General features: G+C 61.2%; 66 protein-coding genes and 1 tRNA gene (1 of these 67 only partly in view). 18 read left to right on the top strand and 49 right to left on the bottom strand.

Annotated elements, in window-relative coordinates:
• The 3 genes in view from CHU94_RS02305 to CHU94_RS02295 are tightly spaced (at most 57 nt apart) and all read right to left on the bottom strand, a layout consistent with a single transcriptional unit that may run on beyond the window.
• Nucleotides 1–545: the 5' portion of a BON domain-containing protein gene (locus CHU94_RS02305; protein ID WP_094476352.1), read on the bottom strand. 91 nt of this gene lie to the left of the window's left edge; 545 of the gene's 636 nt are visible here — the first part of the coding sequence; its start codon is at nt 543–545; its stop codon lies off the left edge, out of view.
• Entirely contained in the window at nt 542–1,141 is a 600-nt protein-coding gene (locus tag CHU94_RS02300) for a phosphoheptose isomerase (protein ID WP_094476350.1), read from the bottom strand. Before CHU94_RS02300 ends, CHU94_RS02305 begins: the two co-directional genes overlap by 4 nt.
• A gap of 57 nt (nt 1,142–1,198) precedes the next feature.
• Complete coding sequence (locus CHU94_RS02295; protein WP_094476348.1) at nt 1,199–1,588, bottom strand: YraN family protein; 390 nt, start codon at nt 1,586–1,588, stop codon at nt 1,199–1,201.
• On the opposite strand from CHU94_RS02295, the gene rsmI reads away from it, so the two are divergent.
• Nucleotides 1,589–2,500, top strand: coding sequence for a 16S rRNA (cytidine(1402)-2'-O)-methyltransferase (gene rsmI / locus CHU94_RS02290; protein ID WP_094476346.1), 912 nt, complete (start codon nt 1,589–1,591; stop codon nt 2,498–2,500).
• A 4-nt stretch (nt 2,501–2,504) separates the two neighbouring features.
• On the opposite strand, the gene CHU94_RS02285 is transcribed toward rsmI, so the two are convergent.
• On the bottom strand, nt 2,505–3,137 hold the full coding sequence (locus CHU94_RS02285) for a 2-dehydro-3-deoxy-6-phosphogalactonate aldolase (protein ID WP_094476344.1): 633 nt from the start codon (nt 3,135–3,137) through the stop codon (nt 2,505–2,507).
• On the bottom strand, nt 3,134–4,054 hold the full coding sequence (locus tag CHU94_RS02280; protein WP_094476342.1) for a 2-dehydro-3-deoxygalactonokinase: 921 nt from the start codon (nt 4,052–4,054) through the stop codon (nt 3,134–3,136). Before CHU94_RS02280 ends, CHU94_RS02285 begins: the two co-directional genes overlap by 4 nt.
• An 80-nt stretch (nt 4,055–4,134) precedes the next feature.
• Between CHU94_RS02280 and CHU94_RS02275 the strand changes: the two genes are divergently transcribed.
• The 3 genes from CHU94_RS02275 (at nt 4,135) to CHU94_RS02265 (ending at nt 6,606) form a co-directional block, all read left to right on the top strand.
• The gene (locus CHU94_RS02275) at nt 4,135–4,863 is read left to right on the top strand and encodes a FadR/GntR family transcriptional regulator (RefSeq protein WP_094476340.1); all 729 of its coding nucleotides are present in this window, start codon (nt 4,135–4,137) and stop codon (nt 4,861–4,863) included.
• Between the two features lie 85 nt (nt 4,864–4,948).
• Complete coding sequence (locus CHU94_RS02270; RefSeq protein WP_094476338.1) at nt 4,949–5,728, top strand: SDR family NAD(P)-dependent oxidoreductase; 780 nt, start codon at nt 4,949–4,951, stop codon at nt 5,726–5,728.
• Nucleotides 5,719–6,606 (top strand): SMP-30/gluconolactonase/LRE family protein, encoded by an 888-nt coding sequence (locus tag CHU94_RS02265; protein ID WP_094476336.1) that lies wholly within the window; start codon nt 5,719–5,721, stop codon nt 6,604–6,606. The genes CHU94_RS02270 and CHU94_RS02265 overlap by 10 nt, the downstream gene beginning before the upstream one ends.
• Nucleotides 6,607–6,609: 3 nt before the next feature.
• Here CHU94_RS02265 and CHU94_RS02260 read toward each other — a convergent pair whose 3' ends face one another.
• The 11 genes from CHU94_RS02260 to CHU94_RS02210 all read right to left on the bottom strand — a co-directional run bounded on the left by CHU94_RS02260 (nt 6,610) and on the right by CHU94_RS02210 (nt 19,426).
• Nucleotides 6,610–7,962 carry an MATE family efflux transporter gene (locus CHU94_RS02260; protein ID WP_094476334.1) on the bottom strand — a complete coding sequence of 451 codons (1,353 nt, stop codon included), beginning with the start codon at nt 7,960–7,962 and terminating at the stop codon, nt 6,610–6,612.
• 11 nt (nt 7,963–7,973) lie between these two features.
• Nucleotides 7,974–9,668, bottom strand: coding sequence for an alpha-glucosidase (locus tag CHU94_RS02255; RefSeq protein WP_094476429.1), 1,695 nt, complete (start codon nt 9,666–9,668; stop codon nt 7,974–7,976).
• A gap of 30 nt (nt 9,669–9,698) precedes the next feature.
• The gene (locus CHU94_RS02250; protein ID WP_094476332.1) at nt 9,699–11,351 is read right to left on the bottom strand and encodes an alpha-glucosidase family protein; all 1,653 of its coding nucleotides are present in this window, start codon (nt 11,349–11,351) and stop codon (nt 9,699–9,701) included.
• A 21-nt stretch (nt 11,352–11,372) separates the two neighbouring features.
• Nucleotides 11,373–12,545, bottom strand: a complete 1,173-nt coding sequence (locus CHU94_RS02245; protein ID WP_094476330.1) for a carbohydrate ABC transporter permease — start codon at nt 12,543–12,545, stop codon at nt 11,373–11,375.
• On the bottom strand, nt 12,542–13,546 hold the full coding sequence (locus tag CHU94_RS02240) for a carbohydrate ABC transporter permease (RefSeq protein ID WP_094476328.1): 1,005 nt from the start codon (nt 13,544–13,546) through the stop codon (nt 12,542–12,544). Before CHU94_RS02240 ends, CHU94_RS02245 begins: the two co-directional genes overlap by 4 nt.
• A gap of 103 nt (nt 13,547–13,649) precedes the next feature.
• The gene (locus CHU94_RS02235) at nt 13,650–14,951 is read right to left on the bottom strand and encodes an ABC transporter substrate-binding protein (protein WP_094476326.1); all 1,302 of its coding nucleotides are present in this window, start codon (nt 14,949–14,951) and stop codon (nt 13,650–13,652) included.
• Between the two features lie 64 nt (nt 14,952–15,015).
• Nucleotides 15,016–16,020 carry an ABC transporter ATP-binding protein gene (locus CHU94_RS02230; protein ID WP_094476324.1) on the bottom strand — a complete coding sequence of 335 codons (1,005 nt, stop codon included), beginning with the start codon at nt 16,018–16,020 and terminating at the stop codon, nt 15,016–15,018.
• Nucleotides 16,021–16,205: 185 nt separating this feature from the next.
• Nucleotides 16,206–16,523 (bottom strand): hypothetical protein, encoded by a 318-nt coding sequence (locus CHU94_RS02225; RefSeq protein WP_094476322.1) that lies wholly within the window; start codon nt 16,521–16,523, stop codon nt 16,206–16,208.
• A 121-nt stretch (nt 16,524–16,644) separates the two neighbouring features.
• On the bottom strand, nt 16,645–17,883 hold the full coding sequence (locus CHU94_RS02220) for a DEAD/DEAH box helicase (RefSeq protein WP_094476320.1): 1,239 nt from the start codon (nt 17,881–17,883) through the stop codon (nt 16,645–16,647).
• Between the two features lie 77 nt (nt 17,884–17,960).
• Complete coding sequence (locus CHU94_RS02215; protein ID WP_094476318.1) at nt 17,961–18,596, bottom strand: hemolysin III family protein; 636 nt, start codon at nt 18,594–18,596, stop codon at nt 17,961–17,963.
• A gap of 23 nt (nt 18,597–18,619) precedes the next feature.
• Nucleotides 18,620–19,426, bottom strand: coding sequence for an IclR family transcriptional regulator C-terminal domain-containing protein (locus CHU94_RS02210; protein WP_094476316.1), 807 nt, complete (start codon nt 19,424–19,426; stop codon nt 18,620–18,622).
• Nucleotides 19,427–19,558: 132 nt separating this feature from the next.
• Here CHU94_RS02210 and pobA point away from each other — a divergent pair, with 132 nt between their 5' ends.
• Entirely contained in the window at nt 19,559–20,731 is a 1,173-nt protein-coding gene (gene pobA, locus CHU94_RS02205) for a 4-hydroxybenzoate 3-monooxygenase (protein ID WP_094476314.1), read from the top strand.
• Nucleotides 20,732–20,737: 6 nt separating this feature from the next.
• On the opposite strand, the gene CHU94_RS02200 is transcribed toward pobA, so the two are convergent.
• A tRNA-Arg gene (locus tag CHU94_RS02200) sits at nt 20,738–20,813 on the bottom strand.
• Nucleotides 20,814–20,906: 93 nt separating this feature from the next.
• Between CHU94_RS02200 and CHU94_RS02195 the strand changes: the two genes are divergently transcribed.
• The gene (locus CHU94_RS02195; RefSeq protein ID WP_094476312.1) at nt 20,907–21,437 is read left to right on the top strand and encodes a cytochrome c5 family protein; all 531 of its coding nucleotides are present in this window, start codon (nt 20,907–20,909) and stop codon (nt 21,435–21,437) included.
• Nucleotides 21,438–21,547: 110 nt separating this feature from the next.
• Here CHU94_RS02195 and CHU94_RS02190 read toward each other — a convergent pair whose 3' ends face one another.
• From CHU94_RS02190 to CHU94_RS02175, 4 genes are read right to left on the bottom strand one after another with little or no spacing between them, the layout of a single operon-like run.
• On the bottom strand, nt 21,548–22,093 hold the full coding sequence (locus CHU94_RS02190) for a DUF2946 family protein (protein ID WP_094476310.1): 546 nt from the start codon (nt 22,091–22,093) through the stop codon (nt 21,548–21,550).
• Nucleotides 22,094–22,104: 11 nt separating this feature from the next.
• Entirely contained in the window at nt 22,105–23,103 is a 999-nt protein-coding gene (locus CHU94_RS02185; protein ID WP_094476427.1) for a YheT family hydrolase, read from the bottom strand.
• A gap of 38 nt (nt 23,104–23,141) precedes the next feature.
• A complete protein-coding gene (locus tag CHU94_RS02180; protein WP_094476308.1) occupies nt 23,142–23,597 on the bottom strand; it encodes a nuclear transport factor 2 family protein in 456 nt (151 codons plus the stop codon).
• 19 nt (nt 23,598–23,616) lie between these two features.
• On the bottom strand, nt 23,617–24,357 hold the full coding sequence (locus CHU94_RS02175; protein WP_094476306.1) for a hypothetical protein: 741 nt from the start codon (nt 24,355–24,357) through the stop codon (nt 23,617–23,619).
• A gap of 58 nt (nt 24,358–24,415) precedes the next feature.
• Between CHU94_RS02175 and CHU94_RS02170 the strand changes: the two genes are divergently transcribed.
• The 3 genes from CHU94_RS02170 to CHU94_RS02160 are packed head-to-tail and all read left to right on the top strand — an operon-like array spanning nt 24,416 to nt 26,451.
• Nucleotides 24,416–25,024, top strand: coding sequence for a LemA family protein (locus CHU94_RS02170; protein ID WP_094476304.1), 609 nt, complete (start codon nt 24,416–24,418; stop codon nt 25,022–25,024).
• Between the two features lie 6 nt (nt 25,025–25,030).
• Nucleotides 25,031–25,936, top strand: coding sequence for a YgcG family protein (locus CHU94_RS02165; protein ID WP_094476302.1), 906 nt, complete (start codon nt 25,031–25,033; stop codon nt 25,934–25,936).
• On the top strand, nt 25,936–26,451 hold the full coding sequence (locus CHU94_RS02160) for a TPM domain-containing protein (protein ID WP_094476300.1): 516 nt from the start codon (nt 25,936–25,938) through the stop codon (nt 26,449–26,451). The genes CHU94_RS02165 and CHU94_RS02160 overlap by 1 nt, the downstream gene beginning before the upstream one ends.
• A gap of 58 nt (nt 26,452–26,509) precedes the next feature.
• On the opposite strand, the gene CHU94_RS02155 is transcribed toward CHU94_RS02160, so the two are convergent.
• From CHU94_RS02155 to CHU94_RS02115, 9 genes are all read right to left on the bottom strand, one after another.
• Nucleotides 26,510–26,926: a F0F1 ATP synthase subunit epsilon gene (locus CHU94_RS02155; protein WP_094476298.1), complete on the bottom strand. Its 417-nt coding sequence runs from the start codon at nt 26,924–26,926 to the stop codon at nt 26,510–26,512.
• Between the two features lie 3 nt (nt 26,927–26,929).
• On the bottom strand, nt 26,930–28,330 hold the full coding sequence (atpD, locus tag CHU94_RS02150) for a F0F1 ATP synthase subunit beta (protein WP_094476296.1): 1,401 nt from the start codon (nt 28,328–28,330) through the stop codon (nt 26,930–26,932).
• A 29-nt stretch (nt 28,331–28,359) separates the two neighbouring features.
• Nucleotides 28,360–29,244 (bottom strand): F0F1 ATP synthase subunit gamma, encoded by an 885-nt coding sequence (atpG, locus tag CHU94_RS02145; protein ID WP_094476294.1) that lies wholly within the window; start codon nt 29,242–29,244, stop codon nt 28,360–28,362.
• Between the two features lie 27 nt (nt 29,245–29,271).
• Entirely contained in the window at nt 29,272–30,825 is a 1,554-nt protein-coding gene (atpA, locus tag CHU94_RS02140) for a F0F1 ATP synthase subunit alpha (protein ID WP_094476292.1), read from the bottom strand.
• Nucleotides 30,826–30,875: 50 nt separating this feature from the next.
• Nucleotides 30,876–31,406 carry a F0F1 ATP synthase subunit delta gene (locus CHU94_RS02135; protein WP_094476290.1) on the bottom strand — a complete coding sequence of 177 codons (531 nt, stop codon included), beginning with the start codon at nt 31,404–31,406 and terminating at the stop codon, nt 30,876–30,878.
• 9 nt (nt 31,407–31,415) lie between these two features.
• On the bottom strand, nt 31,416–31,886 hold the full coding sequence (locus CHU94_RS02130; protein ID WP_094476288.1) for a F0F1 ATP synthase subunit B: 471 nt from the start codon (nt 31,884–31,886) through the stop codon (nt 31,416–31,418).
• Nucleotides 31,887–31,921: 35 nt separating this feature from the next.
• Nucleotides 31,922–32,170: a F0F1 ATP synthase subunit C gene (gene atpE, locus CHU94_RS02125; RefSeq protein WP_094476286.1), complete on the bottom strand. Its 249-nt coding sequence runs from the start codon at nt 32,168–32,170 to the stop codon at nt 31,922–31,924.
• Nucleotides 32,171–32,232: 62 nt separating this feature from the next.
• Nucleotides 32,233–33,111, bottom strand: coding sequence for a F0F1 ATP synthase subunit A (gene atpB, locus CHU94_RS02120; protein ID WP_094476284.1), 879 nt, complete (start codon nt 33,109–33,111; stop codon nt 32,233–32,235).
• A 14-nt stretch (nt 33,112–33,125) separates the two neighbouring features.
• Nucleotides 33,126–33,626: an ATP synthase subunit I gene (locus tag CHU94_RS02115; protein WP_094476282.1), complete on the bottom strand. Its 501-nt coding sequence runs from the start codon at nt 33,624–33,626 to the stop codon at nt 33,126–33,128.
• 159 nt (nt 33,627–33,785) lie between these two features.
• Here CHU94_RS02115 and CHU94_RS02110 point away from each other — a divergent pair, with 159 nt between their 5' ends.
• The 6 genes from CHU94_RS02110 to CHU94_RS02085 all read left to right on the top strand — a co-directional run bounded on the left by CHU94_RS02110 (nt 33,786) and on the right by CHU94_RS02085 (nt 38,691).
• A complete protein-coding gene (locus tag CHU94_RS02110; RefSeq protein WP_094476280.1) occupies nt 33,786–34,067 on the top strand; it encodes a YbeD family protein in 282 nt (93 codons plus the stop codon).
• Nucleotides 34,068–34,069: 2 nt separating this feature from the next.
• Nucleotides 34,070–34,768, top strand: coding sequence for a lipoyl(octanoyl) transferase LipB (gene lipB / locus CHU94_RS02105; RefSeq protein WP_094476278.1), 699 nt, complete (start codon nt 34,070–34,072; stop codon nt 34,766–34,768).
• Between the two features lie 37 nt (nt 34,769–34,805).
• Nucleotides 34,806–35,807, top strand: a complete 1,002-nt coding sequence (gene lipA / locus CHU94_RS02100) for a lipoyl synthase (RefSeq protein WP_094476276.1) — start codon at nt 34,806–34,808, stop codon at nt 35,805–35,807.
• 199 nt (nt 35,808–36,006) lie between these two features.
• Nucleotides 36,007–37,059 carry an L-glyceraldehyde 3-phosphate reductase gene (mgrA, locus tag CHU94_RS02095; RefSeq protein ID WP_094476425.1) on the top strand — a complete coding sequence of 351 codons (1,053 nt, stop codon included), beginning with the start codon at nt 36,007–36,009 and terminating at the stop codon, nt 37,057–37,059.
• Nucleotides 37,060–37,072: 13 nt separating this feature from the next.
• Complete coding sequence (locus tag CHU94_RS02090; protein ID WP_094476274.1) at nt 37,073–37,762, top strand: AraC family transcriptional regulator; 690 nt, start codon at nt 37,073–37,075, stop codon at nt 37,760–37,762.
• Between the two features lie 92 nt (nt 37,763–37,854).
• Nucleotides 37,855–38,691: a DMT family transporter gene (locus CHU94_RS02085; RefSeq protein ID WP_094476272.1), complete on the top strand. Its 837-nt coding sequence runs from the start codon at nt 37,855–37,857 to the stop codon at nt 38,689–38,691.
• Nucleotides 38,692–38,761: 70 nt separating this feature from the next.
• Here the strand turns inward: CHU94_RS02085 and ptsP are convergent, their stop codons facing one another.
• From ptsP to CHU94_RS02055, 6 genes are read right to left on the bottom strand one after another with little or no spacing between them, the layout of a single operon-like run.
• Nucleotides 38,762–40,549, bottom strand: coding sequence for a phosphoenolpyruvate--protein phosphotransferase (gene ptsP, locus CHU94_RS02080; RefSeq protein WP_094476270.1), 1,788 nt, complete (start codon nt 40,547–40,549; stop codon nt 38,762–38,764).
• Nucleotides 40,546–40,815, bottom strand: coding sequence for an HPr family phosphocarrier protein (locus tag CHU94_RS02075; protein ID WP_094476268.1), 270 nt, complete (start codon nt 40,813–40,815; stop codon nt 40,546–40,548). Before CHU94_RS02075 ends, ptsP begins: the two co-directional genes overlap by 4 nt.
• The gene (locus tag CHU94_RS02070; RefSeq protein ID WP_094476266.1) at nt 40,784–41,230 is read right to left on the bottom strand and encodes a PTS sugar transporter subunit IIA; all 447 of its coding nucleotides are present in this window, start codon (nt 41,228–41,230) and stop codon (nt 40,784–40,786) included. Before CHU94_RS02070 ends, CHU94_RS02075 begins: the two co-directional genes overlap by 32 nt.
• A 28-nt stretch (nt 41,231–41,258) precedes the next feature.
• A complete protein-coding gene (locus tag CHU94_RS02065; protein WP_094476264.1) occupies nt 41,259–42,482 on the bottom strand; it encodes a nitrate/nitrite transporter in 1,224 nt (407 codons plus the stop codon).
• A complete protein-coding gene (locus CHU94_RS02060; RefSeq protein ID WP_094476262.1) occupies nt 42,479–43,009 on the bottom strand; it encodes a hypothetical protein in 531 nt (176 codons plus the stop codon). Before CHU94_RS02060 ends, CHU94_RS02065 begins: the two co-directional genes overlap by 4 nt.
• Nucleotides 43,006–43,710 carry a DUF4197 domain-containing protein gene (locus CHU94_RS02055; RefSeq protein WP_094476260.1) on the bottom strand — a complete coding sequence of 235 codons (705 nt, stop codon included), beginning with the start codon at nt 43,708–43,710 and terminating at the stop codon, nt 43,006–43,008. Before CHU94_RS02055 ends, CHU94_RS02060 begins: the two co-directional genes overlap by 4 nt.
• 15 nt (nt 43,711–43,725) lie before the next feature.
• On the opposite strand from CHU94_RS02055, the gene CHU94_RS02050 reads away from it, so the two are divergent.
• Nucleotides 43,726–44,223: a TlpA disulfide reductase family protein gene (locus CHU94_RS02050; protein WP_094476258.1), complete on the top strand. Its 498-nt coding sequence runs from the start codon at nt 43,726–43,728 to the stop codon at nt 44,221–44,223.
• Between the two features lie 17 nt (nt 44,224–44,240).
• Here the strand turns inward: CHU94_RS02050 and CHU94_RS02045 are convergent, their stop codons facing one another.
• Nucleotides 44,241–44,693 (bottom strand): cytochrome c, encoded by a 453-nt coding sequence (locus CHU94_RS02045; protein ID WP_094476256.1) that lies wholly within the window; start codon nt 44,691–44,693, stop codon nt 44,241–44,243.
• 182 nt (nt 44,694–44,875) lie between these two features.
• Here CHU94_RS02045 and CHU94_RS02040 point away from each other — a divergent pair, with 182 nt between their 5' ends.
• On the top strand, nt 44,876–45,523 hold the full coding sequence (locus CHU94_RS02040) for a cytochrome b/b6 domain-containing protein (protein WP_369597389.1): 648 nt from the start codon (nt 44,876–44,878) through the stop codon (nt 45,521–45,523).
• Entirely contained in the window at nt 45,524–46,027 is a 504-nt protein-coding gene (locus tag CHU94_RS02035) for a GNAT family N-acetyltransferase (protein WP_094476252.1), read from the top strand.
• Nucleotides 46,028–46,048: 21 nt separating this feature from the next.
• On the opposite strand, the gene CHU94_RS02030 is transcribed toward CHU94_RS02035, so the two are convergent.
• The 12 genes from CHU94_RS02030 to rpsJ form a co-directional block, all read right to left on the bottom strand.
• Nucleotides 46,049–46,555 carry a peroxiredoxin gene (locus tag CHU94_RS02030; RefSeq protein WP_094476250.1) on the bottom strand — a complete coding sequence of 169 codons (507 nt, stop codon included), beginning with the start codon at nt 46,553–46,555 and terminating at the stop codon, nt 46,049–46,051.
• Between the two features lie 113 nt (nt 46,556–46,668).
• A complete protein-coding gene (gene rpsQ, locus CHU94_RS02025) occupies nt 46,669–46,938 on the bottom strand; it encodes a 30S ribosomal protein S17 (RefSeq protein ID WP_094476248.1) in 270 nt (89 codons plus the stop codon).
• Nucleotides 46,939–46,948: 10 nt separating this feature from the next.
• Entirely contained in the window at nt 46,949–47,158 is a 210-nt protein-coding gene (gene rpmC / locus CHU94_RS02020) for a 50S ribosomal protein L29 (protein ID WP_094476246.1), read from the bottom strand.
• Nucleotides 47,159–47,174: 16 nt separating this feature from the next.
• Complete coding sequence (gene rplP / locus CHU94_RS02015; protein WP_029708121.1) at nt 47,175–47,591, bottom strand: 50S ribosomal protein L16; 417 nt, start codon at nt 47,589–47,591, stop codon at nt 47,175–47,177.
• A 2-nt stretch (nt 47,592–47,593) separates the two neighbouring features.
• A complete protein-coding gene (gene rpsC, locus CHU94_RS02010; RefSeq protein WP_094476244.1) occupies nt 47,594–48,487 on the bottom strand; it encodes a 30S ribosomal protein S3 in 894 nt (297 codons plus the stop codon).
• Between the two features lie 16 nt (nt 48,488–48,503).
• Nucleotides 48,504–48,833 (bottom strand): 50S ribosomal protein L22, encoded by a 330-nt coding sequence (gene rplV, locus CHU94_RS02005; protein WP_075585605.1) that lies wholly within the window; start codon nt 48,831–48,833, stop codon nt 48,504–48,506.
• Nucleotides 48,834–48,842: 9 nt separating this feature from the next.
• Entirely contained in the window at nt 48,843–49,121 is a 279-nt protein-coding gene (gene rpsS / locus CHU94_RS02000; RefSeq protein WP_094476242.1) for a 30S ribosomal protein S19, read from the bottom strand.
• 11 nt (nt 49,122–49,132) lie between these two features.
• A complete protein-coding gene (gene rplB, locus CHU94_RS01995; RefSeq protein ID WP_087495490.1) occupies nt 49,133–49,957 on the bottom strand; it encodes a 50S ribosomal protein L2 in 825 nt (274 codons plus the stop codon).
• 2 nt (nt 49,958–49,959) lie between these two features.
• Nucleotides 49,960–50,283: a 50S ribosomal protein L23 gene (gene rplW / locus CHU94_RS01990; RefSeq protein ID WP_094476423.1), complete on the bottom strand. Its 324-nt coding sequence runs from the start codon at nt 50,281–50,283 to the stop codon at nt 49,960–49,962.
• A gap of 8 nt (nt 50,284–50,291) precedes the next feature.
• Nucleotides 50,292–50,912 carry a 50S ribosomal protein L4 gene (gene rplD, locus CHU94_RS01985; RefSeq protein WP_094476239.1) on the bottom strand — a complete coding sequence of 207 codons (621 nt, stop codon included), beginning with the start codon at nt 50,910–50,912 and terminating at the stop codon, nt 50,292–50,294.
• The gene (rplC, locus tag CHU94_RS01980) at nt 50,912–51,586 is read right to left on the bottom strand and encodes a 50S ribosomal protein L3 (protein WP_094476237.1); all 675 of its coding nucleotides are present in this window, start codon (nt 51,584–51,586) and stop codon (nt 50,912–50,914) included. Before rplC ends, rplD begins: the two co-directional genes overlap by 1 nt.
• 199 nt (nt 51,587–51,785) lie before the next feature.
• On the bottom strand, nt 51,786–52,100 hold the full coding sequence (rpsJ, locus tag CHU94_RS01975) for a 30S ribosomal protein S10 (RefSeq protein ID WP_068674876.1): 315 nt from the start codon (nt 52,098–52,100) through the stop codon (nt 51,786–51,788).
• Between the last annotated feature and the right edge of the window lie 64 nt (nt 52,101–52,164).

The following is a 52,164-nucleotide window of genomic DNA, read 5'->3' as shown; positions in this document are numbered from 1 at the left end:
ACCCCCGAGGTGGAGCTGATCACGTCTGTGGCACGTTTGGCTTCACGCTCAGTGACCCGACCCATGACATAGGTGGTCCCACGCTCGGTCACGATCTTGAAGGCGTTGGCAAACAGGTCTTTGGCATCCACCAAAGCTGCTTTGACGCGCCCGGTGACCAATGAATCCGACGTGCGCTGTGTCAGGCTGGCATTGCCCATGACGCCCAACTCATTGACGATGTTACGCACATTGTCCACACGCGACACGATCTGCTCGACCAACTGCTTGTCCTGCACTGTGGGCACTTCACCGGTCAACAGTACTTGGCGGTTGTAGCTGGTCACATTGACATGCACGCGGTCACCCAAGTTCTCCCGCAGACGGCTGGCAGCGCGCTGTTCAATACCTTCGTCCTCAACGACAGAGCCCGATGTACGACGGTCCGTCGCAACCAAGGCACCACCTACCGCTCCACCAACGAGCAAAGGGAAGCAGGCCGTCAGGCTCACCAAAGTGCCCGCCAGCGCGGCTACCAAGGTTAAACGTTTCAATTTCGATTTCATGGGTTGGTTTCCTGTTCGCCCAACAGTTGGGCATCAACGGCATCGCATATGCAATGCAAGGCCAAAATATGTACTTCCTGGATGCGGGCCGTCCGTTCGTGTGGCACACATATATGCACATCGGTGTCCCGCAGGACCTGTGCCATTTTGCCGCCGCCGCGCCCCGTCAGGCCCACCACCACCATTTCACGTGCATGGGCCGCTTCGATGGCCGCCAGCACGTTGGCGGAGTTGCCACTGGTGGAAATGGCAAGGAGCACGTCCCCCGGAGCACCCAGTGCGCGCACTTGGCGCGAAAAGATCACGTTGTAGTCGTAATCATTGGCAATGGCGGTGATGATGGAGGTGTCGGTGGTAAGGGCAATCGCCCCCAATTCAGGGCGTTCACGCTCAAAACGCCCCACAAATTCGGCAGCAAAATGTTGCGCATCGGCAGCAGAGCCACCGTTGCCGCACGCCAGCACTTTGCCACCACTGGTGACACAGGCCAACATGGCTTGCACAGCGTCCGCAATCGGCTTGCTCAAAGCTTGCGCCGATTGGTATTTCAGGTCGGCACTGTCAATAAAGTGTTGTTGAATACGTTGCTCAAGCATGCCTTCGATGATACCGCGGCACCCAAATCCCCAAGGGGGCAAGCGTTTTGAGATGTATCAGGTTGCGTCAAATGCAGCCTGCAGCCATTCGATCCGCTCGCCATCCAAGACCACCACGTCGAAACGGCACGGAGGCAAGTGCGCCACACGTAGGAGGTAGTGCCGAGCCGCCAGCACAATGCGGCGTTGCTTAACAGTGCCAACACTGGCGGCGCCACCGCCATGGCGGCTGGACGCCCGTTTGCGCACCTCCACAAAAACCAAGGTTCCATCCCGCATTCGCATGATGAGGTCGATTTCTCCGCCACCGCGCCCAGGGGTTCGATAATTGCGGGTGACCAGCTTCAGCCCCTGTCCCAGCAAATAGCGCAGAGCGGCCTCTTCCCCCGCGTCCCCCAGTTGTTTGGTGGTGGCGCTCCGTGCTGGTCGTGTTGGAAAGAAATCCATATGAGTGCGTCGTTTATCTCTGCCCTGTCTGCTGCCAAAGAAGCCGCCGGTGCGCAGCATTATCCGCAGGGCGCGTTGTACCTGGTGGCCACACCCATTGGCAACCTGGCCGACATCAGCCTGCGCGCGCTGCACGTACTGACCCTGGCCGACAGCATTGCCTGTGAAGACACCCGCCACACCCAGCAGATGCTGCGAGCCTACGGCGTCGACAAATCTGCGGGTCAATTGTTGGCTGTACACCAGCACAACGAGGCCGAAGCAGCTGAAGGCGTGGTTGCGCGCCTGCTCCAAGGTCAGCGGGTGGCCTACGTTAGCGATGCCGGAACACCCGGCATCAGCGACCCGGGTGCGCGGCTGGTGGCACAGGTGCGGGTCGCCGGCCTGCGCAGCATTCCGCTGCCCGGGGCCAGCAGCGTCACAACGGTGCTGTGCGCGGCTGGACTGGCCGAAGGCACCGACGGCCACAGCGGCTTTGTGTTTCGCGGCTTTCTGTCGTCCAAGGCCACCGAACGTGCCCATGAGGTGCAGCAACTTGCCGAAGAGCGCCGTGCCGTCGTGTTGCTGGAAGCCCCCCACCGCATCGAAGCGCTGGCATCAGCCATCGCCCGATTGGAAACACGCATGGTGACCGTGGGGCGGGAGCTGACCAAGCAATTCGAAGAGATCGCCACCGTCGCCGCGGCTGAATTGGGCGCTTGGCTGGCGGCCGACGCCAACCGCTTGCGCGGTGAATTTGCACTGGTGATCCATCCGGCCACAGCCAGTGCCGCACAAGCACCTGACGACCGCGTGCTTAAACTGCTGCTGGCGGAGCTGCCACTGAAGACTGCAGTCAAGTTGGCCGCAGACATCACTGGCGAAGCGCGCAATGCTCTGTATGAACGGGCTTTGGCCCTGAAACAGGGCTAAGGCGTCAAGCCTGCTGCCAGGCCTGCACGTAGGCGCGGCCACGTGCCAACACGTCTGCCGCAGAGGTGCCTGGGGCAAACAGCTGGCCGCCGATTCCAAAACCGGTGGCACCGGCTTTTTTCCATGGTGCCATGCTCTCCGGGGTAATACCCCCCACGGGCCAAAGGTCAGTACCCGCGGGCAATACGGACTTCAGGGCCTTGATGCCACCGTGGCCCACCATCTCGGCGGGGAACAATTTGAGCGCGTGGGCGCCCGCCTGCAACGCAGTAAAGGCCTCGGTGGGCGTGGCCACACCAGGCGCACACAACATGCCCAGAGCCACGGCGCGGCGGATCACCGTCACATCGCAGTTGGGCGACACCATCAGGCGACCGCCAGCGGCGTGCACAGCCTCCACATCGGCCACGGTCAGCATGGTGCCACCACCTACGATGGCGTCAGCCGGCAATGTACGCGCCAGCGTGGCAATACACTCCAGCGCGCCAGGCCGGTTCAGTGGCACTTCCAGCGTGCGAAAGCCGCTTTCCACCAACGCGGCCCCCACGGCCTCGGCTTCAGCAGGCAAGAGGCCGCGCAGGATGGCGACCAAGGGCATGCGGCGCGTCCGCGCCAGCACTTCGGTAGAAGTTGTCATGTCAGTTTCCAGTTCAGGTCAATGTGGTGCATGGCGGCCACGAAAGCGGCCTGTGCATCGAGAATGTCAAAGGACAAGCCCAACAGCTGGGCGGCGCTCTGGTAATGGGCTACCAGCTGCGGCGAGCCCAACAGCTTGAAGGTCCCTAGGGGGCCTGCGCTGTCGTGCAGCACATCCTTGAGTTCTGTGCCAATCAGCAGGCCACTCAAATAGGCTGTGGTGCTGGTGGCCGGCATGTCCTTGCAGACGACGCGGGCACGCGCACTGAAAATCTGATGGCTTAAGGCATGTTCGCCAGCGGCCCGGACACCCGCTGCAAATGCGGCATCGTCCCATATTGGCTCGGCCGTCCCCGCCGCGGCAGCCACCGTCCCATGACGGCGCAACAGGTCAAACAGCTCTCCCGTCATATAGGTGCGCAGTTGCAGTACACGCCCATCTTCGAGCTGCACCCACTTGCTGTGCGTGCCCGGCAGGACAAACCAGCCGCTGCGATGGCCCAATGCCCAAGCGCCGAGCAGCTGCGTCTCTTCGCCGCGCATGACATCGGGCAGCCCCGCCGTGTTGCGAACGCAGTAGCCCGGCAGGATGATGGTGGGGATGGAGTCGCCAGTATCCGGTACGCGAAACGCATGCGCAGCCAAGGCATGCACTGGCACTTGGCTGCCCACATACGGCACCTCGTGCCAGCCCAGTGCACTGCCAACCATACCGGCCAACACCACGCCCGCTGGGCGGGTATCGAGTGCACGCAAGGCAGCGTCGAGCGCCGACGGGAAACGCCCCTTACAAGCCAATGCACCATCAGCATCCGACATATCGCTCAGGCATTGGCCCTGAACGTCTAAAGCGTAAGCACGACGGTGGGTGGTTCCCCAGTCCACACCGACAATAGAAACAGCAGAATTGGCAGCCATGTTTTTGGAATTCAAAGTAATTTGTCAGGCGAATTTAAACATATGATGAATAATCCCAATTTAAAGCTCCCTTTACGCCCATGACGCACCCCGCCTCCGCCAGCCACGCCACCTATGCCGGGCGCAACCTGCATGGGCAAGTGGTACACGAGTTGGGTCGCCGGGTCGTGGGTGGTGCCTATCCCGCAGGCGCCCTGCTACCCAACGAAGATCAGCTCTGCGCCGAACTGGCCGTTAGCCGCACCGCTCTACGCGAAGCCATCAAAGTGCTGGCTGCCAAAGGTCTGTTGGAACCGCGCCCGCGCATTGGCACCCGGGTACGTGCCACCGAACAATGGAACCTGCTGGACCCCGACATTCTGGCCTGGCGCTGTGCCACCGGCGCGGATGCAGAATTCCTTCAACACCTGACCGAGCTGCGCGAAATCATCGAGCCATCGGCCGCCGCACTGGCTGCCAACAGCCACCGCGCCGAGCAACTGGCTGACATCGCCGCGGCCCTGCAAGCCATGCAGGACGCCACCCTAATTGGCGAATGGGTGCAAGCTGACCTGGCGTTTCACACCGCCGTACTCAAGGCCACCAACAACCCGCTGCTGATGCCACTGGCTGCCATCATCGGCAGTGCGCTGGAATCCCTTCTGGCGGTGACCGCCCGCACCTCGGACAACTTCAAACAGGCCCTACCGGACCACCAGAAGGTGTTTGAGGCGATTCAGGCACGCGACGCACAAAGCGCACTGCACCGCATGGCCGGCCTGCTTTCCGATACCCGCTCGCTGATGAAACGGGCCGTCATCCCCCTGTGAGCTGCAGTAAATGTAAACAGGATTTATTTGTATGATGATTTAGCCTTTACAGCTACAATTTCGCGGCAACTCCTTCTTTACCTCAATGCAAACCCCTTCCCTTTCCGACTACGCGACCTACCCCAGCCTGGCTGGGCGTACGGTGTTTGTCACGGGCGGCAGCTCCGGCATCGGTGCTGACATCGTGATCGCCTATGCCCGCCAGGGCGCCAAGGTGGGCTTTACCGGCCGCAACGCTGAAGCCGCCGCCAAGGTCATCGAAGCTGCTTCTGCGCTGGGCCCCACACCTCTGTTTCTGCAAAGTGATGCCGCAGACGTAGCCGCCCTCAAGAGCGCGATCGCCACCACGGCCGAACGCTTTGGCGACATCGGCGTACTGGTGAACAACGTGGCAAACGACCAGCGCCACAACCTAGCCGACGTGACGCAGGAAGACTTCGACTGGCGCGTTGCCATCAATCTGCGTCCGGCTTTCTTTGCGGCGCAATCGGTAGTCGAGGGCATGAAGCGACTGGGCGGCGGGGCCATCGTCAACCTCGGCTCCATCAGCTGGATGATCAAAGGCGCGGGTTACCCCGTGTACGCCACCTGCAAGTCGGCCACCGTGGGGCTGTCCCGCAGCCTGGCCCGTGACCTCGGCAAGCTCAACATCCGGGTGAACACCTTGTCACCCGGCTGGATCATGACCGAGAAGCAGCTAACCATGTGGGTGGACGAAGCCGGCGAAAAAGCGATGGACGAGAACCAATGCCTGCCCGGACGCATCGTCGGCAGCGACGTAGCCAATATGGCTTTGTTCCTCTCCGCCGATGACAGTCGCATGGTGACTGCGCAAGACTTTGTGGTGGATGCCGGATGGACCTGAGTACACCCACCATTCGCAGCGTCTGGCCTGCTGAACTGCTTCTGGGCGAAGGCCCGCTGTGGCATGCCGCCTCCGAACGTTTTTTCTTCGTCGACATCCACGGCAAAGCTCTGCACGCCTGGACACCTGCATCCGACGCGCGCCAGAGCTGGCCCATGCCCGAACGCATCTGCTGGCTGGTGCCGCGCGCCGATGGCGACGGATTCATGGCCGGCATGCAATCGGGCTTTGTGCGTCTTTGGCTGGAGCCAGCGCTGCGCATCGAGGCCATCGGCAGCCCACACGCAGATGAACCATTGGTGCGTCTCAACGATGCGAAAGCCGATTGCCATGGCCGCATTTGGGCAGGCTCCATGCACAACGACGACGCCAGCCAGCAGCGCGGCCGCCTGACACGGCTATCGCCCGAGGGCACCATGCAAGTGGTGGAAAGCGGCATCTATATTGCCAACGGCCCTGCCATTGCGCACGACGGGAGCTGGATGTTGCACACAGACTCCTTCCTGGAAACGGTCTACCGCTATGACCTTTCGCCCCAAGGCGAGCTGTCGGGGAAAACAGTGTGGAACACGTTTGGCGGAGAACAGGGCTCGCCCGATGGCATGACCCTGGATCGCGACGGCAATGTTTGGGTTGCTTTCTGGGGTGGGGCCTGCATTCGCCAATTCACACCGGCAGGCACATTGCTGCGTACGATTGCATTGCCCGCACCGCAAATCACCAGCATGGTCTTTGGCGGACCCAATTTGGACCAATTGCTGGTCACCAGCGCGCGCGTTGGCCTGGACGACGCCACGCTTGAGCGCTATCCCTTGGCAGGCAGCATCTTTGTCCTGGAACCTGGTGTGCAGGGCGTCCTTCCCTGCACGTTCGGCTAAAGCTCAGCGGCCCGCGCGCAGCCGTCGGCGGCTGTCGCGGGCGTTGGGCAACCAACCACGCCACAACCAACGCGCCAGCAGCAGCAAGCCACGGATCCATTCGTCGATGGCATAGGCCATCCAGACCCCGGGCAGCCCGAACATGCGACCCAACCAAAAAGAGCCAAACCCCAGCACCAGCACCAGTGATGCCACGCTGGAGGCAGCCGGGTAAATGGCGTCCCCGGTAGCACGCAGAGCGCCGTTGAGAATCAGGTTGAACACCCGACCGGTTTCCAGCGCCAACGAGATCCACAGCAAGGTCTGCGCAGCTTGGATCACCGCAGGGTCCTTGGTAAACATGCGCATCAGCCAAGGTGCCCCCAAGGCTGCCAGCAAAGCCAGCGAGCCCGAGGCCAGCAGCCCATTGCGTACCGCCTTGCGCACCAGGCCATTTGCGACCCGCAGGTCCCCTGCCCCCACCAGTCGCCCCACCATAATTTCGCAGGCCCAACCAATAGCCATGCTGGTCAACAGTACGTACTTGAGCAACTGCAGTGTGTAAGAGTGGGTGGCCAGTGCCGTCACCCCCAACCGCGCAGTCGCAGCCACCGACACCATAAAAGCACCGCGATACGCCACTTCCACTCCCGCGCCCGGCAAGCCAACACGCAGCACCGGCCACAGATCGTTCCAGCCAGCAGCCCACCAGTCCCGGGCTTGCGGCACCAACTGCATGCGGATACGCCAAAACCACAGGTGCATGACCAGCCCCAGAGCGCGACTGACCAGCATGGCGATCGCATAGCCCTCCAGGCCAATGCCATCCCATTCTCCCCAGCCTCGCATCAATACTGCGGCCAATGCCAGATGGCTGCTGTGCATGACAATCATGACCTTGAGAGAGTCGCGCGAGAACAGATGGGCTCGCAACACGGATGCCATGCTGAGGTTGTAGGCTTCCAGCATCAAGGCGGGTGCAAACCATTGAAGAAATGGCGCAGCCAAGGCCACGATGGCGTCGGGTGCATTGAGCCAGTCCAGCACAAGGTCGTTGCCGGCCACCACAATGCACACCACCAGCGCACCAGCCCAGGTACTGGCACCCAAGGCCAACAAGGCGGCACGCCGTGCCGAGGCGTGCTGCTCGCCACCCAAATACTGCGTGACCACCACCCCCAGGCCGATGGCCAGCACCCGAAACACCACAAACAAGGTTTCCAGAATCTGGTTCACCAACCCAAAGGCCCCGGCAGCGGCATCCGAAGTTTGGGAGGCCAGCCACAGGCCACCCATCGCCACACTCATGCCTAGCAGGAACTCGCCCAACAAGGGGCCGGCAATCATGTTGAGGCGGGGGCGGTCAGGCGCAGTCATGGCCACCGACCTTAGCGTAAAACGAGCATCCGTGCTTCAAAAGGACGCAGGGTGCAAGCGCGGACGCTGTCGGCGGCGTTCACCACGTAGTTGGCTATCAGTAGCTGCTGCTGTTCGAACGCCACGTTGGGCGGCAGTACAAAGACCTGCTCGCGGGGGGTGAAGTTGCAGACCACCAGCAACACCTCGTCACCCAGCGTACGTATATAAGCATAGACGTTCGGATCCTCGGGCTGCAGCAAGGCATACCGCCCCTCCACCAGCACGGGCAGCTGTTTGCGCAAGGCGATCAGGCGGCGGTAGTAGTGCCATACCGAGTCTGCATCGTCCCGGGCCTGGGCGGCATTCACCTCGGTGTGGTTCGGGTTGGTCTGCATCCATGGTGTGCCAGTCGTAAAGCCCCCGTGGGCCGTCGCATCCCACTGCATGGGGGTGCGTGCGTTGTCACGGCTTTTGACGTGGATGCGCGCCAGCACCTCAGCAGGCGCCTCGTGCCGGTCCTGCACCGCCTCGCGGTACATGTTCAACGTTTCAATGTCGCGGTAGTCTTCGATGCGGGCAAATCGGACATTGGTCATTCCCAGCTCTTCGCCCTGGTACACATAGGGCGTGCCCTGCAGGCCATGCAGAAAGGTGGCCAGCATTTTTGCCGAGGCAACACGGTACACGCCGTCGTCGCCCCAGCGCGAGACAGGGCGCGGCTGGTCGTGGTTGCTCAGGTACAGGCTGTTCCAGCCGGTCTGCCACAGCGCGTCCTGCCAGCGCGACATGCTGGCCTTCAGGTCGGTCAGCGCCAGGGGCTTGAGCGCCCACTTGCCCCGGCCATCGCCGGGGATGGCGTCTAGGTCCATGTGCTCAAACTGGAACAGCATGTTGAGCGCACCGGTATATACGTTGGTGATGTCCTGACCCTGCTGGATGGTGGCCAGCGGGGCCTCGCCCACGGTGAGGGTTTCGTAATGGTCCAGCACCTGAGCCTTCATCTCGCGCAGGAACTCCAGTAGGCGCGGGCCATTGGTCACCATGCCAAAGCTGGGCTGCAGATGGCCCGCGCGAATCACGGGCGCGTCAGGCAGACCTGCAGGCTTGGAAATCATGTTGATCACATCCATGCGGAACCCGTCCACGCCCTTGTCCAGCCAGAAGCGCATCAGCGCATAGACCTCTTGCCGGACCTTGGGGTTCTCCCAGTTCAGGTCGGGCTGCTTCTTGGAGAACATGTGCAGGTAGTACTCGCCCGTGGCCGGGTTGGGCTCCCACACCGAACCGCTGAACGCGGCTTCCCAGTTGTTGGGCAAGCTGCTATCGGCGGGCATATCGCGCCAGATGTAGTAGTCGTGGTACGGGTTGTCGCGGCTTTGGCGGGCCTGCTGGAACCAGGGGTGCTCATCCGATGTGTGGTTGACCACCAGGTCCATCATGAGCCGGATGCCACGCGCGTGCATACCGGCCAGCATGGTGTCGAAGTCGGCCATGGTGCCGAACTCGTCCATGATGGCGCGGTAGTCGCTAATGTCGTAGCCGTTGTCGTCGTTGGGCGAGCGGTAGACCGGCGAGAGCCAGACCACGTCCACGCCCAGCGCTTTCAGGTAGTCCAGTCGGGAGGTGATACCCGGTAGGTCGCCGACGCCATCACCATTGCTGTCGCAAAAACTGCGCGGGTAGATCTGGTAGACCACCGACTGCTTCCAATCGGCGGCGGGCATGGGGCGCGCATCCGCCATGAAGGCCACGACTCAGCCCAGGCGGTAGTAGGCACCACCCCAGGGGGCGAGCTGCAGCGTGTTGCCGGTGCGCGGTGTGTCGGCCAAACCACTGCCCTCCACGGCACTAGCGCCAGCAAAGGCGGCGGGAAGGTCCCACTGCGCAGCCGTGTCGCTGAAGTTGAAGACACACAGCAGTTGTACACCGTCAAAGACCCGCACAAAGGCCAGCACCTGCGGATGCGCAGGCAACACGCTGAGCGTGCCATGGATCAGCGCTGGCTGAGCCTTGCGCCACCGCAGCAAGCGCCGGTAGAAGTGCAGCAAGGATGCAGCATCGCGCTCCTGCGCATCCACAGCCAGCGCGCGGTGTGGCTCGATCACGGGCAACCACGGGGCCGCAGGTTGGGCCGCGCTGGAAAAGCCCAGATCGGCCGCGTCTTTGGCCCACGGATGGGCGGTACGGCAACCGTCGCGGCCTTTGAACTCCGGCCACATGGTGATGCCATAAGGGTCTTGCAGATCCTCAAACGCAATGTCGGCTTCGGGCAGACCCAGCTCGTCGCCTTGGTAAATGCACGGCGAACCGCGCAGGCTCATCTGCAGCGCCGCGCCCAAGCGCAGCAGGTCCGGGTGGGCAGCCTGCGTGCCCTGCCCCCAGCGGCTGGCCACGCGCACCACGTCGTGGTTAGAGAGCGCCCAGCAGGGCCAGCCCCCAGGTGCTACCTCTTCAAAGCGCTGCACAAAACCACGGAAGTGCGCCGCACTGTGGCCGGTGCCGAGCAGGTCAAAACAGTAGGCCATGTGCAGCTTGTCGCCACCGCTGGTGTACTCGGCCACGCGGGCCAGGCCATCGTCATCACCAATCTCGCCCACCATAGTGGTGTTGGGGTATTGGTCCAGCAGCGCGCGCAGGCGGCGCAAGAACGCCAAGTTCTCAGGCTGACTCTTGTCGTACTTGTGCCACTGCCAGCCATAAGGGTTGACGGCGTTGACAGCCGGGTCCTCACCATCGGGGCGGCCACGGGCCGGGTTATCGCGCAGCTGCGCGTCGTGGAAGTAGAAATTGGCGGTGTCCAGGCGGTAGCCATCAACACCGAGGTCCAGCCAGAACTTCACCGTTTCCAGCAAGGCATTCTGCACTTCGAGGTTGTGGAAGTTCAGGTCCGGCTGGCTGGTCAGAAAGTTGTGCATGTAGTACTGGCAGCGACGCGTGTCCCACTGCCAGGCGCTACCGCCAAAAATGGACAGCCAGTTATTGGGCGGCGTGCCATCGCTCTTCGCGTCAGCCCATACGTACCAGTCGGCCTTGGGGTTCGTGAGGCTGGAGCGGCTTTCCACAAACCAGGGGTGCTGGTCGGAGCTGTGGGAGAGCACCTGGTCGATCATGACCTTGAGGCCCAGCGCGTGGGCACGGTCCACCAGCCTGCGGAAGTCGGCCACGCTGCCGAACATGGGGTCCACATCGCAGTAGTCACTGACGTCGTAGCCGAAGTCCTTCATTGGACTCTTGAAGAACGGTGAGAGCCAGATGCCGTCGGCGCCCAGCGCCGCCACATAGTCCAGCTTGGCCGTGATGCCATTGAGGTCGCCAATGCCGTCGCCGTTGCTGTCGGCAAAACTGCGGGGGTAGATTTGGTAGATGACGCCGCCGCGCCACCAGTTGTCATTCGATGCTTTGGTCATACAGAAAAAGGAAAGGGAAAACTACTTGACGGAGCCTGACAGCAGGCCACGCACAAAGAAACGTTGCAACGAAAAGAACACCGCCACCGGCACCGCGATCGACACAAAGGCACTGGCGGTCAGGATTTCCCAGCTCTCGCCACGTGAACCCAGCAGGTCGTTGAGCTTGATGGTCAGCACGATTTGGTCGGGCGCCTTGCCCAGGAACACCAGCGCGATGAGGAAGTCATTCCAGACCCAGAGGAACTGGAAAATGGCAAAGCTGGCCAGCGCCGGGATGGACAGCGGCAGCACGATGCCCGTGAAAATCTGGAAATGCGAGGCACCATCCATGCGCGCGCTCTCGATGATGTCACGGGGCAGCGACGCAATGTAGTTGCGCAACAGATAGATGGCCAGTGGCAAGCCAAAGGCCGAGTGCGCCAACCACACCCCAAGGTAGGACTTGGACTCCATGCCAAAGGATTCACCCAATTGGTTATAGAGGCGTAAGAGCGGAATCAGCGACATCTGCAACGGCACCACCAGCAGGCCTACCACCACCACAAACAGCCACTTGCGCCCCGGAAACTCCATCCAGCTGAAAGCATAGGCCGCAAAGGCCGCAATCAGGATGGGGATAAAAGTGGCCGGAATAGTGACCTTGAAGGTGTTGAGAAAGGCCTGGCCCACGCCCTCACCCGCGACCACTTTTTCGTAGTTCTGCGTGAGGAACACGGGGGGCGACTCGGCGACGTAGAACACGCGGATGCCACGGTCCTTGTCGTACGGTCCATTGAGCTCCAAGCGGTAGGCTCCATCGGCGGCCACGGTCAGCGTGCCATCGGGCTTGCCGTCTTCCTCGTCGAAGACCTGGCCATCGCCGACCTCGGCCACGGTACCCGCGGCAAACTCTTTGGGGTTGGACGACTTGAGCGAGAACTGCTTGATACGCACTGCAGACTGCTCGCCGAAGAGCAGCCCTTTGATGACGGTCTTGTCGCCTTCTTGCACGGCGCTTTGTGCACCACCGGTGCGTCGCATATCCGCACGGGTCTGGGTGGACAAGGCGGTCCACCAGCCACTGGAGACCAGCTGTTGCTTGTCGCGGAAGCTGGAAACAAACAGGCCAAAGGTGGGCAAGACCCACACCAGCACAATGGCCAGTAGCAAGGCTTGGGCCGCCAGCGATGGCAGGCTAAAGTATTTTTTCATCGTTGAGCCTCCTCGGTGCGGAACCGGCGGATGTTGAAAGCCATGACCGGAATCACCGCGAACATGAGCACCATGGCCAACGTGGAGCTTCGCCCATAGTCACCACCGCCCCGGAACATCCAGTCGTACATCAGGTTGGCCAGCACACTGGTGTCCCACTGGCCACCGGTCATGGCCATCACAATGTCAAACACCTTGAGCACCGTGATGGTGATGGTGGTCCAGACCACGAGCACGGTGGACATGACCTGCGGCACCATGATTTCAAAAAAGATCTGAATCTCGCTGGCGCCATCGATACGCGCCGCTTCAATGGTTTCGTGCGGCACGCCACGCAGCGCGGCCGACAAAATCACCATGGCAAAGCCGGTCTGGATCCAGATCAGGATGGCCATGAGGAAGAAGTTGTTCCAAAACGGCACCGTCACCCAGGCCTGGGGCTCAAAACCCATGCCCATCACCATGGCGTTCAAGATGCCAATCTGTTCGGCGTCGGGGCCACGGAAGTCATAGACAAACTTCCAGATCACACTGGCACCCACAAAACTGATGGCCATGGGCATGAACACCATGGACTTGGCAAAGCCACCCCACCACACGCGGTCGGCCAACACCGCCACGATCAGGCCCAGCGCGGTAGCCGCTGCCGGCACCACCAGCAGCCACATGAAGTTATTGCGGATGGTGATCAAAAAATTCTGGTCCACCAGCACCCACTGGTAGTTGGCCAATCCCACAAACTGTTCGCCGGTGGCATCAAAAAAGCTCAGGCGGAAGGTTTCAAACAGGGGGTACAGCAGGTACACGCCCAGCAGTAACAGCGCGGGCGCCAGGAACAACCACGGCCGCACACGAGAACGCAGGCGTTCGCGCCCGGGTTTGCTGCCCATGGGCAGATGAACGATCTTGTCGAGCAGGAAATTGGAGCCGGCAAAGTACAGCAGGCAAAACGCAATGCTGACCACTACCGCAGTCAGGGTCTGGAAGATTTGATCGGTCATGGGACCCACTCTTGTGCGTAGCGTGAAGAAGAATTCAAAAGGGTCGGCAGCCCACAGGCCGCCGACCGTAAGACGCGCACCCTTGCGCTGTCAGAGGAGAGGCTTACTTGATGGCGTCCCAGCTCTTCTGGATTTCGTCGGCCACTTGCTGGGCAGACTGGCCACCCGAGTAGTTAACCATGCCCTTCCAGAAGCTGCCCGCACCCACGGCGCCAGGCATCAGATCGGAGCCGTCAAAGCGGAAGGTGGTGGCGTTTTGCAGGATCTCGCCTTGCTTCTTCAGCGACGCGGTCTTGTACTTGGCCAGGTCCACACCCTTGTGCGGTGTCAGGAAACCGCCTTCGGCCATCCAGATTTCATGCGACTGGGGATGCTGCAGGTACTCCATGAACGCACGGGCGCCCTTGCTGTCCTTGGTGATGGTCAGGATGGTGCCGCCGCCCAGAACCGGGTTGCCCAGCTTCTTGCTGGCAAAGGACGGGAAGTAGAAGAAGTCCGCTTCATCCGCCTTGCCTTCGGGGAAGAAGGCGGGGATGAAGGACGCCTGGCGGTGCATGTAGCACTTGGGGGGCGAACCGAACAGACCCTTGGGGCTGTCCTTGAAGCTCACGGTGGCCACGGCCTTGGCGCCGCCGTCCACATAGGCGTCATTCTTGGCAAACCAGCCGTAGGCCTCAATGGCGTCGACAACGCGCTTGTCGTTGAACTTGACCTTGTTGCTCACCCAGCCGTCATACACCTCGGGCGTCTGCGTGCGCAACATCATGTCTTCCACCCAGTCGGTGGCGGGCCAGCCGGTAGCCGCATCCGAGCCCAGGCCGATACACCAGGGCTTGCCACCGTCGGCGGCGATTTTCTTGGTCAACGCTTGCAGCTCTTCCATGGTCTTGGGCACTTTGTAGCCCTTTTCCTTGAAGTTTTCGGGCAGGTACCAGACCAGGCTCTTCACGTTCACGTTGTAGAACATGCCGTAGAACTCTTTTTTGCCCGCCTTGTTGGCGTAGGTGCCCAGATCGGCCCAGGAGCTGCCGGCGGCATAGTTCTTCTTCACCCACTCTTGCGCCTTGGGGCCTAGGGGCTTGAGGCCGTCGATGGCAGCCATGTTGGCGGCCAGGCCTGGCTGGGGAAACACCGAGATGTTGGAGGGCGAACCCGCCTTGATGTCGATCACGATCTGTTGTTCAGAGCTTTGCGAGCACGAGTGCTTCACGGTAGCGCCGGTGGCCTTCTCAAAATTGGCAATCACCTTCTTGAACATGCCTTCTTCGGCACCGGTCCAGGGGCAGGTGATGGTGATGACCTCACCCTTCAGGTCCGGGCCTTTGTAGTCCGCCGCCATCGCGGGGCTAACCAGTGTGCCCATTGCCAAAGCCGAAGCCCCAGCGATCATGGTTTTCTTGAACATCGTCTCTCTCCTCTTGGTGTGCTGCGGCCCATCCGCAGCACTTAAAAAACAGACACAGCAGGCGTCAGTCGACGCGCTTGCCCTCGGCATTGAAGCGGTACAGGTGCTCCGGCGCAAAGCCCAAAGCAATGGCACTCCCCGGCTCCAGGGCCAGCGTGCCGTCCATGCGGGCCGTCACCTCGCCATGTTCACGGCTGCTGACATAGGCAAAGGTTTCGTTGCCCAGTTGTTCGGAGTGTTTGAGCGTGCCCTGGATGGGGCCTTCGGCCAGCACCTTGAGGTGCTCGGGACGCAGGCCCACGTGGGCTACGTTGTGGCGCGCCGCCAATTCACCGCCCAGAATGTTCATCTGCGGTGAGCCGATGAAGCCCGCCACAAACAGGCTGGCAGGCTTGTTGTAGAGCTCCAGCGGGCGACCCACCTGCTCCACACGCCCCTTGTTGAGCACCACGATCTTGTCAGCCAGCGTCATGGCCTCGACCTGATCGTGGGTCACATAAACCATGGTGGCGCCCAGACGGCGGTGCAGTGTGGCCAGTTCCACGCGCATCTTGGTGCGCAGCGCGGCATCCAGGTTGGAGAGCGGCTCGTCAAACAAAAACACCTTGGGGTCGCGCACGATGGCTCGGCCAATCGCCACGCGCTGGCGCTGGCCGCCCGACAGGGCCTTGGGCAGGCGGTCCAGGTATTCCGTGAGCTGCAGGATGTCAGAGGCCTCGCGCACGCGGCGCTCGATTTCAGCCTTGGGTGTCTTGGCGATTTTGAGCGCAAAGGCCATGTTGTCGAACACCGTCTTGTGCGGATAGAGCGCGTAACTCTGGAACACCATGGCCACGCCGCGTTCGGACGGCCCCAGGTCGTTGACACGCACGCCGCCGATGTTGAGGTCACCGCCAGAAATGTCTTCCAGGCCGGCAATCATGCGCAGCAAGGTGGTCTTGCCGCAGCCCGAAGGGCCGACAAAGACGGTGAACTCTCCGGGCTCGATGTCCAGATCGATGCCATGGATGACATCGGCCTTGCCGTAGTTTTTGACGATTCCGCGCAAACGGACATCGGACTGACTCATATGCATGCTCCTGACGGTGGGACAGCGGCATTCCGCTACGCATCAAAATGTAATCAGATTACAAACTTCAAGATTCAGGGAAAACCCTCGAAATTCTGCGCAAAGGCCAAATTTCAAAACCGATTTTGTCCAATGAAGAAACAAAACACGATTGAATACAGTTTTGCACTGAAAAAGTAATGGGGTTACACGCCAGTTACCGGCGGCAAGGCCCAACCCAGCAACTCCGCCAAGCGGCAGACCACCCATTGCGCTTCAGGCGGCGTGACCACCGCCGCCTCGCCCAGCAACCCTTGGTGGACGCGCGACAGCACATCCGACTCGGCAATCCCGAGGCTGAATTCCATGTCTTTGGCGGTGGTGGTGAGCAGTTGGGCCAGGTCTTCGCACAGTTCGTAGCGCTGTGCGACCTCGTGCCAAGGCGCATTCAGGCGTTGTCGCCGGGTATCGGTGTAAAGCGCCAAGAAACTCTGCGGAATTTCGATCTGGTAGTCATCAGACATAAGGCATCCCTGCGATTCGGTGCAGACCTGCGCCGCTGGACAGGTCTGGCACTCATTTATTAGCCAAATATGGCTCTATTTCTTATGGATACTGCGCAAACCGCTATTAAATAAATAGCAATTAAACCAAAGGCGGCAGCAAACCGGCCGCGCGCAATTTGTCCTTCTTGCTCGGGCGATGGCCCTTGATGCCACCGGCCAGCGTGGCCACGGGCGCCGTGGCTGTGGGCACAAAACCCGCCACCTGTTCCCGCGCAATGCTGATGCGATTGCGCTTTTCGATGAGGCGGAGATGCGCCTCCATATCCGCACTGACAAAACTCACCGCCAAGCCACTGGCACCGGCGCGTGCGGTGCGGCCAATTCGGTGGGTGTAGTCGGTGGCCGATCGCGGCAGATCAAAGTTCACCACCACCGGCAGGTCGCCGATGTCGATACCGCGTGCCGCCACGTCGGTGGCCACCACCACCTGGATGGCCGAGGCCTTGAAGTCCATCAGCACCTGGGTGCGCTTACCCTGGCTCAGCTGCGCATGGAAGGGCTCAGCGAGCAGCCCGGCTCGGCGCAGCTTGTCGGCCACCATTTCGGCGGCGTACTTGGTGGCCACAAACACCAGCACGCGGCTCCAGCCGTGTTCGGCCATCAGATGGCGCAAGAGCGGGGTGCGCTGGTTTGTATCCACCTGGATGGCACGCTGGGCGATGTCGGGCTGCTCGCCCTCTTCGGCTACCACGTTCACCTCCACCGGGCTGCGCAGGCTGGCCTGTGCCATGGCACGCACCGCAGGGGCGAAGGTGGCCGAATACAGCAGGCTCTGATGGCGCTGCGGCAATAGGCTGCGAATGCGGTCCAGCTCCGCGGCAAAACCCAGATCCAGCAGGCGGTCGGCCTCGTCCAGCACCAGGGTCTGCACCGCGCCCAGGCTCAGCGCGCGGTGGTCGATCACGTCCAGCAAACGACCCGGCGTGGCCACCACAATGTCGGTGCCACCGCGCAGACCCATGAGCTGCGGGTTGATGGACACACCACCAAACAATACAGTCACACGCGCGGCCTGCCCAGCATGCTGGGCCAGCGTGCGCAGCGTGTCGCCCACCTGGGTGGCCAGCTCGCGCGTGGGCACCACCACCAAGGCGGCGGCCTGGCGCGGCTTGTGTGCAGGGCGCGCGGCCAGTTGGGCCAGCAGCACCAAGGCGTAGGCCGCAGTTTTGCCTGAACCGGTTTGCGCGCAAGCCAGCACGTCCCGCCCACCCAGGGCCACGGGCACGGTCTGGGCCTGCACGGGCGTGGGCAACACAAAGCCCTGCAGCACCATGGCATGCGCAAGTGCTGGGGAAATACCGAGGTCGGAAAAAGGCATGGCGTAAGGAACCCAGTGGGCAGTAAACGGGACGAGAAGAAAAAGGGGAAGGAGTGGGTCAGGCGCAAGCCGGGGTGTCAGCCGGCGTAACCCATCACCGCAACAAAGTGGCAGCCAGTGCCGGCCACCACAAAGCCATGCCAGATGGCATGCGCGTAACGGATGCGCGAATCCAGCACGAAGAACACCACGCCCAGCGTGTACGCCAAGCCGCCGGCCACCAGCCAGACCAGGCCTTGCGTGGGCACACGCTCGACCAGCGGCACAGCAGCAATCAGCACCAGCCAGCCCATCCCGAGGTACAGGCCGGTGGAAATCCAAGGGTGGGACAGCTTGTCGGTGGACTTGAGAATGACGCCAACCACCGCCAGCGCCCACACCAAGCCAAACAGGGTCCAGCCCCAGGCGCCGTAGAGCGCACCCAGCGCAAACGGGGTGTAACTACCGGCAATGAACAGAAAAATCGCGCAGTAGTCCAGTTTGAGGAACACCCGTTTGGCGCGCCCATTGGGCAGTGCGTGGTACAGCATGGATGTGAAGTACAGCAGCACCATGGTCACGGCAAACACCACAGCACCCACCTGGCTGGCAGTGCTGAGATCGCGCGCAGCCGCCATCAGAAAGGGCACGGCACCGATCGCCGCCAGCAGCGCCAAGCCGTGGCTGACACTGTTGGCGATTTCTTCACCCAGGCTTTGGAGTCGTACGGTCATGCCCCGATTGTCGCAGCTTGGGCTCACAACAGCGGGCGCAACTCCCGCGCTGCATCCTGCAGCACCGGCAGCAGATCGCGCTGCAAGTCTTGCGCCGTCCAACGGTGCGGTGCGGCCACCACATTGAGGGCGGCCACCGTGTGACCTTGCGCGTTGCGCAGGGGCACCGCCAGGGCCAGCACGCCCAGCTCATGCTCTTCGCTCGCCAGGAAGAAATCTTGTTTGCGCGCCACGTCAATGCTTTGGCGCAGAGTCTTGGTATCGGTCACGGTGTGCGCGGTCAAGCGGCGCAGGGGCTGCGCCTTGATCCAGGCGGCAAGCTGCGGCTTGGGCAAGGCCGCCAGCAGCAGGCGCCCGGTGGAGGTGGCATGCGCGGGCAGGCGCGCGCCCAGGTGCAGCCCGTAGGCCAGCACCTGGGCTTTGCCCGAGGGCGAGCTGCGCCAGTCATTGCCGCTGCGCGCCACGATCACCACCTCGTGCCCATCCAGCACCACGGCCGAAAACGACTCCTGCGTCTGCGCCGCCAGCCGGTTGAGCGTGGGCTGCAGCACACGCGGCATGCGCGCGGATGCTAGGTAGCTGCCGGAGAATCGCAGCACCTTGCTGGACAACCAGTAGTAGCTGCCATCGGTCTCCAGGTAGCCGAGATAAGCCAGCGTGAGCAAGTGGCGGCGCGCCGCGGCCCGCGTGATGCCCGCACGCTGCGCCGCCAGCGTGGCATTGAGGCGCTGGCGCTCGGTGTCAAAGCTCTCCAGCACCGCCATGCCTTTGGCCATACCTGCAATCAGGTCAGCTTTGGCAATACCAGGATGGGGGTCGATCGGGGGCATGGAATGGCCTTGATAAAGTTGCGCGATTATCGAGCAAGCGCTCCAATCATCGCGCAAATGGCCTCTGCTAGCGTGGCACTCCGCAGGCGCCAGACCTAAGCTTGCGCCATAGTTTTTTGATTGCGAGCATCCATGCGTACCCAAGTTGCCATCATCGGTGCCGGCCCATCAGGTTTACTGCTGGGCCAGCTTTTGTACAAGGCCGGCGTTGACGCCGTCATCCTGGAGCGCCAGAGCGGCGACTACGTGCTTTCGCGCATCCGCGCCGGGGTACTGGAGCAGGTGACCACCGACCTGCTGGACGAGGCGGGCGTGGGCGCGCGCATGCACGCCGAAGGCCTGGCACACACCGGCTTTGACATGCTGTTCCAGGAAACCCGCCACCGCATCGACCTGCACACCCTGACGGGCGGCAAGCAGGTCATGGTCTACGGCCAGACCGAGGTCACCCGCGACCTGATGGCCGCACGCCAGGCCGCCGGCCTGACGACGGTCTACGAAGCTCGCAACGTCAGCGTGCATGACTTCGACGGTGCGCAGCCCTATGTGCTGTACGAGAAAGACGGCCAGCAGCACCGGCTGGACTGCGACTTCATCGCGGGCTGCGACGGCTTCCACGGCGTCTGCCGCGCCAGCGTGCCCGCGGGCGCCATCACAGAGTTTGAGAAGGTCTACCCCTTTGGCTGGCTGGGCCTGCTAGCCGACACACCGCCGGTGCACCACGAGCTGATTTACGCCAACAGCCGCCGCGGCTTCGCCCTGTGCTCGCAACGCAGCGCCACGCGCAGCCGCTACTACCTGCAGGTTCCGCTGACCGACAAGGCCGAGGCCTGGTCCGACGATGCGTTCTGGCAAGAGCTGCGCCTGCGCTTGGACCCCGAGGCGCGTGAAATACTGGTGACTGGCCCGTCCCTGGAGAAAAGCATTGCGCCGCTGCGCAGCTTTGTGACCGAACCCATGCGTTTTGGCCGGATGTTCCTGGCCGGCGATGCCGCCCACATCGTGCCGCCCACAGGCGCCAAGGGCCTGAACCTAGCGGCCACCGACGTGAAATACCTGTCTACGGCCTTCATCGAGTTCTACCTGGAGCGCTCCAGCGCCGGCATTGACCATTACTCGCAGCGCTGCCTGCAGCGCATCTGGAAGGGAGAGCGGTTTTCGTGGTGGTTCACCAGCCTGATGCACCAGTTCCCAGGAGAAGGCGCCATTGGGTACAAGCTGCAGGAAGCAGAACTGGCCTACCTGGTGCAATCGCAGGCGGCCTCGACCGTGCTGGCCGAAAACTACGTGGGCTTGCCACTGTGAGAGGGTTGGTGCGGCTGGCGGGGATCGAACCCACGACCCTTGGCTTCGGAGGCCAATACTCTATCCACTGAGCTACAGCCGCGTCCAGAAGAGTGGGCATTGTAGGTGTTTTCGCAGAGGGCCCCCGTTATAATCCGCAGCTGTTTCGAAGCCCCCGACTTTTTTGAGGACACCCATGAGCGACACCAGCCACGCGACCGCGCACGATGAGGCCCATACCGGCCCCATCAAGACTCCCAAGCAATTGTTGCTGGCGGCTTTTTTCTCGTTCGTGATCCCCATCTTCGTGATCATCGGTCTGGTGTACTACGTCACCTCGGACAACAAGCCCGCTGCTGGCACGGTGAACGCTGAAAAAGCCCTTGCCGAGCGCATCCAAAAGGTCGGCATGGTCGAAATCCGCGATGCCAACCGCGAAATGAAAACCGGCGAGCAGGTGTTCGCTGCCCAGTGCGCAGCCTGCCACGCAGCTGGCCTGGCCGGCGCCCCCAAGTTTGGCGACGCGGGTGCCTGGAGCGCCCGCATCAAGACCGGCTTTGATGCCTTGTTGAACTCTGCCCTCAAGGGCAAGGGTGCCATGGGTGCCCAGGGTGGCGGTGACTTGGACGACTTTGAAATTGCCCGCGCCGTGGTCTACATGGCAAACGGCAGCGGTGGCAAGTTTGACGAGCCCAAGAAGGCTGCAGCCCCCGAAGCCGCCAAATAAGCTCCCAGGCGAAGCTCCCCCCCATCAAGCCGACATGCGTGTCGGCTTTTTTGTTGCCAATTTCAAGCCATATTGGCCTCTAGGCATCGCAGTTACTGCGCCCAAAGCTACTATTTTGATAGCGAACTAAGCGCCTGCGGACTCGGGGCATAGGCGAAGCGTTGGGGCAAGTCTGCCCGGTGCACCTCGTGCAACGTCCACAGCCCTTGCTCCAGCGCTTGGGCGGCGCGGCCGGTGTCCTGGGTGTGGACCAGACCAAAGCCCAGGTCGGTGTTGAGGTAGAGCCAGCCTTCTTCATCCAGCAGGGCCTGCTGGACCTGAGCCGGGGCGCCCGTGTGAGCCGTCACCATGCCATCATCGGCCACACGCCAGACCCAGGGCGTGGCCTCCAGCTCCACAAACACCCGCTGCGGGCCATTCTGGAAGAACCAGCTCCCACCAGCATCGGCCGCGTAATTGCGCGCGATGAAGGCAATCAACTTCTCGTGCTGCAGGCGGCTGCCCTTGGCGCCGGGGCGGCCGCTGGCGAAGGCACCAGCAGCCTGGGCCGCGTCGTCACGCATGAACCACTGGCCACGCGCGTCCAGGCCCAGCCAGCCGTAGCAGTCTGGCACGTTGGGCCACTTGGCCATGGCTTGTTTGACGATGTCGTCCATGGGCTGCGTTCTCAGGGCAGATGGCGGCGCAGCCAGCCGCCGACAGCGTCGGGCATGGTGCGCACATGGCCGGGCACCGGCCCCTGCGGAAAGCCCACGTGGCCGCCGTGTGCAGGTTGCCACAGCGTGACATGCGCGCCCACTTCGGCCTGCGACGGCAGACACCAGGCGGGCACAAAGGGGTCGTTGCGCGCGTTGACCACCAGCGCCGGCACGCGGATTGCGGCCAAGTGCGGTTTGGCCGAGGCACGGGCCCAGTAGTCCTCAGTGCTTTTAAAGCCGTGCAGCGGCGCGGTGAAGATGTTGTCGAATTCGTACAGATCGCGGGCTGCCTTCAGCGCCGCACCGTCGAACAGGCCAGGGTGCTGCTGCAGCTTCTGCAAGGCTTTTGGCACCATGGTGTTGAGGAACATGCGGGTGTAGACCATGCGGTTGAAGCCGCGGCCGATGGCGTAGCCGCCGGCGGCCAGATCGATGGGGGAGCACACCGCCGCCACGCCGCGCACCACAGCCGCAGCGCTGTCTCCCATTTCCTCGGCCCAGCGCAGCAGCGCGTTACCGCCCAGGGAGACGCCCACCGCGATGATGGGGCCCCGGTGGCGTGCACGGAACTGCTGCAGCATCCAGCCGACCTCAGCAAAGTCGCCCGAGTGGTAGGCGCGTGGGGCGTGGTTCAACTCGCCGCTGCAGCCACGGAAGTGCGGCACGGCATAGGCCATGCCATGGGTGTGGGCGAAATCGGCAAAGGCTTCGGCATAGTGGCTGCGGGAGCTGCCTTCCAGGCCATGGAACAACACCAGCAGCGGTCGCTCCTGGTCGAGCGACATCGACGGCCGCGGCGCAGAGTGGGAGCCAATCAACCAATCCACGTCCACAAAATCCGCATCCGGTGTGGCCCAGCGCTCGCGCTGGTACTGCGGGTGCGGGCCAAACACGCGGCGCGAGTACAGAGCGGGCCAGATGGTCTGCAGATTGCCGCCCGGCAACCACCGCGGCGCTACATAATTCATAGCTGTTTGCGCATATTCAGCGGGGGCTTTGGACATATTCAATGCAGAATCTGGGCACCAGCAGGAGCCTGGGCTGCGTCCTCGGCGGTGCCAGGGCTGGCGTGGTGCACCACCAGGCGCCAACCTTGCGGGGTCTTGTGGTAGACGTTGGTGGCCAACACATGTGCCTTGGCGGGGCCATCCGGGGTCATCACCTCCACCCGCTCCAGCACATGGTGCACCGCGCTGGCCAGTGAATCGACGCGGCGAATCTGCTCGGCCTGTACGTGTACCGCGCCGCCGTGGGCAAACAGGGCGTCAAATGCCGCGCGAATCGCCCCCACGCCCACCACCCGCGGGCCACCGGGGTGGATGCAGGCGATCTCGTCCTCGTCGGCCCAGCAGGCCATCAGTTTTTCGATGTCGCCGGTCTGCAGCGCCTCGTAAAACGCGGCTTCAATTTCGTCGGGGGTTCCGCCCAGGGCGGCGTGCAGGGTGGCTTTGTGTCGTGGCATGGGCCGATTCTCGCCCAACTCAGCGGCTGAGCCAGAGGCGTACGGTCTCTTGCACGGTCGCGTCCTTGCCGGGGCGAGCCAGTTCGGGTGGGGCAATGTGCACGCCTGCCGGCATCTCGCGCAGGGCCAGGTCGACCAGCACGGCCACATCGGCGGCACGCGGCGGCATCTCTTGGCTGGGCACCATGTAGGCGAAGATGGACAACATGCGATGCGCCAGCCACTCCAGCACATGGGCATGGTGCGGGGCCTGGGGTGCGGCAGCGGGGCGCACCAGCAGCAGGCGCTCAAAACCCATGCTGGCCACGGCCTGTTCGTCCAGGTTGGCCAAACCGGCTTTCAGTGCCTGGGGCAGTCGCCCCTGGTCGTGCGGCACCACCACCGCCAAGGTGTGCACGCCGCTGCGCAGCATCCAGGCGGCAAGGGCCGGCAGTTGCTCGGGGTGTGGCGTCCACAGCGCACGTTCACGGTCGTTGTACAGGCGCGGTGCATCAAACACGATCACCCCGACGCTGGCGGCTTGCAGCGGCCAGGTGGCAGGATCGTTTGAAGGCACATCGACCATCTGCACCCGGTCCAACGCGGGTGTCATGTCTTCTTGTGCCAACACCCGCAGCGCGCGGTAGTGGTGGCCTCCCGCCAGGCGCTGCAGCACCTCGGCGCCCAGCGTGCCCGCGGCTCCGGCGATCAGAGCTACCGGCAAGGGGGCGGTGGGTAGTGGGCCACGCTGTGCGGCCTGCAAGAGATGGGATACGGTCATGGCGCGTTGCTTAGGTAGCGCTCTATAGTACGGGCTGTTGCATTTGCAGGAGCGTCCCATGCGTTTGTCTTCTTTTCGGACCCGGGCCTGGCTGGCCGCAATAGCTGTTGCCGCGCTGCTGAGCGGGTGTGGTTACAACGACTTCCAGCGCCTGGATGAGCAGACCAAGGCCGCCTGGAGCGAGGTGCTGAACCAGTACCAGCGCCGCGCAGACCTGGTGCCCAATATAGTGGCCACCGTCAAAGGTGAGGCCGCGTTTGAGCAGGAAACACTGACCAAGGTGGTGGAGGCGCGAGCCAAGGCCACGTCCATCCAGGTCACGCCAGAGACGCTGAACAACCCTGAGGCGTTTTCCAAGTTCCAGGCCGCCCAGGGCGAGCTCGGCAGCGCGCTGAGCCGCCTGATGGTGGTCAGCGAACAGTACCCCAACCTGAAAGCCAACCAAGGGTTTAGCGACCTGCGGGTGCAGCTGGAAGGCACCGAGAACCGTATCACGGTGGCGCGCAACCGCTACATCCAGGCCGTGCAGGAGTACAACGTGCTGGCACGCAGCTTTCCTAGCAACTTGACGGCCATGGTGTTCAGCTACGCGCCCAAGCCTGCCTTTGCAGTGCAGAACGAAGCCGCCATCAGCGCACCGCCGGTGGTCGATTTCAACAAGAAGTAAGCCCGGATGCGCGCTTGGTTTGTCTGGCGCCAGCGATTGGTCGCCTGCTTGGCAGGTGTGGCCGTTTGGGCTTGTGCGGGCACGCTGCAAGCGCAGGGGCTGCAGCCGGTCCCCGCGCTGAGCAACCATGTGATTGACACCACAAGCACCCTGAGCGCGGCCGATCAGCAGGCGCTGGAAGCCAAGCTGGCCGCCTTCGAAACGGCTACCGGAACACAGCTGGTGGTGCTGATGGTGGCCAGCACGACCCCCGAAGACATTGCCAGCTATGCCAATCGGGTGGGCAATAGCTGGAAAATCGGCCGCAAAGACATTGGAGACGGCCTGATCCTGTTGGTCGCCAAAAACGACCGCACCCTGCGCATCGAGGTGGCCAAAACGCTGGAGGGCGCCATCCCCGACCTGATGGCCAAACGCGTGATCGACCAAGCCATTGCACCACACTTCAAGGAAGGCAACTTTGCGGGGGGCCTTAACGCGGGTGTAGAGCAACTGATGGCCTTGGTGCGTGGCGAAGCTTTGCCTGCGCCCGCCCCTTCGCGCGCAAGCCCGGCAGCGGGATTCCAGTGGATGGACCTGGCCGTGTTTCTGTTTTTTGCAGTGGCAGTAGGCGGCAGCATGGCGCGACGTGCCTTGGGCAACAAGCTGGGCTCCCTGACGACGGGCGGCATAGCGGGCTGCCTGGTGTTCTTCGTGACCAGCAGCCTGCTGCTGGCAGGTCTGGCAGCAGTGGCCGCACTGGTGTTGACCTTGCTGAGCAGCCTGAACAAACACACGCCCGGCCGCCACGGCGGTGCGTGGAGCAGCACCGGGTCGGGTGGCGGCGGCTGGAGTTCCAGCTCGGGGGGCGGAGGGTTCAGCTCGGGTGGTGGCGGCAATTTTGGAGGCGGTGGCGCCTCGGGAGGCTGGTGATGTGGTTGCGTATTCGGCGCCTTTTCAAACACCGATGGACAGAGGATGCCGATCGCACCATGTCCGCAGCAGTTGTGGCACGGCTGCAAAGCCGAATCGCTGCCAGCGAGACCCGTCACTCCGGTGAAATCCGCCTCTGTGTGGAGGCCGGCTTGCCCAATAGCTACCTGCTGCGCCCCGACAGCACATCTGCCCTGTTGCGCCAGCGGGCACTGGCCCAGTTTGGCCGCCTCCGGGTGTGGGATACCGAGCACAACAATGGCGTGCTGATTTACCTGTGTTTGGCGGAGCGTGCGATTGAACTGGTGGCGGACCGCGCCGTGGATCGCTTGGTTCCAACAACCCAATGGCCGGACCTGGTGCACCATTTGGCCAACGCGCTGCGGGCCGGCCAGTACGAGCAGGGCCTGACCCAGGCCGTCGATGCGGTGTGTGCTGTTCTGGCACAGCATTTCCCACTGCAGCCTGGCCAAGCCAATCCAAACGAATTGCCTGACACGCCAGTGCTGTCTTAGGGCGTCCAGAAACGACAAAACCGCCCGAAGGCGGTTTTGTGAGAGCAAGCGTGGAAGCTTACTTCTTGCGCAAGAACTTGCGTGCGGCGGCAATCTCAGCGGCCATCGCAGCGATCTCGGACTGAATCTTCGCGATGTCGATTTCGCTCTTCGCGTTCTTCAGCGCCTCTTCAGCCGCAGCTTTGGCAGCGTTGGCCTTCTCTTCGTCCAAGTCCGCACCACGGATCGCCGTGTCAGACAACACCGTGACGCAGTTGGGCTGCACTTCCAGAATGCCGCCGGCCACGAACACAAACTCTTCGCTACCGTCGGCCTTTTCGATGCGCACCGAGCCGGGCTTGATGCGCGTGATCAGGGGCGTGTGGCGGGGCTTGATACCCAGCTCGCCAGCCTCACCGGGAAGCGCCACGAAGACGGCTTCACCGGAGAAGATGGACTCTTCTGCACTGACCACATCAACGTGGATGGTGTTCATGTCTTAGACCTTCTTGGCTTTTTCGAAGGCTTCGTCGATGGTACCGACCATGTAGAACGCTTGCTCCGGCAGGTGATCGCACTCGCCGCCCACAATCATCTTGAAGCCACGGATGGTTTCAGACAGGGGCACGTACTTGCCAGGGGAGCCGGTGAACACTTCAGCCACGTGGAATGGCTGGCTCAGGAAACGCTGGATCTTGCGGGCACGTGCCACAGCCAGTTTGTCTTCAGGGGCCAAGTCGTCCATACCCATGATGGCGATGATGTCACGCAGTTCGCGGTAGCGCTGCAGCGTGCCTTGCACGGCGCGGGCAGTGTTGTAGTGGTCTTCACCCACAACCAAGGGATCCAGCTGGCGGCTGGTGGAGTCCAGAGGATCCACCGCAGGGTAGATACCCAGGGACGCGATGTCACGGGACAGCACCACAGTGGAGTCCAAGTGGGCGAATGTCGTAGCGGGAGACGGATCGGTCAAGTCATCGGCAGGCACGTACACGGCCTGGATGGACGTGATGGAACCCACCTTGGTGGACGTAATACGCTCTTGCAAACGGCCCATTTCTTCAGCCAATGTAGGCTGGTAGCCCACGGCGGAAGGCATACGGCCCAGCAGCGCGGACACTTCGGTACCAGCCAGTGTGTAGCGGTAGATGTTGTCCACGAAGAACAGCACATCCTTGCCTTCGTCACGGAAGGATTCGGCAATGGTCAGACCGGTCAGGGCCACGCGCAGACGGTTGCCAGGGGGTTCGTTCATCTGACCGTACACCATGGCCACTTTGGACTCAGGCAGGTCTTCGAGGTTCACCACACCGGAATCGGCCATCTCGTGGTAGAAGTCGTTCCCTTCACGGGTACGCTCACCCACACCGGCAAACACAGACAGACCGCTGTGTGCCTTGGCGATGTTGTTGATCAGTTCCATCATGTTCACGGTCTTGCCCACACCGGCACCACCGAACAGACCCACCTTGCCGCCCTTGGCGAACGGGCAGACCAAGTCAATCACCTTGATGCCGGTTTCCAGCAGCTCTTGCGAAGGGCTCAGTTCGTCGTACGACGGTGCCTTGCGGTGGATGGACGCCGTGTGCTCTTGGCTCACGGGGCCGCGCTCGTCGATCGGCGAACCCAGCACGTCCATGATGCGGCCCAGAGTGGCCTTGCCCACGGGCACAGTGATTTGTGCGCCGGTGTTGTACACCACCAGACCGCGGCGCAGGCCGTCGGACGAACCCAGCGCAATGGTACGCACCACGCCGTCGCCGAGTTGCTGCTGCACTTCGAGGGTCAGCGGAGAGCCTTCCATTTTGAGCGCGTCGTACACACGGGGCATCTGGTCACGGGGGAACTCCACGTCCACCACGGCGCCGATACATTGAACAATTTTTCCTTGGGCTTGCATTTTTTCGCTCCAATAATTTCTGAATTCGCTTAGCCGCTGATGGCAGCTGCACCGGACACGATTTCAGACAGCTCTTTGGTAATCGCGGCCTGACGGGTCTTGTTGTAAACGAGCTTGAGCTCCGCAATGACGTTGCCGGCATTGTCGGTGGCGGCCTTCATGGCCACCATACGTGCAGCGTGCTCAGACGCCATGTTCTCGGCCAGAGCCTGGAACACCAGCGCCTCGACGTAGCGCACCAGCAATTCGTCGATGACCGTGGGGGCGTCGGGTTCGTAGAGGTAGTCCCAGGCGTGGTTGCCGCCGTCTGCCTTGCTGTCCGAAGCCATTTGCTCAGCCGACAAGGGCAACAACTGCTCGACCACTGGTTCCTGCTTCATGGTGCTGACAAACTTGTTGTAGCAGACATGGACCGCGCTGATTTCCCCAGCCACGTAGGCATCGATCAACACCTTGACAGGCCCGATGAGCTTGTCGAGGTGTGGACGGTCACCCAATTGGGTCACATGGGACACGACTTTGGCACCCACACGGTTCAGAAAACCCAAGCCCTTGCTACCGATCGCCACCGCTTGCGCCGTCTTGCCAGCAGCCTGCGTATCACGCAGCTTGCCGGTGACTTGGCGCAGCAAGTTGGTGTTGAGGCCACCGCACAAGCCCTTGTCTGTGGTCACCACAATCAGACCCACCGACTTGGCGTCATTGGTCTTCATGAAGCTGTGCACGTACTCGGGGTTGGCTTGTCCCAGATTCGTCGCAATGTCCCGGATCTTCGTGCTGTAAGGGCGGGCAGCGCGCATACGCTCCTGCGCCTTGCGCATTTTGGAGACCGAGATCATTTCCATGGCCTTGGTGATCTTCTTGGTGTTTTCCACCGATTTGATCTTGGTGCGTAGTTCCTTGCCTGCTGCCATCAATGGCTCCTTGTGATCAGGTGGAAATCAAGCAAAAGTTTTCTTGAACGCGGCCACGGCAGCAGTCAATTCAGCCTCGGCATCCTTGTCCAGCGCCTTGGTGTCTTCCACCTTGGCCAACAGGGCTGCGTGCTTGTCCTTGAGGTAGGCATGAAGACCGTGCTCGAAGGCCAGGATCTTCTTGACTTCCACGTCATCCATGAAACCCTTGTTCACTGCGAACAGCGAAGCGCTCATGATGCTGATGGACTGGGGGCTGTATTGCTTTTGCTTGAGCAGTTCGGTCACGCGGGCACCGCGGTCCAACTGCTTGCGAGTGGCTTCATCCAGATCGGAAGCGAACTGCGCGAACGCAGCCAGTTCACGGTACTGGGCCAAGTCGTTACGGATACCGCCGGACTGGCCTTTGACGACCTTGGTCTGGGCTGCAGAACCCACGCGGGACACCGAGATACCGGCGTTGATCGCAGGACGCACACCGGCGTTGAACAACGAGGTTTCCAGGAAGATCTGGCCGTCGGTGATCGAGATCACGTTGGTAGGCACGAAGGCGGACACGTCACCAGCTTGGGTTTCGATGATAGGCAGAGCGGTCAAAGAACCGGTCTTGCCCTTCACGGCGCCCTTGGTGAAGGCTTCCACGTACTCAGCGTTCACGCGGGCTGCGCGCTCCAGCAAACGGCTGTGGAGATAGAACACGTCGCCAGGGTAGGCTTCGCGGCCTGGTGGGCGACGCAGCAATAAAGACACTTGGCGGTAAGCCACGGCTTGCTTGGACAGGTCGTCGTACACGATCAATGCGTCTTCGCCGCGGTCACGGAAGTATTCGCCCATGGTGCAACCAGAGTACGCAGACACGTACTGCATGGCGGCAGATTCAGAGGCAGAAGCGGCCACCACGATGGTGTATTCCATCGCCCCGGCTTGTTCCAGCGCGCGCACCACGTTCTTGATCGAAGAAGCCTTTTGGCCGATCGCAACGTAGACGCAGGTCATGTTCTGACCCTTTTGGTTGATGATGGCGTCAATAGCCACGGCAGTCTTGCCGGTCTGGCGGTCGCCAATGATCAACTCGCGCTGGCCGCGGCCGACGGGGACCATGGAGTCGATGGACTTCAGGCCGGTCTGCATGGGCTGATCCACGGATTTACGGGCGATCACACCAGGTGCCACCTTTTCAATCACGTCGGTCATCTTGGCGTTGATGGGGCCTTTGCCGTCGATAGGCTGACCCAAGGCGTTGACCACACGGCCTTTGAGCTCGGGACCCACGGGCACTTCCAAAATGCGGCCGGTGCACTTGACCGTGTCGCCTTCAGAAATGTGCTCGTATTCGCCCAAGATCACGGCACCCACGGAGTCACGCTCCAAGTTCAGGGCAAGACCAAAGGTGGGCAGGCCGTCCGAGCCAGCTGGGAATTCCAGCATTTCGCCTTGCATCACGTCAGACAGACCGTGAATGCGGCAGATACCGTCCGTCACCGACACCACGGTGCCTTGGTTGCGGATGTCAGCTGCGCCAGACAGACCGTCGATACGGCTCTTGATCAGTTCAGAAATTTCTGCGGGATTGAGTTGCATGACTCTTTCCTTCTTTCTTTAGTTGGGCTTCGCTGCAAGGGGCTAACGCCTCAAGCAGTGAGAGCCACTTTCATTTGTTCCAGACGGGCCTTGACGGAAGTGTCGAGCACCTCATCACCCACCACCACACGGATACCGCCAATCAGTTCGGCGTCGAGCTCAACGGAAACATTGAGCTTGCGGCTGAAACGCTTTTCGAGCGCGGCCGCAACGTCCGCCAACGCAGCTGCGTCGATCGGGAATGCGCTGTAAACAACGGCGTCAGACAGACCGCTTTTCGCGTTCTTGAGTCCGCGAAACAGGGCTGCAATCTCGGGCAGCGCTTCCAGGCGTCCGTTGTCGATGACAGTGCGCAGGAAGTTTTTGCCTTGCTCCGGCAGCGCTACCTTCATCACACCAGCCATCAGATCGAAGACCTGTGCATTCGTGACTTTGGGGTTGCTGGCGAACTGCTGCAGCTGGCCATTTTTGGCAATCTCTGCGAGTTCGTCCAACCACCCGGCAGCGCTGTTCAAGTCGGCTTGCGCCGCCTTGAACAAGGCTTCGGCATAAGGCCTGGCAATGGTGGCAAGTTCAGCCATGGTCTTCCCTTACAGCTCTGTCTTCAGACGAGACAGCAAGTCGGCATGCACACCGGCATTGACTTCCCGGCGCAAGATCTGCTCGGCACCTTTGACGGCAAGAGCGGCGACCTGTTCGCGCAAAGCCTCGCGGGCTTTCACAGTCTGCTGTTCGGCTTCAGCCTTGGCAGCCGCAATGATGCGATTGCCTTCTTCGGTAGCGCGGGCCTTGGCCTCTTCCACAATGGCTTGGCTACGACGCTCGGCATCCGCCAGGCGACCTGCAGTCTCATTTTTGGAGGATGCCAGTTCGGCTTCCACGCGCTGGTTGGCAGAAGCCAATTCGGCTTTGGCCTTGTCGGCGGCGGCCAGGCCGTCGGCGATCTTCTGTGCCCGCTCGTCCAGCGCTTTCGTGATCGGGGGCCACACGAATTTCATCGTGAACCACACCAGGATCGCAAAAACGATAGCCTGCAGGAACAGGGTTGCGTTGATGTTCACGGTTTGATTCCTTCTCTAACGTGAAGGGCCGTTGATTAGCTCAGAACGAAGGGGTTTGCGAAAGCGAACAGCAGAGCGATAGCCACGCCGATCAGGAACGCAGCGTCGATCAGACCAGCCAAGATGAACATCTTGGTTTGCAGTTCGTTCATGAGTTCAGGCTGACGTGCAGAGGACTCCAGGAACTTGCCACCCATCAGCGCGATGCCGATGGAAGCGCCGATAGCGCCCAGACCAACGATGATGCCGCAAGCCAATGCCACGAGGCCGAGAATGTTTTCCATGAGAAGCTCCTAAAAGTTAGTGGAAAAAGAAAAAAGAAACGAAATAGAACGAGAGATTTACATCAATGTGCGTCGTGCGCTTGACCTGTGTAGATCAGCGTCAACATCATAAAGATGAAGGCTTGCAAAGTGATCACCAGAATGTGGAACAGAGTCCACACGGTTCCGGCGATGACGTGGCCGATAGCCAAGCCAACACCGGTTGCGGACAACGCCCAGCCGCCACCCATCAGGGCAATCAGCATGAACACCAGCTCACCTGCAAACATGTTGCCGAACAACCGCATGCCATGGGACACGGTCTTGGCAAGGTACTCAATCATCTGCATCAGGAAGTTCACGGGGTACAGTGCCCAGTGATCGCCAAATGGAGCAGCAATCAGTTCGTGCGCCCAGCCACCCAAGCCCTTGATCTTGATGTTGTAGAACACACAGATCAACAGAACTGAGCACGACAAGCCCAATGTGGTGGACAAGTCAGCCGTAGGAACCACGCGCATGTAATCTTTGAAGCCCATGGCAGGGCCAGCGGTGTGCCAGATCTGGGGAATCAGATCTACAGGCAACATATCCATGGCGTTCATCAGGAAAATCCAGACAAACACCGTCAGGGCCAAAGGAGAAATCAGCTTGCGGCTGTTCGCATTGTGGATAACGCCTTTGGCCTGGTTTTCAACCATTTCCGAAAGGATTTCAACGGCAGCCTGGAAGCGGCCAGGAACACCGGAAGTGGCATTGCGCGCGGCGCGCCACAAGACGAAGCAGCCGATCACACCCAGAATCACCGAGAACAGCACCGAGTCAAAGTTGAACAGGCTGAAGTCGACGATGCTGGTCTGCTTCACGCTTTGGAAGGAAAAATCCTTCTGCAGGTGCTGCAAGTGGTGCTGGATGTATTCACCAGCGGAGGGGGCATGTGTTCCAGTGTTTTCTGCAGACATAGGTCACCAAAATATCAATTCGAACCGTTGAGACTTCGGCGTCGCGAGTGCAACCACGCGGCCACCCAATACACCTTCATCGTCACCACAAAGCCAGCCACCAGGGCCAACCAGCTGAGCGGGGAAACCACCTTGGGCGCCGCCAACAACATGGCAACCGTCAAGGCAACTTTCACCGACTCCCAAATCACAAATCCCATCATCGCAGCGCCAGGTTGGGTCACTGCGCGCTGGCGCTGCAAACCTCGAACCATTAACGCCGCGGGAAAAACCACCGCCAATGCACCGTAGGCAGCAGACAGACCCGCCACCTTGCCAGCCCACCAAGCAGCCACCAGTGCCAACACCGCGCCTGCCACCACTTGCCACACAACGACCCACCAAGGGGACATTGCGGGATGGGCTTGGCGCCACTGCCGGGCTTGTTCTGCCGTCAAGGGCTTGAACTCTGCGTCAAAGAGCCCATCTGAGTTCTCTGCGTCAGTGGACGTGTAAGGCTGAGGCGCGATTGTCATAAATCAAAATTACGCTCAGGTTACTGCCGCTGTTCAATGCACAGCCCACGATTATACGTAGAAACCCGGCGGCACCTAGCACTTCGGGCAGAGAGCCCCACACGCATTACCCGACGGCGATAATTCCAACCTGCATTTGCCCTTGAGAAAGCCCACCGCATGAGCACCCCGCCCCCACCATCAGCCGAATCGCTGATCGAGTACCCCTCTCGCTTCCCCATCAAGGTCATGGGCCACAAGGTGGACGGCTTGGTGCACGCGATTACCACCATTGCCAAACAGTTTGACCCCAATTTCGAAGCATCCACTATCGAGCTGCGCGAAAGCAAAGGCGGCAACTACCTGGGCGTGACCATCACGATCACCGCCACCAGCCGCGAGCAGCTCGACGAGCTGTACCGCACCCTCAGCACCCACCCCATGGTCAAAGTGGTCTTGTAAGCATGGACGTCCGCCAACTGGGACGCGTGGACTATGCGCCGACCTATGCGGCGATGCAGGAGTTCACCAGCCAAAGGCCCGCCGGCCCCGCGTCGGATGTGCGCGACCAGCTATGGATTTGTGAGCACCCCCCCGTCTTCACCCAAGGCCTGGCGGGCAAGGCGGAGCATATTTTTTTGCCCGGTGACATTCCTGTGGTGCAAACCAACCGCGGCGGCCAAGTGACCTACCATGGCCCCGGCCAGGTGGTGGGCTATCCGCTGATCGATCTGCAACGGGCGGGCTACTTCGTCAAGGAGTACGTCTACCGCATTGAAGAGGCCGTCATTAAGACATTGGCTCACTTCGGCGTCACCGGCCATCGGGTGGCTGGTGCCCCCGGCATCTATGTGCGCCTGGACGACCCCAGCGGCCACGCCCCACTGGCCCAGCGCCCGCAGTTGGGTGCCGCCAGCAAGGCCGACCCCGACTTCACCGGCCTGGGCAAGATTGCCGCGCTGGGCATCAAGGTCAGCCGGCACTGCACCTACCACGGCGTGGCGCTGAACGTAGCCATGGACCTGGAACCCTTCTCCCGCATCAACCCTTGCGGCTACGCCAAGCTGCAAACCATGGACCTTTCTACAATTGGGGTCCAGGTCGGCTGGCAGGATGCTGCCGATGTTTTGGGCCACAAGCTCGCCACTTACCTCGCGCCCTAGGCGCACCGGGCCACCGCCCGCTGAAAACACGCACACCATGAGCCATAGCGACCACACCACCAGCAACCCCACCGTGCGCGAAGCCCAGTCTGCCGCAGACTACAACCCGCTGGCCAAGCAAAAGGCCGCCGCCAAGCTCTCGCGCATCCCGATCAAGGTGGAAGCCGGTGAAGTGCTCAAGAAACCGGACTGGATCCGCGTCAAGGCTGGCAGCCCCAGCACCCGCTTTTACGAAATCAAGGACGTGTTGCGCGCCAACAAGCTGGTCACGGTGTGCGAAGAAGCCAGCTGCCCCAACATCGGCGAGTGCTTTGGCAAGGGCACGGCCACCTTCATGATCATGGGCGACAAGTGCACACGCCGCTGCCCCTTCTGCGATGTGGGCCACGGCCGCCCCGACCCGCTGGATGCGAACGAGCCCGACAACCTGGCCAAGACGATTGCCCAGCTCAAACTCAATTACGTGGTCATCACCAGCGTGGACCGGGACGACCTGCGCGACGGCGGTGCCGGCCACTTTGTGGAATGCATTCGCAAGACCCGCGAACTCTCGCCCAAAACGCAGATCGAAGTGCTGGTGCCCGATTTCCGCGGCCGCGATGACCGCGCGCTGGAAATCCTGAAAGCCGCGCCGCCGGATGTGATGAACCACAACCTGGAAACCATCCCCCGCCTCTACAAGGAAGCGCGTCCGGGCTCGGACTACCAGTTCAGCTTGAACCTGCTCAAGAAGTTCAAGGCCCTGTTCCCCGACGTACCGACCAAGAGCGGCCTGATGGTGGGCCTGGGCGAAACGGACGAAGAGATTCTGGAAGTGATGCGTGACATGCGCGCGCACAACATCGAGATGCTGACCATCGGCCAGTACCTTGCGCCCTCTACCAGCCACCTTCCCGTACGCCGCTATGTGCACCCCGACACCTTCAAGATGTTCGAGGAAGAGGCCTACAAGATGGGCTTCAAGCACGCCGCTGTGGGCGCCATGGTGCGCAGCTCGTACCACGCTGACCAACAAGCCCACCTGGCCAGCCAGAGCTGAAGCGACCAAGTGCAAGCGCTATCTAAACGATAGCTGCTTGCGCAGATCGGATGCGGGCTAACGGCATTTATCTTGCCAAACTACGCCCGCCCCATGCTGCAGCGCAACGGCGTTGGTAACCGCCTTGTTTGCCCCTGTGGATGCGTCGGTCATGCGCTCGGCCTACACTGCGCGCTTTACCTGTCACCACCTCCCCACCATGCAGCACTACCACGCCAAGGCCGAGCGCTACGACGGCCAAGTTCCCTACCGCACCTGCGGCAAAAGCGGCCTCAAGCTGCCCGCCGTCTCGTTGGGCCTGTGGCACAACTTCGGAGACGCCACACCCTTCCAGACCCAGCGCGACATGCTGCGCACCGCCTTCGATTTGGGCATCACCCACTTCGACCTGGCCAACAACTACGGCCCGCCCTACGGCAGCGCCGAGACCAACTTTGGCGAACACCTGCGTCGCGACTTCCGCCCCTACCGTGACGAGCTGATCATCTCCAGCAAGGCTGGCTACGACATGTGGCCCGGCCCCTATGGCCAGGGCGGTGGTTCGCGCAAATACGTGTTGGCCAGCCTGGACCAGAGCTTGAAACGCATGGGCCTGGACTACGTGGACATCTTCTACAGCCACCGCTTTGACCCCGACACGCCCCTGGAAGAAACCATGGGCGCGCTGGCCACGGCCGTGCAGCAGGGCAAGGCGCTGTACGCCGGCATCAGCAGCTACTCGGGCACCAAGACGCGCGAGGCCGCGGCCATTCTCAAGAGCATGGGCGTGCCCATGCTGATCCACCAGCCCTCCTACAGCCTGATGAACCGCTGGATCGAGGAAGACCTGCTGGACGCCTTGGAGGAAACTGGCATGGGCTGCATTGCCTTCAGCGCTCTCGCCCAGGGCCTGCTGACCAACAAGTACCTCAACGGCGTGCCCGCCGACGCCCGCATCAACCGCCCCGGCGGCGGCTCCTTCAAGCAGGACCATCTGAGCGAGCAGAACCTCAAGCATGTGCGTGCGCTCAACGAGATCGCCCAAGCACGCGGCCAAAGCCTGGCGCAAATGGCCACCGCCTGGGTGCTGCGCGATGCACGCGTGACCTCGGCCCTGATCGGTGCGAGCAAGCCCGAGCAGATCGTGGACCTGGTGGGCGCGATGAAGAACCTGAGCTTCACCCAGGCCGAGCTGGATGCCATCGACGGCCACGCCGTGGACGGCGGCATCAACCTCTGGAAGCGCCCCTCCACCGACCAGCGTCTGGCCTGAGCCGCTGCCGACCATGCACGCCGCCCAAGGCTCCCTGTCGCTGCGCCAGTACGGCCCGTCGCCGGGCAGCCATGCGCACGACCATTTCCAGATCCTGCTGGGCCTGGAGGGCACGCTGGAGCTGGAGGTGCAAGGTCGCGGACAGCGCATTGGCGCGGGCGGCGGCTGCGTGATTGCGCCGGGCGAGCGGCATGACTTTGAAGCACTGAACGGTGCGCACTGCCTGGTGCTGGACACCGCGCAGCCCGACTGGGCTAGCGCAGTAGGCACACCAGTGCAGCCCGCCACTGCGCTCGCGCTGGCGCGCTACCTGCAGCTGGCGCTGACCCAGGAGCACAGCCTGGCCCAGCGCTACGGCCCGCTGCTGCTGCGCGACTGCTGGCGCACGCCACAGGGCCGGCCGGCACGCCACCAGCGCCGCATCGACTGGCAGGGCCTGACCCAGTGGTGTGAACGCCAGCTGCACACACCGCTCACCGTGGCCGATCTGGCGCAGCAGGTCTTCCTCAGCAGCTCGCAATTCGCCGTGCGCTGCCAGCAGGAAACCGGCATGCGCCCCATGCAGTGGCTGCGCGACCTGCGCCTGCAGCGTGCCCGCGCCCTGCGCGCCCAAGGCCTGGGTCTGGCCGAAGTGGCGCGGCGCTGCGGCTACCAGTCCGCCTCAGCCATGGCTGCCGCCCTGAGACAGCACGCGCTGCACTGAGCCGCGCCTTCCGCGGTCCGGCACTGAGACCGGCGTTGCGCGACAGCGCACCATCGTTTGGCGACAGCCCCAACGGCTAAGCTTGCAAACCTATGCAAGCCCCCCTCCTCGCCCTCGCCGCCATCGCCCTCTGGGGCTCACTCGCTCCGCTGGGTGTTTCGCTCGCCCATGTACCACCCTTTCTGCTCACCGGCTGCGCGCTGCTGATTGGCAGCCTGATCGGACTGGTGCTGTCAGGTGGCAGGGTCACCCAATGGAGGGTGCCCGCCTCCACACTGCTGATGGGGGTGTATGGGTTGTTTGGTTTCCACTTTCTGCTTTTCATTGCACTGCGCCACGCGCCGCCCGTGCAGGCCAATCTGGTGAACTACCTGTGGCCGCTAGGCATTGTGCTGATGGCGCCGCTGTTCCTGCCCGGCATGCGCCTACATGGCCTGCACATTGCCGCGGCCTTTCTGGGCTTTGCTGGCGCGGCGCTGGCCATTGTGGGCGGGCGTGATCTGCAGGGCGGTTTTGCGTGGGGCTACATCCCGGCGCTGGCCTCCGCCTTTGTGTGGTCCAGCTACTCGCTGCTGACGCGGCGCGTGCCGCCCTTCCCCAGCTCGGCCATCGGCCTCTTTGGTCTGGTATCGGGCCTGCTCTCCCTGCTGTGTCATGCGCTGCTGGAGAGCCCCGTAGACCTGAAGGTGCACGACTGGATGCTGTTGGTGGCCATGGGCCTAGGGCCGCTGGGCGGTGCCTTCTACCTGTGGGATGCGGCGCTCAAGCGCGGCGATGCGCGGCAGATCGGCGTGCTGTCCTTCCTCACGCCCCTGCTCTCGACCCTGGCGCTGCTGTGGCTGCGTGGCGAGTGGCCCAGCGCCTCGGTGGTACTGGCGGCGGCCCTGATCATTGGGGCGGCCGTGCTGGGCTCCCGGGCGGGCAAATAGGGCCACAGCTTCATTTTCAAGCCAAATTAGCCTCTAGCCCGCTTGGATACTGCGCAAGCAGCTCCTTTTTTTATAGCGGCATGGGCCGACTGCTGAGTTCCTCACCGGGCTCTTCGGCGTCGCAAACCCCCTGGGCCCAGGCCTCCAGCTTGCTCGCATCAGCGCGCAGGACTTCTTGCTTGACCGCCAGAATCTGCGCCGGGTGCATGGAGAAGCTGCGCAGCCCCAAGCCCAGCAGCAGTCGCGTCATGCCCACATCACCTGCCATCTCGCCGCACACACTCACGTCCTTGCCCGCGGCACGGCCCGCCGCAATGGTGTCGGCCACCAGGCGCAACACCGCCGGGTGCATGGGGTCGTACAGGTGCGCCACCGACTCGTCCGCCCGGTCGATTGCCAGCGTGTACTGGATCAGGTCGTTGGTGCCGATGGATAGGAAATCGAAATATTTGAGGAACAGGCGCAGGCTCAGCGCTGCGGCCGGAATCTCGATCATGGCGCCGAGCTGGATAGGCCCATAGACCACGCCGCGCCGGTCCAGCTGGGCACGTGCCTTGTCGATGTGGGCGATGGTCTGCTTGATCTCGCTGGCGTGGGCCAGCATGGGGATCAGCATGCGCACCTTGCCATGCGCCGCGGCCCGCAAAATCGCACGCAACTGCGTCAGGAACATACCCGGGTCGGCCAGGCTCCAGCGGATGGCGCGCAGGCCCAGCGCGGGGTTGAGGTGGGCGTTGTCGCGCACCGAATCGTCCAGCGGCTTGTCGGCGCCCACATCCACGGTGCGGATCGTGACCGGCAGGCCCTGCATGCCTTCCACGGCTTTTTTATAGGCTTGGTACTGCTCTTCCTCATCGGGCAGGCGGCCCTGGCGGCCCATGAACAAGAACTCACTGCGAAACAGGCCCACGCCCAGCGCCCCGGCCTTGAGGGCGGCCTGGGCATCTTCGGGCATTTCGATGTTGGCCAGCAGCTGCACCTTCTGCTCGTCCATGGTGACCGCAGGCGTGTGCAGCAGGCGCTGCAGGCGGCCGCGCTCCAGCTCACCCTGGCGCTGCTTGAAGCCGTATTCGGCCAGGATGATGGGTGAGGGATCAACGATGACCACGCCCGCATCGCCATCAATGATGACCCAGTCGTCCTGGCGCACCAGCTGGCTGCAGGTACGCGCGCCCACCACGGCCGGAATGTCCATGCTGCGCGCCACGATGGCGGTGTGCGATGTCTTGCCACCCACGTCGGTGATGAAACCGGCAAACACACTCTGCTTGAACTGCAGCATGTCGGCGGGCGAGAGATCGTGCGCGATCAGCACCAGCGGCACGTCCACGGTATCGTCCAGCAGCAGGTCTTGTTGCGAGGGTTTGCGTGCGCCGCGCTGCACCGGTGGCGCGATGGGTGATTGGGTGCCCTTCATGGCGCGCAGGATGCGCTCGCAGATTTGCTCCATGTCCGCCTTGCGCTCGCGCAGGTAGGCATCTTCCATTTCATCGAAATGGCGGGCAATGATTTCGAGCTGGGTGGTCAGCGCCCACTCGGCGTTGTAGAGGCGGTCGGTGATCCAATGCTTCACACCGGAGACCAGCTCCTCGTCCTGCAGCAGCATCAGGTGCACATCCAGCAGGGCCGACAGCTCCTGTGGCGCCTCTTTGGGCCCCATGCGGGTGATGCTCTCCTGCAGGCGGTGGATTTCCTCCACCACCGTGTCGCGCCCAACCCGGACCCGGTCAATTTCGGCCGCCACTTCATCTGGCTTGATGAAGTAATGCGCCACATCCACCCGGCTGGACGCTACCAACACCGCACGCCCAATGGCGATGCCGCGCGAAACGGCCAGACCGTGGATCGAGAATGTCATTCGCCTTCGCCGAATTTGTCGTTGATAAGGGCCAGCAGCGCGTCCATGGCTTCCTGCTCGCGCTCGCCGCTGGTTTCCAGCGTGACTTCGGTGCCGATGCCGGCCGCGAGCATCATGACGCCCATGATGCTTTTGGCATTCACGCGGCGGTCGCCGCGGGCCATCCAGACCTCACACGGAAAACTGCCGGCCAGCTTGGTGAGCTTGGCCGAGGCACGGGCATGCAAGCCCAGCTTATTGACTATGGTCGTGTTGGTGCTGATCATGGGGTTTGCGATGTTGGTTTTGGGGAGCAGTCACGGCCACTTGCATGATGCACTGGGCACCACCGGCCAGCGCCCGGGTGACCAACACGTCGAGCGACTCTTGGCGGTAGTTCACGGTGCGCAACAGCATGGGCAGGTTGACACCTGCCACCAGCTTGGAATGAAGGCCGTCCACCACTTTTTGTGCCACGTTGCAGGGCGTGGCACCGAACACATCGGTCAGCACCAGCGCCTGCGGGGTGCCCAGCTGGGAGAGCAGCGCCTGAGCCGCAGCGCGCGTGAGTTCAGGGCTGTCTTGCGCCGCCACGTCCAAGGCCAGCACGCCAGCGGCAGCTTCGGGGTACACATGCAAGGCCGCCGTGCGCAGCGCGCTGGCCAACGGTGCATGGGCGACGATCAGGATGCCGGTGTTCATGGAGATGCTGCAGCGAAGTGGACTTTGATTATGGCGCCTTTGCCCGCAAGAAATACACGTAGGCCCCCACACACGCCAGACCATAGACACCAAACGCTGACTGGTAGGCGGCCACTTCGGCCAAGCCCAAGGCCTTGAAGCCATCGAGCAACAAGCCAATGCCCCACTGCACCGCAAAGACACCAGCAAAAATTACTAGGTTGTATGCGGACAGTGCCCGCCCCGCCAGCGCAGGGGCAAAGGCCATCCCCACCGCAGGCTGCGCGAGGGCGGCGACGGTACAACTCACGCAAACCAAAGAAAAAAGCACTGCAGCCCATATGGATGCCGCGTCACCAGCTACCAAAAGTATAGCAAGCAACACAAAATTCAGGGGCATCCCCCAGGTAATCAGCCTGTCTGCACTGTACCCTTGGCGTGCCAGCCAGGGATTGGCCCACCCCCACAGCCAGTAGGCCACCAGCATGGACACATTGAGCCAGAACAGTCCGGTAGCGGCCTGCAGCGCGCTATAGCCTGCCACCTTGACCATCCACGGCCCCGCCCACAGCGTCTGCATGGCCACCATGCCGCCGTAGTTGAAGAAGCCCAGCGGCGCCAGCTTGCGGAAATAGGGGTGGCGCCATACCTCGCGGTAGCTGGCCAGCAAGCCCTCCTGGGTGTCTACGGCTGTCGTCTCGGTGTGCCACGCGGGTGTCTGCCAGGCAATGGCCACCATGGACAGGGCCACCAGGGTGCCCAGCAACACGAAGATGCCGCGCCAGCCCATCAGAGGCATGAGCCACTGCACCGGCAGTGTGGATGCCACCATGCCAAAGGCGCCCACCATCAACATCCATGAGTTGGCTCGCATTTGTTGCTCGGGCGCATACCAGCGGCGGTACCCCGTCAGAGGGGCCATCAGGCAGGCGCTGACGCCCGCACCACACAGCACACGTGCGGCCAGCAAACCCCAAAAGCTCTGCGCCAGCGCAAACGCGAGGCAGCCCACCACGGCCAGCGTCAAAAACGCAATCTCGACCCGTTTGGGCCCCAACCTGTCCAGCCAGCGGCCCAGCGGGAGTTGCGTCGCGGCAAAGCCCAGAAAGTAGCCTCCGGCGAGCAAGCCCAAGTCACGCGACTGCAGGTTGAACTCCTGCACCAGGGTGGGCGCCAGCGTGGCGGTGATGGCACGGATCAGTGCCGACAAAAAGTAGGCCAGCGCGAAGGCGCTGAAGACCAGCACCGCTTTGCGGGTGTTCAGTGTGCTCATGGAAGGGTGATATCGGTAAAGAAAGGCTCGGTCATGTCGGCGCCCAGCGTGTCAGCGTAGACCGCGAGGTGGTACACATCCCCCCCCATCACCAGCCAGGCCAGCTGGGCCTGTACCTCGCCACCTTGGGGTCGCTGGCCAGCGGCGCGGAGCCACGCAGCGCTGGCCAGCCCGGGCACGCCGGCATGACTAGGCGCTGCGAGCACCGTGGCGGCAGCCACATCGGCACGCATAGCCGCCAGTGCCGACGCACGCCACGCTTGGACCACCCCGGGAATAGCGGTGGCATCACCCACCCGGGCACGACTGATGGCAAACAACGCCCCTTGCGCTTCACACCCCTGCATCTCCAGCGCTACGTCGCGGTCGCCCAAATTGACCGTGCGCTGGGCTCTGTCTGGCTTGCAAGGCAATGAGAAGTTCAGCCCGCCCAGCGGTGCTTGGCGCCAGTTGAGTGCCGGGCTGCATGCGGCCAAGGCCAAGGCCGCGGGCAAAAGCCAGCGACGCAGCGAAGCCAAGGCACTCACTTCAGGGCGCCAAACACTTTGGTGAGGATGGCGCTGCCATAGGCCACGGGGTTCTGGCGAATCTTCTTTTCCTCTTCAGAGATCATGAAGAACAGACCATCCAGCGCCTTGCCGGTCACATATTGCTGGATATTCGCGTCTTCTTTCTTCATCAGCCCGATTTCGGAGGCCTTGCCTGCGAGCTGGTTGTATTTGTCAGCCAGGCCCACTTTTTCGGTGGCTTTGGTCACGATGGGCAAAAACTTCACGCCCAGCGGACTGCGCGTTTTGTCGGCAAAAAACTGGGTTACCGCGGTGTCGCCACCCGCCAGAATCCCCTTGGCATCGTTGACCGACATGCCCTGCACGGCCTTGAGCAGCAGATCCTTGGCCATGGGCACGGCGGCTTCTGCACCCCGGTTCATGGAAGTCACCAGCTCGTCTATCCTGGCCCCTTGGCCAAAGGTACGCAGCAGCTTGGCGGCATCTTCGAGATAACCGGGCAAAGGAATGCGAACTTTTTCGTTGCCCAAGAATCCATCTTGCACACCCAAGATGCCCACTGCGGCCAACGCACCTTTTTCGAGCGCGGTTTTCAGGCCCTTGGTCGCGTCGGCTTTGGTCAAGTCGTCCAGGCTCAGCGCGTAGGCGGGGTGCAGGCTCACGGCCGTCAACAGGGCGGCAGTGGTCAGTGAGATGGAATTAAACTGTCGGCGGTCCATGGGAAGTACCTATTCATGAAAAAACACATTGTCGTTGCCAGCATCGTAGCCGCTGCAGCCTTGGTCGCGGGAGGCATGTGGCTGAGTTCCAGCAAGGCCGCTCCGGCCTCCACCTTTGTGTTGCTCGATGGCTCCCAGAAACCCTCTGCCAGCCTACAAGGCAAGGTGACCCTGGTGAATTTTTGGGCCACCAGCTGCGTCACCTGTGTGGCCGAGATGCCGGAACTGGTGGCCACCTTCGAGAAGTACAAATCCCAAGGCTATGGCACGGTGGCGGTTGCGATGGCTTACGACCCACCCAGTTATGTGGTGAATTTCGTGCAGACCCGCAAACTGCCTTTCGATGTCGCCATCGACAACACCGGTGCGGTGGCCAAGGCCTGGGGTGAGGTGGGCATCACCCCCACCAGCTACTTGGTGAACAAGCGTGGTGAGATCGTGAAGCGGTATGTGGGTGCCCCCAACATGCCTGAGCTGCACCAACTGATTGAAACCCTGCTCAAGGAGTCCTGAGCAGGGGCCTGCAGCGGTTACGAGCGGAATGCGTCGTGGCAGGTTTTGCAGCTGCCACTGGTAGCACTGACTGCAGCCTTGATGCTATCCAGGTTGCCAGTCTTGGCGGCTGCGTTGAGTTTGTTCATTTCGGCCTGTAGTTTCTCTGCGTAGTCATTGAACTTGGCCTTGTCACTCCAAATCTCAGCCTTGGCCTTGGTCGTAGCGCCCTTGTCAGTGCCATCTCCGAAGGCTGCCCAAGGCAACTTGCTCACAAAGGCGGCGACCTCTGCGCTCTCGGCTGCTACTTTGGCATCGAAGGGCGCCCGACCCGCTGCCATAGCGGCAACGCGTGCAAAGTTCTGCTGCATGACGAACAAGGCGTTTTGGCGGTACTTAATGGCATCCTCTGCCTTGGCAAATTGGGCCATTGCGGGGACAGACAGGGTGGCCGCAGCGCTGGCCAGAATCAGGGTAGCTAGCTTTTTCATCGAACTTCCTTCGGTGGTTGGGGAGACTGACGCCGGGTAGACCGCAGGCATGCGGAATTAGTTCTGCCCGAATTGCTATGCTAGGGTAAACACTGTGGGGTGCCTAGTCCCCGTGGCGGTGATACATTGCGCGGTAGCCCGAGCTGCGGGCACTTGAAGGAGCAACGATGCAAACAACCCGTGTGTGGGATTTGCCCACCCGCCTGTTTCACTGGCTGTTGGCTATCGCCGTGATCGGTCTGGTCGTCACGGGCCAGATTGGTGGCAACTGGATGGACTGGCACTTTCGCCTGGGTTACTGTGTGCTCACCCTTCTCTTATTCCGCCTGGTCTGGGGCTTCGTCGGTGGCCACTGGTCGCGCTTTGCAAACTTTTTTTACAGCCCCCGCACGATTTGGCGCTACATGCGCGGCCAAGGCACCACCGAACAAGGCGTCGGACATAACCCACTGGGCTTTCTGTCTGTGTTAGGTTTGTTGGGCGTGACCCTGTTGCAAGTTGCAAGCGGCCTGTTCAGCGACGATGAGATCGCGACCACCGGCCCCCTTTCGAAGTTTGCAAGTGGTGAATGGGTCAGCCGTGCCAGTGATTACCACACTGAAGTCGGCAAGATCGTGCTGCTGGCGCTGTTCGTTTTACACATTGCAGCCATTGTGTTTTACCGGATTAAGCGAGGCCAGAATCTGGTGTCCCCAATGCTCAATGGCGACAAGCAAACCCCGACAGGGATGCCCAGCGCGCGTGACGATTGGACCTCACGCTGCATGGCATTGCTGGTTTTCGTGCTTTGCGCTGCTTCGGTGACCGCCTTGTTAGCTTGGGCCGCCTGAATGACATCCAACACCCCTTTGGTCGCACAGCTATCTTTGCTCACACCAACCTCCCGCGACGCACTTGACGCGGTTCGGGTGCTGTTCCAAGAGTATGCAGAACAACTGGGGGTCGATTTGTGCTTCCAGAACTTTGCGCAGGAGCTACGCGAGCTGCCGGGCGAGTACGCCGCTCCACGTGGTGCCTTGCTTTTGGCTTGCGTAGATGGAGCCATGGCGGGCTGCTGCGCTCTTCGCCCCTTGGACAGCGCCGACTACCCCAATGCCGCAGAAATGAAGCGTCTCTATGTACGCCCGGCCTACCGTGGGCTGGGTCTGGGGAGGATGCTGGCGGAGGGCATACTGGATGCCGGTCGCCAAAGTGGTTACGACTGTGTGCTTTTGGATACCCTGGACGACATGGAAGCCGCTCGGGCACTCTACGAAGAACTGGGATTTGAAGAAGTCCCACCTTATTACTACAACCCCATTGCTGGGGCTCACTACCTCAAAGCGGAGCTCTGAGGTAGTGGCACACAGGCTTGTTTAGGCTTTGGCCTGCGCCAACAAGGTGTTAGCGTCGCTCACTTCAAACTTGCCCGGACCTTCGACGTTCAGGGCCGCAACTATGCCGTCCCTGACCAACATGGAATAACGGTTACTACGCAGGCCCATACCCTTGCTGGTCAGGTCCAGTGTCAGTCCGGTAGCTTGGGCAAAAGCGGCGCTACCGTCGGCCAACATACGTACTTTGCCAGCCGTTTTCTGGTCACGCGCCCAGGCACCCATCACGAATGCGTCATTGACGCTAACGCACCAGATCTCATCCACACCAGCAGCCTGGAAGGCGGCAGCTTGTTCGACATAACCAGGGACGTGCTTGGCAGAGCAGGTGGGCGTGAAAGCGCCGGGCAGCGCAAACAGCGCAATGGTCTTTCCTGCCGTCGCTTTGCTCACATCCACAGGGTTGGGGCCAATGCTGCAACCCTCTCCCTCCACTTCCGAATACTCCATCAGGGTGGCCGATGGCAGGGTGTCTCCGACTTGAATCATGTGTGCTCCTAGGTAATGGGAGTGCGCCACAGGTCATATGTGAACGCACCAATGAAAACGGCCCACATTGTGGGCCGTTTTAAAGTCACTTGCAGTGGACAAAGCCGATAGGCTTAGACTGCAGCAGCCTTTTCCACCAAGCGGGTCGCAACCCAGTTCTTGGTCTTGGAGATTGGCTTGCTTTCGGTAATTTCGATCACATCACCCAACTTGTACTCGCCCTTTTCATCGTGGGCGTGGTACTTGCTGGATTTAGCAACGATCTTGCCGTACAGCTCGTGCTTGACGCGTCGTTCAATCAGAACAGTCACGGTCTTGGCGCGCTTGTCGCTGACCACCTTGCCAATCAAGGTGCGCTTGAGGGACTTTTTAGCTTCCGTCATTTAGTGCTCCTTACTTGGCGGATTTGTCAGCCATTTGCTTCTCGACAAGAATAGTCTTGGCGCGAGCAATGTCACGACGCGCAGTGCGAATCGTAGCTGTGTTGTTGAGTTGTTGCGTGGCTTTTTGCATACGCAGGCCAAAGTGAGCTTTTTGCAGCGCTTTGACTTCTGCAGTCAGTCCGGCAACGTCTTTGGTGCGCAGTTCAGCAGCTTTCGTCATTTCGAGTTCTCCTGAATTACTGACCAATCATGCGTGCTACAAAGGTGGTACGCAAAGGCAGCTTGGCCGCAGCCAAACGGAATGCCTCGCGTGCCAGCTCTTCAGGCACACCGACGATTTCAAACACGATCTTGCCGGGCTGAATTTCAGCCACGTAGTACTCGGGGTTACCTTTACCGTTACCCATACGCACTTCAGCAGGCTTTTGGGAAATTGGCTTGTCAGGGAACACGCGAATCCAGATACGGCCGCCACGCTTCACGTGACGGGAAATTGCACGACGTGCAGCTTCAATCTGGCGAGCCGTCAGACGGCCGCGGTCAGTACATTTCAGACCGAAGTCACCGAACGCAACCGAGCTTCCGCGGGTTGCGATGCCGGTGTTACGGCCCTTTTGCTCTTTGCGGTATTTCCGGCGAGCGGGTTGCAACATGATTATTCTCCTTTGCCGTCAGCTGCTGCAGCTGGCGCGGCGACTTTGCGAACGCGCTTAACGGCGGGTTTAGCGTCAGCACCAAGTGCTTCTGCGGGCTTGTCGCTGCCGTCGGCAGGCGCTGCGTTGCCACCCACTGGGCGACGTGCGCCACGGGGAGCGGCACGGTCAGCACTAGGACGGGCACCACCGCGGTCATCGCGGCGGGGACCACGGGGGCGACGCTCTTCTTCAGCGCGAGGCTCCACAGCAGCGGGCAGGTCGTTACGGCCCAAGGTATCACCCTTATAGACCCACACCTTCACACCAATGATGCCGTAGGTGGTCTTGGCTTCGGAAGTCCCGTAGTCAATGTCAGCGCGCAGGGTGTGCAATGGCACACGGCCTTCACGATACCACTCGGTACGGGCAATTTCGATGCCGTTCAAACGACCGGACGACATGATCTTGATGCCCAAGGCGCCCAAACGCATAGCGTTTTGCATGGCGCGCTTCATGGCACGACGGAACATGATGCGTTTTTCGAGCTGCTGGGTGATGCTGTCAGCAATCAGCTTCGCATCGATTTCGGGCTTGCGCACTTCTTCGATGTTCACTGCCACTGGCACGCCCAATTGCTTGCCCAGATCGCGTTTGAGGTTTTCGATGTCTTCGCCCTTCTTGCCGATCACCACGCCCGGACGTGCCGAGAAAATGGTGATGCGTGCGTTCTTAGCAGGACGCTCGATCAGAATGCGCGACACCGAAGCGTTCTTCAACTTGGCCTTCAGGTACTCACGCACCTTGATGTCTTCGGCCAGCATGCCCGCGAAATCGCGGTTGCTGGCGTACCAACGAGAAGACCAATTACGGCTGATCGCCAAGCGAAAGCCGGTTGGGTGGATTTTTTGTCCCATATCTTCCTGGCCTCTTTCAGTTACCAACCGTCACGTACACGTGGCACGTGGGCTTGCGGATTTGATTGCCACGGCCTTTGGCGCGTGCGGTGAAGCGACGCAGCGAAGCACCTTGCTCGACGTAGATGGTTTTCACCTTCAATTCGTCGATGTCGGCGCCGTCATTGTGCTCAGCGTTGGCAATGGCGGACTCCAAAACCTTCTTGATGATCACGGCAGCTTTTTTCTGCGTGAACTGCAAGATGTTCAGAGCTTGGTCAACTTTTTTGCCACGGATCAGATCCGCGACCAGACGGCCTTTGTCTACCGACAAACGGACGCCACGAAGGGTTGCACGAGTTTCCATGGTGCCTCCTTATTTCTTCTGGACTTTTTTGTCCGCAGGATGGCCCTTGAAAGTACGTGTGAGCGCGAACTCACCCAACTTGTGGCCAACCATTTGGTCAGTGATATAGACGGGCACGTGCTGCTTGCCGTTGTGCACAGCGATGGTCAAGCCGATGAAATCGGGCAGGATCATGGAGCGACGCGACCACGTCTTGATCGGCTTTTTGTCCTTGGTGGCAACAGCCTTCTCAGTCTTGGCTACCAAGTGGTGGTCAACAAATGGACCTTTTTTCAGTGAACGAGTCATTTACCTACCCCTTACTTCTTGCGACGCGACACGATCATGACCTGCGTGCGCTTGTTGTTACGGGTACGGTAACCCTTGGTCAGATTACCCCAAGGATCGACTGCGTGACGGCCTTCGCCAGTCTTGCCTTCACCACCGCCATGGGGGTGATCAACCGGGTTCATCACCACACCGCGAACGGTTGGGCGAATACCCATCCAACGCTTCACACCGGCCTTGCCCAACTGACGCAGGCTGTGTTCTTCGTTGGCGACTTGACCAATGGTTGCACGGCAGTCAATGTGGATCTTGCGTACTTCGCCGGAACGCACACGCACTTGGGCGTAGGTACCTTCGCGGGCCAACAGCGTAGCGGAAGTACCGGCAGAGCGGATGATCTGCGCGCCCTTACCCACTTGCAATTCAACACAGTGGATGATGGAACCCACGGGGATGTTGCGAATTGGCAAAGTGTTACCAACGCGGATGGGAGCTTCAGAACCGTTTTGAATGGTTGCGCCGACTTCCAAGCCACGTGGGGCAATGATGTACTTGCGTTCGCCGTCGGCGTAGCACACCAAAGCGATGTGCGCAGAACGGTTGGGATCGTACTCAATGCGTTCCACTTTGGCAGGAATGCCATCTTTGTTGCGAACAAAGTCAACAACACGGTAGTGGTGTTTGTGTCCACCGCCCTTGTGGCGGGTGGTGATGTGGCCGTTGTTGTTGCGGCCGGCTTGCTGGAATTGCGGCTCCAGCAATGCAGCGTGAGGTGCACCCTTGTACAGGTGGTCACGCGAAATCTTCACCACGCCACGACGGCCTGGAGAAGTAGGTTTCATTTTAATGACAGCCATGATTACGCGGCCTCCCCACCAAGGTTCAGCTCTTGACCTGGCTTGAGCATCACGTAAGCCTTGCGAACGTTGTCGCGACGGCCCACGGACTTGCCAAAGCGCTTGGTTTTGCCTTTTGTGTTCACCACAGAAACGCCTTGCACTTCCACCTTGAACATCAATTCCACAGCGGCCTTGATTTCGGGCTTGGTTGCGTCTTGCAGCACCTTGAACGTCACAGCATTGGATTTTTCAGCCACCATGGTTGCCTTTTCAGACACGATGGGAGCAACCAGAACCTGCATCAAGCGACCTTCGTCGTACTTGACTTTAGACGTGTTGTTCATACGGGCGCTCATGCGAACATCTCCTTGAGTTTGTCCATGGCGGCCTTGGTCACCAATACCTTGCGGTAGTGCACCAACGACAGGGGATCTGCATAACGAGGCTCAACAACCAGGATGTTCACCAAGTTGCGCGATGCCAAGTACAGGTTTTCATCCACTTCATCAGCGATCACCAGCACGGATTCAAGGTTCATCGCCTTGAATTTGGCTGCCAAAGGCTTGGTCTTGGGAGAATCCACCTTGAGGGAATCAACCACCGCCAGACGACCTTCGCGGGCCAACTGGGACAGGATGGAAGCCATACCTGCGCGGTACATCTTCTTGTTGATCTTCTGACCGAAGTTTTCGTCGGGCATGTTCGGGAAAATACGACCGCCTCCGCGCCACAGTGGCGAGGATGTCATACCGGCACGAGCGCGACCAGTTCCCTTTTGCTTGAAAGGCTTCTTGGTGGAGTGCTTGACCTGCTCACGGTCTTTTTGTGCACGGGTGCCTTGACGGGCGTTGGCCTGGAAGGCCACAACCACTTGGTGCACCAGATCTTCGTTGTATTCACGACCGAACACGGTTTCAGGCGCGTCGTACTTGGACGTCGCTTGACCTTGGTCATTCAGGAGTTCGAGCTGCATCAGTTCGCTCCTTTTGCTGCTTTGGCCTTAACGGCGGGACGGACGGTCACGAAACCACCTGCTGCACCAGGGATTGCACCCTTGATCAGCAGCAATTGACGCGCCTCGTCGATGCGGATCACATCGAGGTTTTGCGTGGTTTTGGTGACATCACCCAAATGACCCGTCATGCGTTTACCGGGAAACACGCGACCTGGGTCTTGTGCCATACCGATGGAACCGGGAACGTTGTGCGAACGGCTGTTACCGTGCGAAGCACGTTGCGAGCTCATGTTGTGGCGCTTGATGGTACCGGCATAGCCCTTACCAATGGAGGTGCCTTGCACGTCCACTTTTTGACCAACAACAAATACATCCGCAACAGGCACAGTGGCGCCAGCGGCGTACTTTGCGGCTGCATCAGCCGTTACACGGAATTCCTGGATGATTTCACCGGCTTCCACACCCGCCTTGGCGAGGTGACCAGCGATAGGCTTGGTAACGCGCGAAGCTTTGCGCGAACCGAACGTCACCTGCAAGGCAACGTAGCCATCGTTCTCCTGGGTTTTGACCTGCGTCACACGGTTGTTGGACACGTCTACCACCGTAACAGGAACTGCATCCCCGTCATCGGTGAATAGGCGCATCATGCCAACCTTGCGACCCAGCAACCCTAAGTGATTGCTAAGACTCATTGTTTTCTCCGTAACTCCCACCACTGCAACTTCAATTGGCTGCAGTGTTTTTGCGTGAGAGACTGTTAATAAAACTCTGTCCGCGCGCAAAAGCGCGTCGAATAGAGCCAGCGAGTATAACGCGGGCTTGTGTTGAACACAAGCCCCTGTCTGGCTCGCCAGTTAGAAGTCCCAGACTGGCGCCCGGGACTGCTATTTCTTACTGCAGCTTGATTTCCACGTCCACGCCAGCGGGCAGGTCGAGCTTCATCAGCGCGTCTACGGTTTTGTCTGTGGGATCAACGATGTCCATCAGACGCTGGTGTGTGCGAATTTCAAACTGATCGCGACTAGCCTTGTTCACGTGAGGTGAACGAAGGATGTCGAAACGCTTCATGCGGGTTGGCAGGGGCACGGGGCCCTTGACAATCGCGCCGGTACGCTTGGCAGTGTCGACGATTTCCGCAGCCGATTGGTCAATCAGCTTGTAGTCAAACGCCTTGAGGCGGATGCGAATTTTTTGCTTGGCAGCCATCGTAATTCCTTCGGTTTTGCGAATTACGCGATGATTTTTGCAACCACGCCAGCGCCCACGGTAC

Source organism: Rhodoferax sp. TH121 (genome assembly GCF_002251855.1).
Lineage (GTDB): Bacteria > Pseudomonadota > Gammaproteobacteria > Burkholderiales > Burkholderiaceae_C > Allorhodoferax.
The sequence above is the reverse complement of the archived record's forward strand: the minus strand, read 5'-3'. Positions and strand labels throughout refer to the sequence as shown.

What these genes read in the sequence shown, in the direction of transcription:
- CHU94_RS02300 (WP_094476350.1), bottom strand. Translation starts at nt 1,141, where the DNA reads ATGCTTGAGCAACGTATTCAACAACACTTTATTGACAGTGCCGACCTG.
- CHU94_RS02295 (WP_094476348.1), bottom strand. Translation starts at nt 1,588, where the DNA reads ATGGATTTCTTTCCAACACGACCAGCACGGAGCGCCACCACCAAACAA.
- rsmI (WP_094476346.1), top strand. Translation starts at nt 1,589, where the DNA reads ATGAGTGCGTCGTTTATCTCTGCCCTGTCTGCTGCCAAAGAAGCCGCC.
- CHU94_RS02285 (WP_094476344.1), bottom strand. Translation starts at nt 3,137, where the DNA reads ATGACAACTTCTACCGAAGTGCTGGCGCGGACGCGCCGCATGCCCTTG.
- CHU94_RS02280 (WP_094476342.1), bottom strand. Translation starts at nt 4,054, where the DNA reads ATGGCTGCCAATTCTGCTGTTTCTATTGTCGGTGTGGACTGGGGAACC.
- CHU94_RS02275 (WP_094476340.1), top strand. Translation starts at nt 4,135, where the DNA reads ATGACGCACCCCGCCTCCGCCAGCCACGCCACCTATGCCGGGCGCAAC.
- CHU94_RS02270 (WP_094476338.1), top strand. Translation starts at nt 4,949, where the DNA reads ATGCAAACCCCTTCCCTTTCCGACTACGCGACCTACCCCAGCCTGGCT.
- CHU94_RS02265 (WP_094476336.1), top strand. Translation starts at nt 5,719, where the DNA reads ATGGACCTGAGTACACCCACCATTCGCAGCGTCTGGCCTGCTGAACTG.
- CHU94_RS02260 (WP_094476334.1), bottom strand. Translation starts at nt 7,962, where the DNA reads ATGACTGCGCCTGACCGCCCCCGCCTCAACATGATTGCCGGCCCCTTG.
- CHU94_RS02255 (WP_094476429.1), bottom strand. Translation starts at nt 9,668, where the DNA reads ATGCCCGCCGCCGATTGGAAGCAGTCGGTGGTCTACCAGATCTACCCG.
- CHU94_RS02250 (WP_094476332.1), bottom strand. Translation starts at nt 11,351, where the DNA reads ATGACCAAAGCATCGAATGACAACTGGTGGCGCGGCGGCGTCATCTAC.
- CHU94_RS02245 (WP_094476330.1), bottom strand. Translation starts at nt 12,545, where the DNA reads ATGAAAAAATACTTTAGCCTGCCATCGCTGGCGGCCCAAGCCTTGCTA.
- CHU94_RS02240 (WP_094476328.1), bottom strand. Translation starts at nt 13,546, where the DNA reads ATGACCGATCAAATCTTCCAGACCCTGACTGCGGTAGTGGTCAGCATT.
- CHU94_RS02235 (WP_094476326.1), bottom strand. Translation starts at nt 14,951, where the DNA reads ATGTTCAAGAAAACCATGATCGCTGGGGCTTCGGCTTTGGCAATGGGC.
- CHU94_RS02230 (WP_094476324.1), bottom strand. Translation starts at nt 16,020, where the DNA reads ATGAGTCAGTCCGATGTCCGTTTGCGCGGAATCGTCAAAAACTACGGC.
- CHU94_RS02225 (WP_094476322.1), bottom strand. Translation starts at nt 16,523, where the DNA reads ATGTCTGATGACTACCAGATCGAAATTCCGCAGAGTTTCTTGGCGCTT.
- CHU94_RS02220 (WP_094476320.1), bottom strand. Translation starts at nt 17,883, where the DNA reads ATGCCTTTTTCCGACCTCGGTATTTCCCCAGCACTTGCGCATGCCATG.
- CHU94_RS02215 (WP_094476318.1), bottom strand. Translation starts at nt 18,596, where the DNA reads ATGACCGTACGACTCCAAAGCCTGGGTGAAGAAATCGCCAACAGTGTC.
- CHU94_RS02210 (WP_094476316.1), bottom strand. Translation starts at nt 19,426, where the DNA reads ATGCCCCCGATCGACCCCCATCCTGGTATTGCCAAAGCTGACCTGATT.
- pobA (WP_094476314.1), top strand. Translation starts at nt 19,559, where the DNA reads ATGCGTACCCAAGTTGCCATCATCGGTGCCGGCCCATCAGGTTTACTG.
- CHU94_RS02195 (WP_094476312.1), top strand. Translation starts at nt 20,907, where the DNA reads ATGAGCGACACCAGCCACGCGACCGCGCACGATGAGGCCCATACCGGC.
- CHU94_RS02190 (WP_094476310.1), bottom strand. Translation starts at nt 22,093, where the DNA reads ATGGACGACATCGTCAAACAAGCCATGGCCAAGTGGCCCAACGTGCCA.
- CHU94_RS02185 (WP_094476427.1), bottom strand. Translation starts at nt 23,103, where the DNA reads ATGAATTATGTAGCGCCGCGGTGGTTGCCGGGCGGCAATCTGCAGACC.
- CHU94_RS02180 (WP_094476308.1), bottom strand. Translation starts at nt 23,597, where the DNA reads ATGCCACGACACAAAGCCACCCTGCACGCCGCCCTGGGCGGAACCCCC.
- CHU94_RS02175 (WP_094476306.1), bottom strand. Translation starts at nt 24,357, where the DNA reads ATGACCGTATCCCATCTCTTGCAGGCCGCACAGCGTGGCCCACTACCC.
- CHU94_RS02170 (WP_094476304.1), top strand. Translation starts at nt 24,416, where the DNA reads ATGCGTTTGTCTTCTTTTCGGACCCGGGCCTGGCTGGCCGCAATAGCT.
- CHU94_RS02165 (WP_094476302.1), top strand. Translation starts at nt 25,031, where the DNA reads ATGCGCGCTTGGTTTGTCTGGCGCCAGCGATTGGTCGCCTGCTTGGCA.
- CHU94_RS02160 (WP_094476300.1), top strand. Translation starts at nt 25,936, where the DNA reads ATGTGGTTGCGTATTCGGCGCCTTTTCAAACACCGATGGACAGAGGAT.
- CHU94_RS02155 (WP_094476298.1), bottom strand. Translation starts at nt 26,926, where the DNA reads ATGAACACCATCCACGTTGATGTGGTCAGTGCAGAAGAGTCCATCTTC.
- atpD (WP_094476296.1), bottom strand. Translation starts at nt 28,330, where the DNA reads ATGCAAGCCCAAGGAAAAATTGTTCAATGTATCGGCGCCGTGGTGGAC.
- atpG (WP_094476294.1), bottom strand. Translation starts at nt 29,244, where the DNA reads ATGGCAGCAGGCAAGGAACTACGCACCAAGATCAAATCGGTGGAAAAC.
- atpA (WP_094476292.1), bottom strand. Translation starts at nt 30,825, where the DNA reads ATGCAACTCAATCCCGCAGAAATTTCTGAACTGATCAAGAGCCGTATC.
- CHU94_RS02135 (WP_094476290.1), bottom strand. Translation starts at nt 31,406, where the DNA reads ATGGCTGAACTTGCCACCATTGCCAGGCCTTATGCCGAAGCCTTGTTC.
- atpE (WP_094476286.1), bottom strand. Translation starts at nt 32,170, where the DNA reads ATGGAAAACATTCTCGGCCTCGTGGCATTGGCTTGCGGCATCATCGTT.
- atpB (WP_094476284.1), bottom strand. Translation starts at nt 33,111, where the DNA reads ATGTCTGCAGAAAACACTGGAACACATGCCCCCTCCGCTGGTGAATAC.
- CHU94_RS02115 (WP_094476282.1), bottom strand. Translation starts at nt 33,626, where the DNA reads ATGACAATCGCGCCTCAGCCTTACACGTCCACTGACGCAGAGAACTCA.
- CHU94_RS02110 (WP_094476280.1), top strand. Translation starts at nt 33,786, where the DNA reads ATGAGCACCCCGCCCCCACCATCAGCCGAATCGCTGATCGAGTACCCC.
- lipB (WP_094476278.1), top strand. Translation starts at nt 34,070, where the DNA reads ATGGACGTCCGCCAACTGGGACGCGTGGACTATGCGCCGACCTATGCG.
- lipA (WP_094476276.1), top strand. Translation starts at nt 34,806, where the DNA reads ATGAGCCATAGCGACCACACCACCAGCAACCCCACCGTGCGCGAAGCC.
- mgrA (WP_094476425.1), top strand. Translation starts at nt 36,007, where the DNA reads ATGCAGCACTACCACGCCAAGGCCGAGCGCTACGACGGCCAAGTTCCC.
- CHU94_RS02090 (WP_094476274.1), top strand. Translation starts at nt 37,073, where the DNA reads ATGCACGCCGCCCAAGGCTCCCTGTCGCTGCGCCAGTACGGCCCGTCG.
- CHU94_RS02085 (WP_094476272.1), top strand. Translation starts at nt 37,855, where the DNA reads ATGCAAGCCCCCCTCCTCGCCCTCGCCGCCATCGCCCTCTGGGGCTCA.
- ptsP (WP_094476270.1), bottom strand. Translation starts at nt 40,549, where the DNA reads ATGACATTCTCGATCCACGGTCTGGCCGTTTCGCGCGGCATCGCCATT.
- CHU94_RS02075 (WP_094476268.1), bottom strand. Translation starts at nt 40,815, where the DNA reads ATGATCAGCACCAACACGACCATAGTCAATAAGCTGGGCTTGCATGCC.
- CHU94_RS02070 (WP_094476266.1), bottom strand. Translation starts at nt 41,230, where the DNA reads ATGAACACCGGCATCCTGATCGTCGCCCATGCACCGTTGGCCAGCGCG.
- CHU94_RS02065 (WP_094476264.1), bottom strand. Translation starts at nt 42,482, where the DNA reads ATGAGCACACTGAACACCCGCAAAGCGGTGCTGGTCTTCAGCGCCTTC.
- CHU94_RS02055 (WP_094476260.1), bottom strand. Translation starts at nt 43,710, where the DNA reads ATGGACCGCCGACAGTTTAATTCCATCTCACTGACCACTGCCGCCCTG.
- CHU94_RS02050 (WP_094476258.1), top strand. Translation starts at nt 43,726, where the DNA reads ATGAAAAAACACATTGTCGTTGCCAGCATCGTAGCCGCTGCAGCCTTG.
- CHU94_RS02045 (WP_094476256.1), bottom strand. Translation starts at nt 44,693, where the DNA reads ATGAAAAAGCTAGCTACCCTGATTCTGGCCAGCGCTGCGGCCACCCTG.
- CHU94_RS02035 (WP_094476252.1), top strand. Translation starts at nt 45,524, where the DNA reads ATGACATCCAACACCCCTTTGGTCGCACAGCTATCTTTGCTCACACCA.
- CHU94_RS02030 (WP_094476250.1), bottom strand. Translation starts at nt 46,555, where the DNA reads ATGATTCAAGTCGGAGACACCCTGCCATCGGCCACCCTGATGGAGTAT.
- rpsQ (WP_094476248.1), bottom strand. Translation starts at nt 46,938, where the DNA reads ATGACGGAAGCTAAAAAGTCCCTCAAGCGCACCTTGATTGGCAAGGTG.
- rpmC (WP_094476246.1), bottom strand. Translation starts at nt 47,158, where the DNA reads ATGACGAAAGCTGCTGAACTGCGCACCAAAGACGTTGCCGGACTGACT.
- rplP (WP_029708121.1), bottom strand. Translation starts at nt 47,591, where the DNA reads ATGTTGCAACCCGCTCGCCGGAAATACCGCAAAGAGCAAAAGGGCCGT.
- rpsC (WP_094476244.1), bottom strand. Translation starts at nt 48,487, where the DNA reads ATGGGACAAAAAATCCACCCAACCGGCTTTCGCTTGGCGATCAGCCGT.
- rplV (WP_075585605.1), bottom strand. Translation starts at nt 48,833, where the DNA reads ATGGAAACTCGTGCAACCCTTCGTGGCGTCCGTTTGTCGGTAGACAAA.
- rpsS (WP_094476242.1), bottom strand. Translation starts at nt 49,121, where the DNA reads ATGACTCGTTCACTGAAAAAAGGTCCATTTGTTGACCACCACTTGGTA.
- rplB (WP_087495490.1), bottom strand. Translation starts at nt 49,957, where the DNA reads ATGGCTGTCATTAAAATGAAACCTACTTCTCCAGGCCGTCGTGGCGTG.
- rplW (WP_094476423.1), bottom strand. Translation starts at nt 50,283, where the DNA reads ATGAACAACACGTCTAAAGTCAAGTACGACGAAGGTCGCTTGATGCAG.
- rplD (WP_094476239.1), bottom strand. Translation starts at nt 50,912, where the DNA reads ATGCAGCTCGAACTCCTGAATGACCAAGGTCAAGCGACGTCCAAGTAC.
- rplC (WP_094476237.1), bottom strand. Translation starts at nt 51,586, where the DNA reads ATGAGTCTTAGCAATCACTTAGGGTTGCTGGGTCGCAAGGTTGGCATG.
- rpsJ (WP_068674876.1), bottom strand. Translation starts at nt 52,100, where the DNA reads ATGGCTGCCAAGCAAAAAATTCGCATCCGCCTCAAGGCGTTTGACTAC.